Raw genomic sequence first — 57,671 nt, 5'->3', positions numbered from 1 at the left:
ATGGCGATGAAATCGGCTCAACCAGACTTCGACAGGCGAGCGCAGATATCAGCTCGGCTTCGCGCGATCGAGGAAGGTATGCAACGCGCCCGGCGCAGCTATGAGGCGGGCGGTTTTGCCGAAGCGGAGCGGCAGTGCCGCGCCGTTCTTGCGATTGAAGCGGGCCATTCCGATGCAACATATGTTCTTGCGTTCGCCATGTTCGCCCAGGGCCGCGCTGCGGAGGCCGAACCAGCGATGCGGCAGGTGGCGAAGGCGAACGCCCGGCAATCGTGGGCCCATGCTCACCATGCCCAGGTATTGACCGCTCTGGGCCGTTTTGACGAGGCGCTTTTGCGGGCCGAACGCGGGCTGCGTATTAATCCACGGTGCACGGCTTCGCTGCTGAATCGTGCGGACGCCCTGCTTGGTCTTGAGCGCTACGAGGAATGCAGTCGGGCGTATGAGCGGGTGCTGGCGGTTGACCCTGCTTGCGCTGCGGCGTGGTCAAACCGTGGCAAGGCACTGCTACGGCTTGGGCGACCGGCCGACGCGCTGGCGAGTCTGGACAGATCCCTGGAGATTGATCAACGTGCGTTTGCGCCTCACGTGAACCGCGGCAATGCCCTGAATGAGCTGGGCGAGCGCGAGACAGCGCTGCGGGCGTACGACCGCGCACTGGAGATCCAGCCACAATCGGCAGGCGTGTGGTGTTCGCGAAGCAGGGTGCTGCTGCTGCTCGGGCGCGACACACTCGCGTTGCAGAGCTACGACGCAGCCCTGCGTATTGAGCCCGACCATTTCGACGCGCTGTTTGGCAGCGGTGTTGTGCTGGAGCGGTTGCAACGCTATGCCGAAGCGCTCGATCGATGCGAGCGTGCACTCCGGATAAAGGCGACGGACAGGCTCGCATGGCTTGTGCGCGGCAATGCGCTGCACGGGTTGGGTCGATATGAAGAAGCTCTCGATGCTTATGGTGCGGCACTGTCGATGGATGATCCGTTTTCCGATGCACTGGGCAACCGCGGTGCGACGCTTCAGCAGCTGCGTCGTTTTGGCGAAGCGCTCGAGCACTACGACCTTGCGCTTGCGATCACTCCTCAGCGGGTGGACCTATTGGGTTCACGGGGCAACGTCTTGCAGCAATTGGGACGGTACGAGGAGGCGACCTTGAGTTTTACAGCGGCGATCGGTCCTGAGCCCGATTCGGCGGTGGCCTGGTTTCACCGGGCGACCGCGCTGCAGCATCTCGGTCGCCATGCGGAGGCAGTGGAATGTTTTGAGTGTGCCGTGCAAATGCATCCAACGTATAGCGAAGCGCAAATGGCGCGGGCACTATGTCTGTTGCTGATAGGGGACTTCGAAAGGGGTTGGAAAGCGTTCGAGTCACGCTGGAATCTGCCGGTGGAGGCCCAGCCGAAACGGGTTTTCTCACAGCCGTTGTGGCTGGGTGAGCAGAGCATCGAGGGTCGTACGATTTTTCTCCACACCGAGCAGGGTTTCGGCGATACGTTGCAGTTCTGTCGATATGCGAAGCTGCTTGCCGGGCGTGGCGCAAATGTGATGCTCGAGGCGACGGTAGCGCTCACTGAACTCCTATCAACGCTGCAGGGCGTTAGCCAACTGATTGAACTGGGGCAACCGGTCCCGCCGTTCGATCTTCACTGCCCCCTGATGAGTCTGCCACTTGCGACGGGTGCCGGACCTTCAACGATTCCGGGCGAGATCGCTTATCTACGGGCCGACCTCCGCCTCACCGAAGCATGGCGAGAGCGTCTTGTCGCATGTTCGCCTGCCGGTTGTCCGCGTATCGGACTGGTTTGGTCCGGCAACCCGGAGCACATCAACGACCACAACCGCTCCATACCCCTCGAGGTTCTCGAGGAGTGGTTCAAGCTCGACGTTCACTTTGTGAGCCTTCAGCAGCACGTTCGTGAACGCGACCAGCCTGCACTGACTGCCAGCGCGGCGACACACTTTGGCGAAGCGTTACGCGACTTTTCTGACACTGCAGCGGTGATCGAAACGCTTGATCTTGTCATATCGGTTGACACCGCCGTTGCGCATCTCGCCGGGGCACTGGGCAAACCGGTGTGGATCCTGTTGCCGTGCATGCCCGACTGGCGTTGGCTGCTCGAGCGCGAAGATACCTCGTGGTATCCGACTGCGCGGTTATTCAGGCAGCAAACGCCAGGCGAGTGGGCAACGGTGGTGAGGCGAGTTGCGTCGGAATTAAGTCTGCGTTTCGCGGACCGCCACACACATTAGCGGGTGATGACGCTGGAACGCGTTGCAGTTGCGAGCGGGTGGAGAAATCACATCTGAGCTACCTGGTTTAGATGATCAGGATGCCGATTGTTGAAGTGTTATCGAAATTTTTGAATGAACTATAAAATTAATCGATTCGTTATCCATATTGTATTGAGTTAAAGAGGACTATTTAAAAATCTCTACATAGGGGATTGGAGCGGAACCGTCACGCGGTCTTTCGATCACTTCGGCAATGACAGATCGGGCTATCCGATACCAGCAGCAGACATGTCCGAAGCATTTCAAATGTTGCGTACAGTTTTGGCGACGAACCGCCGTATGTTGCGTACCTTCGTAAATATGGTTGCCACGCGAACCCCGTAACCTCCCTGCGATTCAAGTGACCGTTATGGTTCGTCATTGAGAAGGTCCGGTACAGGGGCGATGCAAAGCGGTATTGCGCACGGGGCTTTCTCTTCATCTGCGTCTCAGGAAAAATCGGCGATGAGAGCTCGTGTACATAGAGAACAACAAGGTATGACGTCTTCGTCGGATCTCTCGCGGCTCAGCTTGCGGCCCGTGTGCCGAGCGATTGCCGTGATGTTCGCAGCGGTGGCCGCTTCGGGTGCACACGCTGGAGGCATCGTCGACCTGTCGCATGGTGGGGCGCAGACGAGTGCAGCGCTGCGTGCAGCAGGTTCGCAAGGCGTTGCGAATCTCGGCGTATCTCCCCAGCAGGCATTGCAGACAAGTCAACCGTCGATCCAGAATCTGGCACACGCGGCTCAGGGCATTGCGCAGCAGATTGCGGCGCAGCAGGCAGCCGCCGCGGCGGCTGCCGCCGCGGCGGCTGCCGCCGCGCCTTCTACCGTGCCGAACGGACTTGCCGCAGGCGGGCTGCAGGTGGCGCCCGGCGCGACCAGCAATTCGCCGCTATGGCTGAATGCCAACCTGCCGACCCAGTCGGTGGCGGCGAGCGGCCAGACGACGGTTAATGTGCAGCAGACGGCCCAGGACGCGATCCTGACCTGGCAGACGATGAATGTAGGCAGGCAGACAACGCTCAATTTCGACCAGTCGGCGGGCACCCAGACAAACGGGGCAAACAACTGGGTCGTGCTGAACCGCATTGAGGACCCGAGCGGAAAACCGAGCCAGATATTGGGGAGCATCACGGCACAAGGCGCGGTCTATGTGATCAACCGCAACGGTATCCTGTTCGGCGCAGGCTCGCAGATCAACGTGCATTCGCTGGTCGCCTCGTCGCTTGACTTTCTGAATATGAACGATGCCCTGACGCCGACCAGCGCGGACGTTCAGGCCAGTAACAATCAGTTCCTGCTGCAGGCCGGAGGACTGGTGGGCGCGTCGACCAGTAGTCAGACCACGAACGCCACGGAGGTCCTGGGGCTGGGCAATACGGTAGCTGTATCGTCAGCGGGCCAGTATCAGCCGGGCGATGTGACGATCGCGGCTGGAGCGTCGATCACTACGCACGCTAACGGGAACGCCAGTGACGGCGGCTTTGTGCTGATCGCTGCACCGAACGTGACGAATGCGGGTGAGATCACAACGACCAATGGCCAGACGATTCTTGCGGCGGGCATTGGGGTAGCCTTGCAGCCCAATGCCGCAAACCCGCAGGTCCTGTTGCCGGAGCTGACCGGGAAACTGAAATTCAACGGAACCGACGTCACGCCGGTGGGCACACTGACCAACACGGGCATTGTCCAGGCAGACAAGGGGTACGTCACCCTGCTCGGTTCCAATGTGAACCAGAACGGCGTGGTTGGGGTGACAACCGGTGTCAGCTATCCAGGTGGCATCACGATTTCGACGGTCGACGAGGTCATGGCGCTCAACCCGGCTGGCGGTGAATACGGGGCGAATCTCTTTGCCGACTCCGTCAACCAGCCTGCCAATCGTCGTGCAGGGCTGGTGAGTTTTGGTCCCGGCTCGCTCACCGTGGATATGCCCGAAGAGGACGGTGAGACGACGACATCCGACCAGAACACGACGTTCACGCCGGGGAGCATTGCGCTGACTGCAGGCTCGGTCTGGTTCCAGGGCGGTTCGCTCATTGAGGCGCCAGGCGCAAGTGTGACAGTTGCGGCACTTTCGCAGAATACGGCGGCGGCGCCCGGCGATACCGCGGTACAGGGGCGGATATTCCTGGATTCGGGCGCTACCATCGATGTGTCAGGATTGGCCAATGTCGAGCTGCCCATTGCCGATACGCTGGTCACCGTCCCGCTTGTCGGCGCGAATGAACTGGCTGATTCACCGCTTTTACGTGATGGATTCCTCAATGGTTTGAAGAACGTTGTCTTTGACAGCACGCTTTCAGGGACCAACAGTGACGGTTCGAAATGGGTAGGCAGTCCCGTCCTGAACCTGGCGGGCTATGTCAGCCTGATCCCGCGCACGGTTGACCAGTTGCTGACGAACGGCGGATCGATCACGCTCTCAGGCGCGCAGGTGATGACCGCCAATGGTTCGTCAATGAATCTGAATGGTGGCTACATTCACTATCTTGGAGGCGTGGTCGATACGACACGTCTGGTCGATTCCAGCGGTGCGATCGTGCCGATCGGGGAGGCCAGTTCCTTCGACACGTATGTGGGCATCGCGGGCGAGTTTGTCGAGAGCCACCCACGCTGGGGCGTGACAGACACCTGGTATAACCCGCTGCTCACAGGTGGGACGTACGAGTCGGACTTCATCGTCGGCGGTAACGCAGGCACACTGAACGTTTTTGCGTCGCAGGCGCTTGTGCTCGACGGCGGCATTACGGCGCAGGCGTTCAGCGGCTCAAAGCAGGTGCAGGGCGGTGACCAGCCAGGCGGCGGTACGTTCGCGCTGGGGGCCGGATCGGCCCTCTCGCAAACCATAGCGGGCGCGGATAGCTTCAGTGGTGAGCCCGGCAATGTCATCCTGCAGAGCAGCGCGCCGCAACTGGGTAATCTCGCACCGGGCTTCAGCGCCGCCACACCGCTGGACACGGCCGCGCTCAACGCATTGGGTAGCGCGAATCCGGACAACATCCTTGCCTGGCAGACGGTCCCGGTGGATACCCTGAACGCGGGTGGCTTTTCCAACGTCAGCGTGACCGAAGATCAGAGTGGGGGTAAGGGAATCACGGTCGCACAGGGGACTCAGCTATCCGTTCAGCCGGGTGGTTCAATCAAGCTGAACGGACCGTCGATCACCATGCTGGGGAGCCTCAATGCGCCCAGCGGCAATATCTCAGTGGCTAGTGGGGGAGGGAATATCGTGGTCGGCCCGGATGCTACCGTCAGCGTGGCCGGCCAATGGGTCAACGACGATACATTGACGGCCCCCGGAACCAGTCTTGCCGGTAGCGAATACATCAACGGCGGCACCATTACGCTGTCGATTGGTGGTAGCGTCGCGTCGTCGACAGATAGTGGGGGCGGGCAGGTCCTGACGGATACTACGGGCTCGATTATCCTGCAACCAGGGAGCGTCCTGGACGTATCGAGCGGCGGCTATCTGCAGGCAAACGGCCAGTTGCTGATGAAAAACGGCATCCCGGAAGGGACCGGGGGCAGCATTTCGCTGCTAACGTATAACAACAGTGCATACTCGGCGCCCGGAACCCCTCCGTCGACCGGTGGCCGGATCGAGATGGACGGCACGATCAGGAGCGCCGGTTTTGCGGGTGGTGGCACGCTAACTTTGCAGGCGCTCGGCTTCCAGATCGGCGGCGATCCGTCGTCGGCACCCACCTCGTATGAATACCTGCCGGCGGACTTCTTCGCAACGCAGGGCTTCGGCAACTACGTGCTCAACGCCATGTACGGTGTGGACGTTGCTCCCGGCGCCACGGTGCGGCTCACGCAACAGGACCTGATTCCGGATGTTCCCGCCTTGCAGGGTTCGGCCACCGGTACCGGTATCGAGGCGGCAGGGTTGACGACGCTGGGATCGATTGATGCCTATCACCGGCAAGCCACCGGGCTTGCGATGACCGGTGGTGGTTATCTGAACTGGGCGCCGGGGCTCGGGGCGCAATTCATCCCCGCGTCTTATGCCGGGATACCGGGTGACGTAACGGTCGGGCAAGGTGCCTCGATTGTCGCGGATGCAGGCGCGACGATCGGTCTGGGGTCGGCGACGCAGGTCACTGTGCTGGGCTCGATCGTGGCGCCAGGGGGGGCGATCACGCTCAGTGCGGATACGAACAACGAAGGGTTTGACGTTACCGGTCAGCCCGTTCTTGCGTCGGGGTCGGGTTTCACGACCCACAGCCAGTCCGTCTGGCTGGGTTCGGGCGCCGTCCTCGATGTGTCCGGTGTGGCGCTGACCAATCCGCTCGCTGCTCCGGTGAAAAGCGGGAGTATCGTAGTGATTCCGGACACAGGCAAAGTGTTGCCGGGCGGGACTGTGGTGCTGTCGGACAACACCGGGTATGTGGTAGCGCAGGCGGGTTCTACGATCAACGTGTCGGGGGCGTCGGCCAGCTTCGACGAGTTGCAGGCGAACGGGACATACGCTGCGCAGCCTGTCTGGAGCGACGCGGGTTCGATCACCGTTGGTGCTGCGAACGGGCTGTACTTCAACGCCACGTTGCGCGGGCAGGCAGGTTCGGCTCAGGCCCAAGGCGGCACTTTGACCATCCTGCCTGAACAGGTTCCGATCACAAGCACGCTTCCAGGCGGAACGCAGTCATCGACGCCGGGGGCGACCGCACTGATCATCCAGCAAAGCGGCACCTTGGTACCTGGTGCGGCGGCACCGGGCGACGATTTCACGAGCGGCGATCCGACAGGTATCCTACAGTTCTCGGCCGATGAACTCGGCGGTTCGGGTATTACAACGCTCGTACTGGGCGGCTCGCCAGGGGGCAAGGGTTACCGCCTGGCACCGGTACCCATTGCGTTCGCAGGCAACGTAGACCTGACACTGGGCGATGCCGTAGTCATCAATGCGGCCCAGCTTGTCGCATTGCCCGCAGGCAGCACGTCGATTCCCACGCTTGCGCCGGGTTCGTCAACGATCGGTGCACCGACGGTCACCATCAACGCGCCGTATGTCGCCCTCGTTGGGCCGCAATATAGTTCGGGCGCGCCTGGCACGATTGCGCCGTCCGGAGCGTTGGCGGATGGCGCGTTGAATGTCAATGCGTCATTCATTGACATCGAGAACCAGATTGCATTGTCGAACTTTGGACAGGCGAACTTCACGAGCGCTGGCGATATCCGCCTGTCCTCGACGAACGCGAATGGCAGCGGAACATCGTTCGTCTTGCAGGCAGGCGTGCTGGCCACCGCCGGTGATCTGACGTTCACCGCGGCAGACGTGTATCCGGCAAGCGGGAGCACTTTTATTCTGGATGCGGTCGGGCCCGTCGACACGTCGACGAACGCGGTTACCCCGACAACGATTACATTCCTCTCGAACGGCTCGTCCGGTGTGCCGTTATCGGCCGGGGGCAGCCTGTTTGTCGATGCGACGAATATTGTGCAGTCGGGGACCGTACGCGCGCCGTCAGGCAGTCTTGTGTTCGGCGTCGGCGATATGACCAGTTCGACGACCCAGGCGCAGTTCGACAACTTGCCGCTGACCAATACCCAGACCGTGACGCTGGGCAACGGGAGCATCACCTCGGTGTCCGACGGCAGCACGGTCATTCCGTACGGAACGACCGTCGACGGCACGCAGTGGCAATACAATTCGGTGGCCGGCGCGACTGCTCCGGATATTACCGCGCCGCCGTCGAAATTCATCAGCGTCAACGGCAGCAACGTCTCGCTCAATGCGGGTGCGACGATCGACCTGTCGGGCGGAGGAAATCTCCAGGCCGAGGAATGGGTGCCCGGTACGGGCGGCAGCCGCGATCTGCTGTCGCAGTACAACATCAGCTACGCGACGAGCGCCACCGGCACCGCGGTGCCGGTCAATCCCGGTGCGGCGAATGTGTATGCGGTCGTGCCGGGATACGGGGCACCGGTCGCCGCCTATGACCCAGTGTTTGCGCAGGTTACCGAACCCTCGACGAACTCGAATGGGTCGGCGAGCACGACGACGGCGTCGATCGGCGTGGGCGCGGCGGGCTTGGGGGGAATGGTTGGCCAGGCCGTCTACCTGCAGGGCGTACCAGGCTTGCCCGCCGGTGTCTATACGTTGCTGCCGGCAAAATACGCGACCCTGCCAGGAGCCTTCCGCGTAGTGGCCGAGCCGTCGGGCAGCGCGCTCGCGCCGAATGCATCGAACGTTCTGCCCGATGGCACTGCGATGGTGGCCGGGTATGACGTCAATGCATTGACCGGGAGCCGCAGTGCGACACCGACGCTCTTCGAAGTGCAATCGGGCCCGGTGTGGCAGCAATATTCGCAATACACGCTCACCAGCGCGAACAGCTTCTTTCCAGCGCTCGCAGCGAGCGCCGGCCAGGTGACGCCGCAGCTACCGATTGACGGTGGGCAACTGGTCATCGCCGCTACCAGGGGGCTGACGCTCGGCGCGACGCTTGATGGGGCGCCGGCCACTGGCGGTGCGCCGGCTGAGGTGGATATTGCGGCGCAGGACATCCAGATCGTGGGTGGGGGGGAGGCAGCGCTTCCAGGTTATCTGCAGATCGCAGCGGGCCAGCTCGATGCGCTGGGTGCCGGCAGTCTGCTGCTGGGTGGCACGCGGACCCAGACCACCGGTGGCATCACGATTGATGCAATCGCCAACAGCGTGGTGGTATCGAACGACCCTTCCGCTCCCCTGACAGGGCCGGAAATCATTTTGGTCACGAAGACGGATCCTGGCGGTGCCGATCCGGCAGCGGCGAACGGGTTGCAAATCGATCCCGGCAGCGTGATCGCGGCCAAAGGCACGTATCCGGCGGCGAAGGACGTGCCGATCACGATCTCGGGTGACGGGGCATTCCTGAGCGTCAGCAACGGTGGGGATTCGGTCGTGACGCGTCAGAACGCCACCGGTACCGGATTACTGACGGTAGGCGCCGGCGCGACGCTTGGCGGTGGCCAGGCGCTGACGCTTGATTCTTCGGGCAACCTGACCTTTGATCCAGGCGCAACGTTCTCAGGGACTACGATTGCGGTGGATGCGGCGGCGATTACGTTTACGGATCAGACGGGCGTGGCTGCGGCGAACTTGCCGGGGTTCGTAGTGGGCGCGGGGCAACTCGCGCAACTCGCGAACGCGCAGAATGTTGTCCTGCGCAGCTACGGCGCAATGAACTTCGACGGCAACGTCGACGTGTCGTTCGGCAAGAACGTGGACCTGAGCGCAGGCACCTTCCTGAGCGACGGTGGCGCGGTCACCATCAATGCGCCCAACGTGCAGTTCACTAACGAAGCGGGCGCCCCTGTACCGACGGGCGCGGCAGGGGCCGGCACGTTGACGGTCAACGCGAGCGAGATCGACTTCGGAACGGGCGACAAGACGGTCTCAGGCTTCGGGGCGGTGACGATGAGTGCCACGGGAGGTATCGTCGGGGAGGGTACGGGAACCTTCGACTTCGGCACCTTGCCGGTCACGCTCAACGCGCCGGTGTACCTTGCGGGCACCAGTTCGGATGAGACGGTCCGGACGACAGGCGTACTGAACCTGAATGCAACCTCGGGTACCGCCCTTGCAAGGACTGCGTTGGGTGGGGCGTTGTCTTTCGTTGGCGGTACGATCAACGATCATGGCGCGACGATCGAAGCGCCTGCCGGGAATGTCAGTCTCGAGGCCACCACGGGTGATCTGACGGTCGGCAGCGGCTCGGTGATCAGTTCGGCAGGCGTTGCGCTGCCGTTCTTTGACGTGACCGAATATGCGCCGGCGGGCGCGATCAAACTGACTGCCGACACAGGTACGGTCAATGTCGGAGCCGGCTCGACGCTGGACTTTTCGGGGGCAACGGGCGGCGGTGCGGCAGGTAGCCTCACGCTCTCGGCGCCGGATCAGACGGTACAACTCGGTGGCACGATCAAGGGCAACGCGGCAGCCGGATTCCTGGGTGGTTCGTTCTCGCTGGACACGGGTGGTGCGGTGAACCTCGATAGCCTGTCCGCCGAACTCGCGTCGAGCGGCGTGAACGACGGGATTGTCGTTCAGACCAATGCCGGCAACCTGATCCTGTCGGCGGGCAATACGCTCACGGCCCAAACGGTATCGCTGACCGCCAATGGCGGCGCGGGGAATGCTTCCGATACCGCGAATGGCAACGTCATCATCGACGGTACGATTAACGCAAACGGTCTGGCCACTGCTTCGGGTGGTGCCCAGGGCGGCACGATCAGTCTCTACGGCAGGAGCAGCGTCGACGTCGAAGGAGCGCTGCTGGCCGAAGGCTCCGACGCCTATATCGCGGGTACGCCCACGCTCAATCCGAACTCCACCGAACTGGGCGGCACGATCAATATTGGAACCGCTGGCACCCCCACTGCCGGTTCCTACAATGCCCAGTACGGCTACGAGAACGTCGCGCTTGCCAACTCGGGAAAGATTACGCTGGGCGCGAACGCGGTCATCAACGTCGCAGGCGGTGGTGCAGCGACCCTCGCGTCGACCGGAATGGAAGGGGGCGTGATCAATCTGCGCGCGCCGCTCCTCGATGACGGCACGGTCGATGTCGACCTGAAGATGACCAATCCGGCGAGCCAGATCACCGGTGCCCGCAAGGTCAGTCTCGAAGCCTACGCGGTGTGGAGCACGACTGACAGCACGACCGGCGCGCAGCATTTCGACGGCGTCGTCGATCCGGCCGGGTGGTATGGCGACAGCGTCGTCGGCGCTGGCCAGCCTGGTATGGTCGCGGGTACGTGGACCGACCAAAGCGGCAATCCGCTGCCCAGCCCCACGGCGGACCAGCTTGCAGCTTATCTGGCGAACGACTTTTTCACTCCGGCAGCGGGTGCCACGAATACCGATCACCAGGCCTTTTACGGCTACCAGAGTGATGGCACTACGCCCGGCACGCTCATGGGTTTCGTCGAGCATGGTGCGCAGGGCGTGGCCAACCAGTTCGCCAATACGGGCATCCAGAACTTCGCGGTGACGCCTGGTATCGAGCTGGACAACCCGGACCCGGCCATCAACAACGGCGATATTTCGGTTCTGACGAACTGGAATCTGGGCGCGGGTTCGTCCCCCACCGATCTTGCATTTCGTTTCAATGATCAGGCGCCGGTCATCACGTTCCGCGCAGAGAATAACGTCAAGGTGGATGCCAGTCTGACGGATGGCTTTTTCCAGATTGCCAATCCGACGGGATCCAGTATTACGGGGTCTAACTTCACCGCGGCAATTGCCCTTTTCGACAGTCCGACTCCCCAATACTATATGGGCTACTTGGGGAACTATAACAATTTCTACCTCAACCTTCTTCATACGGGAGCCCCGGCTTCACAAGCCTCCCTGGTGACCCCTACAGGAGGGGCGACCACGCAGGAAATTGCCCAGTACTACGGTTTATACCAAGAGTACGGGAGATTTCTTGCCGGGGCGGACGATCCTCTCGTTGCGGCCGTCGCCGGGGCAAATTTTGCGGGACAACTTGATACCGGCGTGCTGATCCTGTACGCAAGGGGGAGCGCAACGTTGGGCGGCGGCGCATGGGCGTCGAACGGAACTCCGCCCCCAGGAGAGCCTGTGGCGCCTACTGCTCCGACGCAGGCAGCGCAACTTTCCAATCCTGCAAGTTATCAGGCGTACCTGGTCGCGTATAAACAGTATTTTGACCAGGTCGTCCAGTTTGCGCAGGCGAACCCGGGAGTCACTCCGGTGGTGCCGCAACTGTCTCCACCTGCTCCGGTGGCGGGACCCATCGCGCCTGGGCCGGTCGACAACTCGCCGTCACCTGTGTCCGCGTCGAACAATAGCATCCCGTTGTCGCTTGCATCGCTCAATAGCGGGAACAGTTCGTCGTTCCGGATTGTTTCCGGTGCGAACCTCTTGAGTGCCGATCCGCTCGCGCTGCAACCCGCGTCGGCATTTTCTTCATCCGCAGGCGGCGCTAGTGATGGAAGCGGTAGCGTATCCGTCGACGGGCATTTCGGATTCGACAATGGCGGCACGGGCCCGGCCATTCTCCAGCCGACGATGATCCGGACCGGTACCGGCTTTATCGATATCGCCTCGGCCAATAACTTCACCCTGAGCGATACGACCGCCCCGGGCGTGATCTATACCGCTGGTGTAGCGGCGGCCGGCTCGCCGGCAGAGGGGAGTACGGCTGCTATTGCTCAACCCAGCAGCGGAGTGTCTTCCGCTGAGCCTTCGCTTTTGGTTACGCCTGCCGTCAACCCGACAGGTGCCGGTGACATTTCCATTCAGGCTCAGAATGATATTACCGGCATCGAGAACGTCGTTGATTCGACGGGGAGCATTACGGGTGTCAAGAACGCCAACTACAGCCAGTTCTGGTGGCAGTGGATGGAGATTGGCAACACCGTCAATTCGAGCGGACAGATTACCCAGACCTCGATCGACTTCGGTGCGTTCGACCAGGGCGTGATGAGCATAGGCGGCAATGTGTCGGTCAAGGCGGGTGGCAATATTACCGATCTTGCCGTCTCGTTGCCAACGACGTGGTATCTGACCACCGACAGTTCCGGCGTGACAACGCCTACTATCGTGGGCGGTGGCAATCTGACTGTTCAGGCGGGCAAAAACATCCTGAGCGGCGACTATTTCGTTGCGAACGGTACGGGCTCGATTACGGCGGGAGGCAGCATCGCCGCCGACGGTCAGGCTTACACCGTGTTCTCCGGCATTGTCAGCGCGTCCACGTCCGCGGGACCAGTTTCCACCTTGCTCGCCACTCAAAACGGCGTCCTGAACGTCACGGCGCGCTCCGGCGTCGATATAGGAGGCGTGTTTGACCCCTCGTACATCGAGGGGCCGCAGTTGAGCGTTTATGGTCAGCATGCGGACTCGCAGGGCTATTCATCGAGCTCGGCGGTCAACGTCGTATCGACCACCGGCAATGTCGATTTCGGGTCGCTGGGGGCGACTAATGCGTCCGGGCGCCTGCTGGTCGGCGACTTCACCGGACAGCCTTCGAACGCCGCCCAGGTGCTGCCGGCCACCGTCGACCTGGCCGCACTCTCAGGCGGTATTGTCGTGTCCGCCGCAGGCCAACTCTATCCCTCCGCAACGGGCGAGCTAAGCCTGATAGCGGATCAGTCAATCGATCTATCGGCAGGTGCCGGGTCAGGTACCCGGACAACTTTCGGGCTGATCGATGCGGATCCGTCGACGATGCCTTCGCCGACGGACTCGATCGATCTGAATAGCAGCAACGGACCGGGTTCTGGTTTCCTCTTCGGGTTATTTGAAAATATTCCTACGTTACAGCACGCGGCGTCAGCGCTTCACGCAGTTGATACGCAGCCAGTGCGAATCTACAGTCTTGCCGGCAGCATCATTGACGGTGCGATCGATACTCCGGGAACGTATAGCAACCTGGTAACCATCGCCGTTGACAAGCCGGCCCAGATTTATGCGGGCAGCAATATCGTCAACGTCGCTTTCTCCGGGCAAAACCTGGGTGTAGACGACGTTACCCGTATCGTCGCGGGAGGCAATATCGACGACGCTCCGTCAACGTCGATTCTTGGAAGCAATGCCGTAGTGCCGTCCTTGGTGCTGGGTGGTCCAGGCACGTTCGACGTGGAAGCGGGCGGTAACATCGGACCACTCACGAACCAGACGGAATTTGCCGGCAGCGTTACGGGGATTGATGCGGTTGGCAATGCCAACAATGCATTTCTTCCGCATGAAAGCGCGAACGTGCAGGTTTTGTTCGGCGTTGGTCCGGGAATCGCCAACCAGGCATTCATTTCTGCCTATATCGACCCTGCCAGCGTAGTCGCCGGCGTACCGAGCGCGACGCCCGCACTGATCTCGTTCATGGAACAGTACGATGTAGGCCAGTATGAGAAAGTCGATACCGGCCTCGCGGCGGACAAGGCGGCGGCTGAGGCGAAAGTCGGGACACTGACAGCCGATCAGGCATGGAGCCAATTCCAGGCCCTGCCGCCTTATGTGCAGCAGATTTTCGTGCAGCAGGAGCTGTTCAGTGTGCTCACGAGCGTCGGCAACGATTTCAACAATGCGTCGAGCCCGTTCTTTCAGCAATACGCGCGCGGTTACCAGGCGATCAACACCTTGTTCCCTGCTTCGCTCGGATATACGTCCAACGACCTGAGTGGTGGAGTGAACGGTGCGAACAAGCTTGTGACGACCGGCAACCTGGACATTCGCAGCTCGACTATCCAGACCCAGCAGGGTGGCAATGTCTCGATTCTCGGACCCGGGGGACAGGCACTGCTTGGCAGCGCTTCTGCACCGCCCGAGATCATCAGCTCAACCGGGAAGGTTGTCGCAGGACCCAATACCATGGGGATTCTGACGCTCGAACAGGGCAACATTGACATCTTCACCGATCAGAGTGTCCTGCTTGCGCAAAGCCGTATCTTCACCGAGCAAGGCGGCAGCATGACGATCTGGAGTTCGAATGGCGACATCAATGCGGGTCAGGGTTCAAAGTCGGTGTCGGATGTGCCGCCGCCCGAATACGTCTGTGACCAGAGTCACTATTGCACGCTCGACGCAAAGGGTGAAGTTACCGGTGCAGGCATCGGAACGTTACAGACGATTCCCGGTGCGGCGCGAGGGGATATCAACCTGATTGCTCCGCGCGGCACGGTCGATGCGGGCGCCGCGGGGATTCGCGTTTCGGGCAACATTAATATTGCTGCGCTGCAGGTACTGAATGCCGACAACATCCAGGTGCAGGGAAAGGCAACCGGTATTCCGGTTGCAGCGGCGGTCGACACAGGTGCGCTGACGGCAGCAGGTTCGGCCGCGTCTGCGGCCACCCAGATGGCGCAAAACATCGTCAGGAACAATGCCTCGGGGGTGTCCCAGCGTCAATGGATTATCACGGTGGAGGTCGAGGGCTTTGGCGATGCGTCGGATGACCCGTCGGGTTCCGATGATTCGCGCAAGAGGCGCGTGCGGTAGGGGGTGCCGCGGCGAGGACGGAACGTGGCCCCGGCGTGATAGAACATTGTGCAGCCTCCTCGCGAAGTGTAGGCGTGGACCGTTCGTTGGTCTGTTCACCGGTCCACGCGATGTTTCGTCGCACCGTTCGGGCGATGCTTACGATGCCTTGCACTCATACGAGATCCGTGCAATATGATATGGATGCCAAAGTAATTTAATTGAATTCGAACTGATTGCCACAACGTCCCGTTCCCAGCTATTGGTTTTGTTTCGCAGCAACGTCCTGACCTGATTCAGTCACCTTTTGCGTGTCGCAATGAATATATTAAATGCGACAGTGAGAAGGAAAATGTTGCGTTCAATTTGTCATCTTGATCCGTGAAGAATGAAATCGTGCATCCATTCAAAAAGATATGAGTAAAAATACTTCTTCGACCATCGCTCCGTGAGGATGAGTCGTTAACTGAAAAAGAGGCGGTAAGGCGACAAGAATATCTGACACGAACCGGTTCCTGAGTCTGATCTCGACGGAATTCCCCCAGCAGGGTAGTACTCCCTAGCCAAAAATATGTTCTTTCATTCTTTCACGTGGAGCTACAGGACGTTCCGCGGTTCGGGTGACGGACGCCTCGCAATGAGAGCTGAGCGCAGTTGCGCCGTGGTGCGATGCTGTATGAGGGGGAGCCACAAACCCGTTGGAGAGCGGGGAACTCACGGACATCGTCGCGTAGGGACGGCTCCATGAGTTAATGCGATCAATTAGACAGGTTTGTTATTGTCGGCATATAAATCAATTTTGTGTCGAATAGTTCGTAACTTTTTATTCACGATTTATGTATTGTGGATATCTGGCTGTAAATCGGATATGCCGATCGGTTTCATGTCGAATGTTGCGTAATTTCTGTTATGCGGAGGTCGTTTATAGTTCATGGAGAATTCATGCGGTCTCGGGGAACTTGAATCTATATTGGATGCGCAGGTCAGGGTTCAATCCCACTGCGATTAATTCATCCATTCGGTCCTCTTGAGGGAATTGCAATGAAAGCCACGAAACGTAAGATCTGTCAGGCAGTGCTTTTGGCTATGTCGGTAGGGGTCACGGTAGCAGTGTCGGCAGCACCGGCTCAAACGTCGCCGCTTCTGGGTGGCGGCTCATCGCTGGTAGCACCGACGATCCAGTCGGAAATCACCTCGTTTGGCGGTGGTCTGGACTATTTTTCCGTGGGCAGCGGCTTGGGTGAAGCCGGATTTCTGAACAACACTCCGTCGTCGTTGAGCACGGTGGCAAACCCGGTTCCGGCCAGCCTTACGACCGTCGATTTCGCCAACAGCGATGCGCCGCTTACCACCTCGCAGACCGATACGACGGGTTCGTATAGCGGAACGAATGCGAGTTCGGCGGCAGATGGTCCGCTGATCCAGTTGCCGTATCTGACGACGCCTATCACGATCCCCGTCGTGAATCCGCCGTCGGGCGTAGCGAGCCCGCTGGTGCTGAACGACAACGATCTGTGCGGGATCTTCTCGGGCAAGATCACGACATGGAATGAGGTGATCAATCCGGCCACGGGCGCCTCGTATACGTCGAACACCGCGCCGATCACGGTAGTCGTTCGGGGTGACGGCAGTGGCACGACAGATCTTCTGACGCGTCACCTGCACGCGGTTTGCACGACCGGCAACACGGCAACGGGTGTGACGTTCACCGAAGGTCAGACGTTCGCTGCCAACTTCACCGGCAATACGCTGCCGAGCAACTTCAGCGCGCAGACCGGAAGCGGTTCTGTGGGTAGCAAGCTGGTATCGCTGCGTACGGCCGGCACGGCTGCATTCGGCTATCTGAGCCCGGACTACACGAACACGACGCTCGCGCCGAGTTCGACGAATGCACAGACGAACCAGCTTGCCGTTGCGAGCCTGGTCAATGCCGGCGGTACGACGGTTACGCCGACGGCTGCCAATGCGTTGGCTGCGCTGAACTCTGCGGCCGTTGCTCCTACAAGCGCGGCTGACGAGGCCAATCCGTTCAAATGGGTGCCGGGTGTCGAAGTGGCGAATCCTTCGGTCGGCTACCCGATCGTGGGCACGACGAACATCATCGTGAGCAAGTGCTACCTGAGCTCGGCGGTGCAGTCGACACTGCTCAGCTTCCTGACTGACCATTACGGCCGCACTTTCAGTTCAATCATTACCGGTAACGGTTTTGCGGCGGTACCGGCGGCGTTTGGCACCTCGATTAACAGCGACATCCTCGCCAACACCAACAGCCACAACGTGAACATCGGCAACGCATCCTGCGGGACGCTCGGTCGTTGATACGTGGCCGTTCGCCCCGAACAGGACGCATCTAACCTGATGATGCTGGCAGTAATCGAAGTCGTCGGGTAGTGACGGGCGAATGGCACTCCTGGTCGCATCCGGCAACAAGCAGGATTGCTGGTTGTGGTATGGAGAGTAGCAGCAGCGCATACCGGTAATTGACTGCCGGTATGCGTTGTCGTTCCTTGCAGATCGATATTTCTGCAATACGTTACCTGGAGGAAAGTACTGAACATCGGTCACACTTCGAACCGGTTTGAATACTTAATCTTAGGGCTGTCGTTTCATGCAGCGTGACTGCAGCGGGGCGATGTTGCAAACGAGGGCTTACCGATGTGGCGCGTTTTGATTGATCGCGCACGTATGTGGTGCGCCTGTCTTGCAAATACCTCATGCCGACATCGAACCCAGGTCTATGATTCGCACTCCCTTCGGCATCGCTCCCGTAACCCGGGCACTGCTCGGAGTTGGTTTGATGCTGACGCATCTCGCGTACGCGCAAGTCAACCTGAATTTCTCGAACGTCGATATCAGTCAGGTCGCGAAGGCGATCGGCGCGGCGACCGACACGACGATCATCGTCGACCCCCGCGTCAAGGGGCAACTCAACCTCGTCTCCGACAATCCGGTCAGCAAGGAACGGGCGTTGAAAACACTCGAAGCCGCATTGCGCAGGTCAGGGTTCAAACCCACCGCGATTAGTTTCTCCATTCGGTCCTCTTGAGGGAATTGCAATGAAAGCCACGAAACGTAAGATCTGTCAGGCAGTGCTTTTGGCTATGTCGGTAGGGGTCACGGTAGCAGTGTCGGCAGCACCGGCTCAAACGTCGCCGCTTCTGGGTGGCGGCTCATCGCTGGTAGCACCGACGATCCAGTCGGAAATCACCTCGTTTGGCGGTGGTCTGGACTATTTTTCCGTGGGCAGCGGCTTGGGTGAAGCCGGATTTCTGAACAACACTCCGTCGTCGTTGAGCACGGTGGCAAACCCGGTTCCGGCCAGCCTTACGACCGTCGATTTCGCCAACAGCGATGCGCCGCTTACCACCTCGCAGACCGATACGACGGGTTCGTATAGCGGAACGAATGCGAGTTCGGCGGCAGATGGTCCGCTGATCCAGTTGCCGTATCTGACGACGCCTATCACGATCCCCGTCGTGAATCCGCCGTCGGGCGTAGCGAGCCCGCTGGTGCTGAACGACAACGATCTGTGCGGGATCTTCTCGGGCAAGATCACGACATGGAATGAGGTGATCAATCCGGCCACGGGCGCCTCGTATACGTCGAACACCGCGCCGATCGTGGTGGTCGTTGAGACTGGAGGCAGCGGCACGACAGATCTTCTGACGCGTCACCTGCATGCGGTTTGCACGACCGGCAACACGGCAACGGGTGTGACGTTCACCGAAGGTCAGACGTTCGCTGCCAACTTCACCGGCAATACGCTGCCGAGCAACTTCAGCGCGCAGACCGGAAGCGGTTCTGTGGGTAGCAAGCTGGTATCGCTGCGTACGGCCGGCACGGCTGCATTCGGCTATCTGAGCCCGGACTACACGAACACGACGCTCGCGCCGAGTTCGACGAATGCACAGACGAACCAGCTTGCCGTTGCGAGCCTGGTCAATGCCGGCGGGACGACGGTTACGCCGACGGCTGCCAATGCGGTGGTTGCGCTGATCTCTGCGGCCGTTGCTCCTACAAGCGCGGCTGACGAGGCTAATCCGTTCAAATGGGTGCCGGGTGTCGAAGTGGCGAATCCCTCGGTCGGCTACCCGATCGTGGGCACGACGAACATCATCGTGAGCAAGTGCTACCTGAGCTCGGCGGTACAGTCGACACTGCTCAGCTTCCTGACTGACCATTACGGCCGCACTTTCAGTTCAATCATTACCGGTAACGGTTTTGCGGCCGTACCGGCGGAGTTTGGCGTCTCGATTACCAGAGACATCCTCGCCAACATCAACGGCCACAACGTGAACATCGGCAACGCATCCTGCGGGACGCTCGGTCGTTGATACGTGGCCGTTCGCCCCGAACAGGACGCATCTAACCCGATGATGCTGGCAGTATTCAAGATCGTCGGGTAATGACGGGCGAATGGCACTCCTGGTCGCATCCGGCAGGAAGCAGGATTGCTGGTTGTGGTATGGAGAGTAGCAGTAGCGCATACCGGTAATTGACTGCCGGTATGCGTTGTCGTTCTTTGCAGATCGATATTTCTGCAATACGTTATCTGGAGGAAGTACTGAACATCTGTCACACGTCGAACCGGTTTGAATGCTTAATCTTAGGGCTGTCGTTTCATGCAGCGTGACTGCAGCGGGGCGATGTTGCAAACGAGGGCTTACCGATGTGGCGCGCTTCGAGTGATCGCGGCACGTATGCGGTGGGCCTGTCTTGGCAAATACCTCATGCCGACATCGAACCCAGGTCTATGATTCGCACTCCCTTCGGCATCGCTCCCGTAACCCGGGCACTGCTCGGAATTGGTTTGATGCTGACGCATCTCGCGTACGCGCAAGTCAACCTGAGTTTCTCGAACGTCGATATCAGTCAGGTCGCGAAGGCGATCGGCGCCGCGACCGACACGACGATCATCGTCGACCCCCGCGTCAAGGGACAACTCAACCTCGTGTCCGACAATCCGGTCAGCAAGGAACGGGCGTTGAAAACGCTCGAAGCCGTATTGCGCATGCAGGGGTTTGCGCTGCTGCAGGACAACGGGATACTCAAGGTTGTTCCGGAGGCGGACGCGAAGCTGCAGGGTGTGCCGACCTATGTCGGCAATGCGCCGCAGGCACGCGGCGACACGGTGGTCACCCAGGTCTTCCGGCTGAAGAACGAGTCGGCCGCGGCGCTGATGCCCGTGCTCAAGCCGCTCATCAGCCCGAACAACACCATTGCCGAGTACGCGAGCGACAACACGCTGGTCGTGACCGACTACGCGGACAACGTACGTCGCATCGCAGCGATCATCGCGGGTGTTGATTCGGGTGGCTCGCAGAAAGTAACGGTGGTGCCCCTCCAGCATGAGAGCGCGGTGGATCTCGCGCCGATCGTGCAGAAGATGCTCGACCCGAGCGGTATCGGCAATACGGACGCGACGCTCAAGGTGTCGGTTGCGGCGGACCCGCGCCTGAACTCGCTGCTCCTGCGCGCGAGCGATCCCGGGCGGATCAGGGACGCGAAGGCACTGATCGCACAGCTCGATGCGCCCACGCGCGTCGCGGGCAACATGCATGTGGTGCGCCTTCAGAATGCGAACGCCGCCGACCTCGTGAAGGTGTTGCATGGCATGCTGGGCCAGTCGGGCGATACCACTTCGGACTCCGACAAGTCAAGCCTGCAGAGTTTTAGCCAAAGCAATAGCGGCACGGGCGGAAATAGCGGGACCAGTTCCTCCACTGGCACAGCCGGCCTGCCACCCTTGCCAGGCGGCACCGGCAGTGCGGGTGGCACGGGTGGCTCGGGCACGGCCGGCGGTACAGGCGGTTCGGGTGGATTGATTGCGGCTGCCCGCGGAGGCGGCGCCGACAGCGGGGCAGGGGGCATGATCCAGGCGGACCCCTCGACTAACTCGCTTGTCATCACGGCACCCGAACCGGTCTACCAGAACATCCGTAACGTAATCGATGAGCTCGACGTGCGCCGCGCCCAGGTCTATCTCGAAGCGATGATCGTCGAGATGACCGCCACAGACGCGGCGAATCTGGGTGTGCAGTGGCAGGGCGCAGTGCAGTCCAGCAGCGGCAACAATGCGCTTTATGGCGGCACCAACTTCGCGACCTCGACGAGCCAGGGGATCGTCAACCTGACCGCGCAGGGCCAGACGCTGAGCCAGAGCCTGTCGAGCTCCGCTGCCACCACGCTGCTGAACAACGGCATCAATATCGGCCTCATCCACAACTTCGGCAAGTTCTTCGGTCTGGGCGCACTGGTGCAGGCGCTCTCGACGGTGAGCAATGCAACCATCCTGTCGTCGCCGAACCTGATCACGCTCGATAACGCGGAGGCGAGGATCGTGGTGGGCTCGAATGTACCGGTGGAGACCGGCTCATATTCGACGGCGACGGCCACGTCCAGTACGGGCGTCAACGCCTTCAACACGTTCGACCGGGAAGACGTGGGTATCGTGCTGCATGTGAAGCCGCAGATCAGCAAAGGCGGCGTGATCAGGCTGCAGATCTACTCGGAAGACTCGTCGGTCGACCCGACCTCCATCAACAATCCCGGTGGCGTGACGATCATCAAGCGCTCGGTGGAATCGACGGTCCTGTCGGACGACGGCGAGATCATCGTGCTGGGCGGCCTGATCCAGGACAACTACTCCGACGGGAACAACAAGGTACCGTTGCTTGGCGACATACCGTTGATCGGTTCGCTGTTTCGTGCGGAGAACAAGAGCCGGACGAAGACCAACGTGATGGTGTTCCTGCGCCCCGTGATCATCCGGGACGACGGCACGGCGGTCGCCATTTCGAACGACCGCTACAACTACGTCCGTCAGGAAACCGAGGGCTACCAGCCTGACAACCGTATCGAACGCGATCACGACACGCCGACCTTGCCACCGTTGACACCCAGCCCGGCGCAGGGTGTGCCGGCGGTACAAGGCATTTTCGATCTGAACCGGATGACGCGCCCCGATCCGAAGAAGGCAGTGGGCGCGGCGGCGGCCAGTTCCGCAGCGGCATCGGGCAGTGAGGCGGGTAGTGAAGCGGGCAATGAAGTGAGCACTACGGGCAGCCAGCCGGCTGCTGCCGCGTCGGGGTCCGTCGCGGGCGCGTCGATCCCGCCGGGAGTGCCTCTTAACTCGCCCGCGGGCTCTACTACGTTGCAGCCGATGCCGGCGACGTCCGGCGGGGAGCAGCCATGAGCAGCGATGTGCTCGCCGTCCCGCCAACCAGGGCGGTCTCCGCGGATGCGGCGCTGCGCCTGTTGCCTTACGGCTTTGCCCGCGCAGGTCAGATACTCGTTGCGAACCAGCACCCGGATACGCTCGAGGTGTGGATCAGCGAGCGCACACCGTTGCCGGCAATCGCCGAGGTCGCGCGCAATTTTGGGCGGCTGACGCTCGTACGGGTAGCGCCCGACGAGCTCGCGCAGGCGATCAATACCGCGTACTCGCGCCAGGACGGGGGCGCCGCGCAGGTTATCGGCGAAGTGGAAGGTGAGGTCGACCTGTCGCGTCTAATGCAGGAGATTCCTGAGGTCGAGGACCTGCTCGAATCGGAGGACGACGCGCCGATCATCCGCATGATCAACGCGCTGCTAACGCAGGCTGCGCGCGAAGGCGCCTCGGATATCCACATCGAGCCGTTCGAGAATGCGTCGGTGGTGCGCTTTCGCGTCGACGGCACGCTGCGCGACGTGGTGCGGCCGAAGAAGGCGCTGCACGGCGCGCTGATCTCGCGCATCAAGATCATGGCGCAGCTCGACATCGCCGAAAAGCGCCTGCCGCAGGATGGTCGCATCACGCTGCGTGTCGGCGGCCGGCCGGTTGACGTGCGGGTCTCGACGTTGCCCACGGGCCACGGCGAACGCGCAGTGCTGCGTCTGCTCGAAAAGGATGCCGCGCGCCTGAATCTCGAAGCGCTGGGCATGGCGGCCGATACGCTCGTCAGGTTCGACAGGCTGATCGTCCGGCCGCACGGCATCGTGCTCGTCACAGGGCCGACTGGTTCAGGCAAGACGACGACGCTCTACGCCTCGATGTCGCGGCTCGAAACCGCGACGACCAACATCATGACCGTCGAGGACCCGATCGAATACGACCTCTCGGGCATCGGCCAGACTCAGGTCAACGAGCGCATCGGCATGAACTTCGCCCGCGCGCTGCGCTCGATCCTGCGGCAGGATCCGGACGTCATCATGATCGGCGAAATCCGCGATCTCGAGACAGCGCAGATCGCGGTGCAGGCCTCGCTCACAGGTCACCTCGTGCTGGCTACGCTGCACACCAACGATGCGGCGTCCGCGGTCACGCGTCTCGCGGACATGGGCGTCGAACCCTATCTGCTCGCGTCTTCCCTGCTCGGCATACTCGCGCAGCGCCTCGTGCGGCAACTGTGCCCCGCGTGCAAGGAGGAGCGCGTCGAGGAGGCCGGCGAGGACGGGCGACGCAGCCAGTGGCACCCGGTGGGCTGCGACAAATGCGGACGCTCGGGCTACTCGGGACGGCGCGGTGTCTATGAGCTGCTGTTGATCGACGACACGATCCGGCCACTGATCCATCGCAATGCGGCGGATGCGGAGATTCTCGCCGCCGGCCGCGCGCAGGGTATGCGTACGCTGCGCGAGGATGCGAACCGGTGGCTCGAGTCCGGACGTACGTCGCTCGAGGAAGTGTTGCGTGTGACAGGTGGGGAGTAAGACGATGCCGGCATTCCGTTTCGAAGCGATCGACCAGGCAGGCAAGACGAAGAAAGGCGTGCTTGATGCCGATAGTGCGCGCGGCGCACGCAGCCAGTTACGCACCCAGGGCCTCACCCCGATGGTGGTCGAAGCGGCCGGCACGCGGGCACGAGGCACCCAGTCGCAGCGCCTCGCTGCGGGCAGGCGGCTTTCACAGCGGGAGCAGGCGATTCTCACGCGCCAGATGGCGAGTCTGCTGATTGCAGGTTTGCCCCTTGACGAGACCCTGGCGGTGCTGAGCGAACAGGGTGAGCGCGAGTACGTCCGCGAGCTGATGGCGGCGATCCGCAGCGAGGTGCTGGGCGGCCATTCGTTCGCCAACGGGCTGTCGCAGCACCCGCGGGATTTTCCCGAGATCTACCGCGCGCTCGTCTCGGCCGGTGAACACACCGGCAAGCTCGGCGTCGTGCTGTCGCGGCTTGCCGACTACATTGAACAGAGCAACGCGCTCAAGCAGAAGATCATGCTCGCCTTCACCTATCCGGCGGTCGTGACCTGCATTGCGTTTGGCATTGTGACCTTCCTGCTCAGTTATGTGGTGCCGCAGGTCGCCAACGTGTTCGTCAGCACCAAGCAGCAGTTGCCGTTTCTGACGGTGATGATGCTGGCGCTCTCGGATTACATCCGGCACTGGTGGTGGGCAACCCTGATCGGGGTCGCGGTGGTGATATGGATCGTGAGGCAGATTCTCGCGCAGGCAGGTCCGCGGCTCGCGTTCGACCGCTGGGCGCTCACCGCGCCGCTCTTCGGCAAACTGGTGCGGGGCTACAACACGGTGCGTTTTGCCAGCACGCTGGGCATCCTGACTGCGGCGGGCGTGCCCATCCTGCGTGCCTTGCAGGCGGCGGGCGAGACACTGAGCAACCGCGCGATGCACGGCAATATCGAGGACGCCATCGTGCGGGTCCGCGAGGGAACCTCGCTGTCGCGCGCACTGGGCAATACGAAGACGTTTCCACCGGTGCTGGTCCACCTGATCCGCTCCGGGGAAGCGACCGGCGATGTGACGACGATGCTCGACCGAGCATCGGAAGGCGAGTCCCGCGAGCTCGAACGCAGGACGATGTTCCTCACCAGTCTGCTCGAGCCGCTGCTCATTCTCGCCATGGGCGGTGTGGTGCTGGTGATCGTGCTGGCGGTGATGATGCCGATCATCGAACTGAACAACCTGGTGCAGTGACGTGCAGTCCGCGCATTCAGCGTACGAAGGCGTCCGGATTGGGCGCGGAAGGCAAGGCGATTTCGCGCTGTATGCCGTTGTGCTCGACGATGATCGAATGAGGACGGACCTCGCTCAACGTGGTGGAGTCGGTGAGCTCGCCCTTGACACGGACGACGCGTGCGGGGTCGCCGCCCACGCTCACGATCGCAGCGGCATGGCGCGGATCGAAGGCGAGGATGCCGAGCAACTGGACCTGGTCGTGCCGGCCGCTGTCAGGCTGTGCGCCGAAGAGGGTCGCGCCGGCCGAGGCGTCGAGGGCGGCCGGCGGCGCAGGACGCGCGAGTGCGGTGGGCGCGGGTGCGTGAAAAAGCCACGCCCACCAGCATACGACGCCGATGAACAGGACGATCGCGGCGATGGACGCGAGCGTGGGCGGGGACTGCAGTGGACTCAGAAAGGAGCGGGTCATGGTGCGGCTCGGGTTGGGTGAGGTGACGGATGTCGTGCCTTCCGGCGCCGTGCGCTGCGTGGAACCGGAGGGCGTCTGCAACTACAGGACTCTCCGCATTTTTGGACGGGAAAGGTGAATCCATGATGACTGATTTGAACACAGGCGTCGCGTATCGTTCTCCGCTTTGTTTGAAGCTTCGTTCGAAGCATCGGCAGCAGCGCGGCTTTACGCTCATCGAGATCATGGTGGTGATTGCGATTCTCGGCATTCTTGCCGCACTGATCGTGCCGAAGATCATGAGCCGGCCCGATGAGGCGCGCCGTGTCGCAGCAAAACAGGACATCGGGACGATCATGCAGGCGCTCAACCTGTACCGCCTCGACAACGGCCGGTATCCGTCCGGCGACCAGGGCCTGCACGCACTGGTCGACAAACCGACCACCGACCCGATCCCGAATAACTGGAAGGACGGCGGGTATCTCGAGCGTCTGCCCAACGACCCGTGGGGCAACCCGTATCAGTATCTGAACCCTGGCGTGCATGGCGCGATCGACATATTCAGCTACGGCGCGGACGGCAAGCCGGGTGGGGAGGGCAACGATGCAGACATCGGATCGTGGCAGTAACGCGGCTGAGCTCGAAGAGCGGCGGCCGCTGTGCGGGCAACGCGCATCCCGTGTTTCGCGCAGGCATTGCGCCGGTTTCACGCTGCTCGAAATGCTGGTGGTGCTGTTGATCGCGGGCTTGCTGATTGCAGTCGTGGCCTTGGCTCCGACGCGCAACCGTCGCACCGATCTCGCCGAGGAGGCGCAACGTCTTGCCACGATGCTCGAATCCGCGGACGACGAGGCACAGGTTCGCTCGACCTCGATTGCGTGGGAGCCCATCGACGGCGGCTACCGGTTCGACCAGCGCGCCGAGAACGGCACCTGGCATCCGATTACCGACGACATACTCGGCCCGCATCGCTGGGGCACCGATGTGACGGGCGTATCGATACGGTACACGGGTAGTGGCAACCTGACTTCGCGCATCGTCTTCGGCGACGAAAGTATTGACGTGCCGGTCACGGTGACGCTGGACTCCGGCGGTGTCCGTCTGCAGGTGGTGGGCACGGGGATCGGCAATTTTGCGGTGCGTCGACCATGAACTCTTCGATCTGCGAGGCACGTCGCTATGGTTGGCTGCGCGATGGACTGCGCTGTCGTGACCGCCGTGATATTCGCACCCCTCATCAAGGCAAGGAGCGCGCATGTCGAGCCTGATCGTGCTGCTGCCGTCGAGCGACGTACTCGCGCCCGGTGGCTGGGAAGCGACACCCATGCCGTTTGCGCTGCTTGGGCGCAAGGGCGAGATGCTGCGCGCAGGACGTGCCCGGTTCGACGCATTGCCAGGAGCAGGTGAGACGGTGCTGGTCGTCGCGGCGCGTGACACGCTGATCCTGAACGCGAAGCTGCCGCCGGTGACCGGGCCGAGGCTGCGGCGGATTCTGCCCAACGTCGTCGAGGAGCATCTGATTCAGGACGCGCAGCGCTGCCACGTCGCGGTCGACCCGGTACCGCTGTCGCCGGGCGCCGATGAGCGATGCCTCGCGGTGATCGATCGAGAGTGGTTCGTGTCAGTTATCGAGCGTTTTGCAGACTCGGGTCATCGGCGGTTACGGGCCGTGCCGCTTATTCACTGTATTCCGCTGCCAGAGGCATCCGCGGTCCCCGGGGCGTTCACGGGGGCGGCAGAATCGAACGTCGCGACGCCCGGGGATGACACCGCGATCGCCGGCATGGTGACGGATCATGGTGTAGGGCAGATCGGGGACACCGGTGTGAGCGCCAATGTGACCACGACGGCGGACCCGGCCGAAGCGGTGCCCGACGATCCGGACGCCGTAAATAGCGGCTCGGCGGCGACCGTGCTGATCGTGCGACGCACCCGGCTTGACGGCGAGCTCACGCCAACGGGGGAGAGCGATAGCGAGTGGGTGGAACTCGCGCTCAGGCAAGGTTCGCTTGGCTTCGGAATGAGCGTGAATGCCGCGCAACTTGACGCCACGCTGGTGGAGCTGGCGCAGCGTCAGCCACTTGCGGTCTACTCGCTCACGGTCGAGGCCGTCACTGAGCCTGGGGGCGGAGCGGGCGTTGACCAAGCCGGAGCGCATCGTTTTGCGCAGGAGGCGGCAGCGGTTGACAGGGCCGCCACGGCCGGCGAAGCGCCGCAGTGGGGCGTACCGGTCGAACTGGAAAACCGCGTGGAGAACCGCGCCTTGCCGCTTGCAACCATCGCGCACGCGGCGCTCGTCTGCCCCTTCAACCTTTGCCAGTTCGAGCTGGCCAACGCCGGCGCCAGCCGGCTCGGAGCTGGTGGGCTCAGGCCATGGCGCGTGGCGATCGGATTCGTGGCTGCATCGCTGGTGGTATCGATCGTTGCACTGAACGTGCAATGGTGGCAGTTGCGTCATCGCCGCGACGCCTTGAACGCCCAGATGACGCAGATGGTGAAGAGCGTTTTTCCGGATTCACAGATGGTCCTCGGTCCGCACGAGCAGATGGCGCTCGACCTGACCCGTCTGCGCAGCACGGCCGGGGCGCTGCGGGCGGACGATTTTCTGGTAGTGGCGGCGTCCCTCGCTCACGCGCTCGGTTCGATTCCGTCGTCGGCGATCGGGGAGCTCGATTACAGCGGCGGGTCGCTCGATGTGACCTTCAAACCCGGTACCGAAGTCGATGAGGACGGCTTCAGGCGCCGCCTTGCGACAAACGGCCTGTCCGTACAGGAGGAAGAAGGCAAATGGAAACTCAGGTCCGTGCAATCAAGGCCGCACTGACAGAATGGTTCGAGGCTCGCGCACCCCGCGAAAAGCAACTGCTCGGTGTAGGCGGCGCACTGGTTGTAGTGGCGCTGGTCTATAGCCTCCTGTGGGCGCCCGCGTGGGATGGCTGCGGCCACATCAGGGCGAGCCTGCCGCTGCTGGAGGTGCAGGTTGCGCAGGTGCAGTCGCAGCTCGATGAGGCGCGCCGGCTCAAGGGCGACGCCGCAATCCGGACACCGGATGGTCTTGCGCTGCGCGATGCCATGACTACCTCGCTGATACAGGCAGGCATCCCTGCGCCGCAGATTACCGCACTGGGAAAGGGCGTACAGGTCGAGGCGAAGAACGTGCCCTTCGGCGCGTGGATGACGTGGCTTGACGATGTGCGCCGTACGGACCACGTGCGTGTGGTCAATGCGCATGCAACGGGCGAGGCGCAAGCGGGGCACGCGACCGTTTCGGTGACGGTTCAGCCTGCCTCTGACCAGTAAGGAATCCATACTGGTTGGACAAGCCTTCTTGTATGCGTTTGGGCCGATTCTGTCAAATAGTGCGTAACACCCGTCACCGGCGCGGCACACGCGCGTCCTACTCTACTTGGCAGGGAGTCACCGTTTGAGGTGCATGGGACAGCCGGCAGGCGCGGCGGTAGACCGTGCGTCCGTGAGCACATCGAGCAGGAGCGTTTCGTGAAGCGTGATCGACGCCGCGTGGCGGAAAACGTGCGGAAGTGGCTGGGCGTGACGTTGCTGGGTCTGTCGGCGGCAACGTGCATGGGCAGCGCCTTTGCTGCGGCAGGCGCGTCCCGGATGATCGGCGGGGGTTCGCGTTCGTGGCAGGCGCAATGGGTGGCCGAGCGTGTCTATGCGCCACTCGATGGCGTGACCTACGAGGCGATCGGCGGCCCCCGCGCAGTGGATGCGTTCCTCACCGGCGACGCGAGTGCCTATCCGGCGACGGCCAGTGGAGCGGCCGCGGTGGGGTATGCGGTCAGTGAGACGCCGCTTGGCCTCGCGCAGATCAACCGCTACGCAAAGACCGGCGGGCACGGTCCGCTGGTCGAACTGCCGCTCGCGGTGATGCCGCTTGCCATCCCGGTGGTGGCCGCGCCCGCGGCGCCCGTGGTGCTCGACGACAGCGATCTATGCGGCATTTTTTCGGGGCGGCTGACGGACTGGTCCCAGGTCGCGGATCCACGAACCGGTGCGCATTATCCGGGCGGCGCCCTGACGGTGGTTTATCGAAGCGATGCAAGCGGCGATACGGACCTGTTGACGCGGCACCTGGCGCAGGTCTGCGTGCCGAGCTTCTCGGAGCCGATCGGCCCGGCGACCAGCAATGTGATATTCAGCGAGACTGACACGTTTGCCAGCCTGTTTCCGAATGGCGTGCCGTCCAGTTTCGTCGGCGTTGCGAGTGCGCAGGCGGCGCGAGATACGCTTGCAGGCATGCGCGATGCCGGGCGTGAGGCGCTGGGCTATCTGACGCCGTCATTCGTCTCGCGCACGTTGGCGCCGCTATCCGCGCAGGCATTCGCGAATCTTCCCATCGCGCTACTGCGAAATACAGCCGACGGCCGAGACTATCGTCCCGACGCAAGCTCCGCTGCGCTGGCGCTGCGCGGTTCGAACGTGCACCCGCCCGTGCCGCGCGACGCTGGACAACCCGCATTGTGGGTGCCCGGCACGGCGGATCCTGCCAGCGGCTATCCGGTGACCGGAACGGTAAACCTGATATTTGCCCAGTGTCTGGCTGCGTCGACGACTGCATCAGAATGGGTGAACGCGCTCAGGGCGCACTTTCATGACGCGGACGTGGCGCGCCTGCTCAATGGCTATGGTGCAGCCAGCCTGCCTGCCGACTACGTGGCTGCGATCGACAATGATTTCCTGAGCAATGCCTCGGGCGCAGCCCTGAATGTGGGAAACGCCACGATCTGCACCGGCCGGTAGGACCGGCGCCAGGCCTGGCACCTGGATCGCTGTTGCGCGGGGGGCCGGGTTCCCGTTCGGGTATCCCAGGAACCCGCAGCAGGGGATTTCCAGATATCGCGTCGTAGCACCCGTCGATTCATCGGTCTTGAAGGGAAACGAGCTATACCGTTTTTTCAATTCAGACGAATGCACCGGACGGGGGCGAATCTTGTGCATGCCGAAATTAAACGCACACGGAATGAAATAATGCGTAGCGGGTCTATTTGCCGCTAACCGCGCGGCGCGCGACGATGGCTCACGAGTGGGGTTAACAACCGCTCGTCGGGAGGTATCGCCGTTTCGGGTCGTGTTGATTGCGTGTTTTGCCCGCAGTGGAGACCACGTGGCCGTTTCATCGCAATAATCTCCGCTCTCGATTGAAGGCGAGATGTCGGGTATGTCTGGTAATCCACAGGTAGCGCCACTGGTGACTGGTCTGCATCTGTTTGACGCGCTTTCCGACTTGCAGTTACCGGCCGGAATCGCGATTGGAAATTCAATGGGCAGGAGTCAATGTCCGGGCGCCAGGAATGAGAATGCGAGATTAATTTGCGTCTTGCCGAAAATCGCCGGTTCCGGATTTCTGGCGGGACTGGAATAATATGTTCTGTTTATTTTTATCCGGGTTTCCGTGTGATATTGTCTCGCGCCCGTTTTTATCTGGAGCTGTTATGGGGCTGTAATTTAATTGTCTTACATAATGTTAACTTGATGATAATATTCCGCACCGCAGGTTTGTGAAAATTTTGTGCCAAAAGGTACGTACATTTTCCAGGCTGACCCAAGACTGATGGGGATTGCGGTAGAGGCTTGCTCCGTGGGCTTCCTGCAGGGGTTCCGATGTTACGTATATTCTGTCGTCATATTATAATATTACAGAATTGTAAGTATTTATGGGTGGTGCAAAGAAATCTGTTGCACGTCGTTAAACTTTGTTTGATATTGAGTCTTGTTAATTTTGAGGGTTGTATATAGACTGCTCATTCGAGTGAATAAAGGGCGACGAAATTTTATTTGATCGCGCTGATTGTTAAGTCCGGCATGGCGTCTATTCCGAGGGCCTTGCTTATGCGCGATATCCTGTCAGGCTATGGGGATTACACGTGAGACAGATACTAGGGCAGGGAGCTATTGAGATGGCCACACGCGAATTCAGCAAGAATCCGTCGAAGGCCTTGCGGGAAGCAGACGCGCAGCCGGTGCTGGTGACGAAGTACGGTCATCCGATTGCCTGCGTACTGTCGATCGAGTCGTGGAACGATCTGCTGGACAAGGTGCATAACTGTGATCTGCTGGAGCAGATGAATCGATAATAGGGCAGCCGCCTCGCGCTCAGGGGGCGAGGCGGTGAGCCCAGACCACGGCAGTCCAGGCGAAATCGCCGATGCCGTACCGCGCAATCAGCGTATCGATACGTGTGTTGATTCTCGCCGAGTGAACCCGGCAGTGCACGATGAAATAGCCGCTGTTGGTGCCGACAATGGCACCGGCGGGCAACGCTGAGTCGTTGAGTATGGGAGACAGCAACACGGCGATATCGCTGGTGCTCACGAAATATGCCGTCCTGCGCCGCTCGGTGAGCGTGTGGGCCTGACTCATCGAGACGGTGGGAATGGCCGCCATCAGCGCGGGCTCATCCGCCGTGTTCGCGTTGACCGTCGTGTAGTCGGGAAGGATCGTCACGAACGCAGAGAGAGCTTTGACCGTAGCAGCATCGTAGCCGGGCACGCGTGACAGATCCTGTATCGTCACGAGTTGCATGGGCCAGTTGCCGGTATCGTTTCCAATACCCAGCGAGCGTAGGATATAGGCCGCGGTGGCCTCGGCGAGCGCCGGATTGAGCGAGAGCGCGCCGAGCAGGCGCCGGTATGCCTCGATGCCTGAGCCGTCGATCTGCCAGGGGGCACTGGGTCCGGGCCGCGACACCAGATCCATGAGGTTGAATTTGGCCTGCGCATCTTCCACTTCCCCGGAGATGTAGGCCCTGGCCAGTTCGCTATTGAGTTCGGCGGCGTCGCGCGGCAGAAAGTCCGCGAGCTGAACATCATGCACAGGCGCCGACCACGCCTGCCCCACGTACGCGACGTTGGACGTCGAGCTCTGGGCTCGCAGTGTGGCGCGCGCCCACTCCACAGCCGCGCGCTCGATCCACATCGTTTCGACGTTCAGGCGCTGGTTTTCCACATCACGCACGGCGACCAGTTCACGCCATGCGACACTCGCGGCGAGTGTGGCGGCCAGTGCCACGACCAGCAACACCGTGACGATCGCAATGCCGCGCTGCGGCTTCTCCGGCCGCGCATAGGCGACGCGGCGCGATACCCGCTTACGGCTCGTGTTGCGCATGGATGCTCCATCGGTTCAGGCCGATGCGAACCGGTTCGTCCAGCCATCGGCGTCACCGATCCTAGTCTGCAACGTATGCGCTGTTGTGACAGATGTTGCGTACAAATAGTACGCAACATCAGGAAAAAAATTGACACGCATACTGGCTATCATGCCGTCTTGTCATGATGCTTGCCCGCAGTAACAGGCTTCCCCTCGTCGCTCTCAGGCGTCCCAGCGCGCGGTCCACAGCGGATCACCCGTCAATCCGTTTCCATTGAGCAAGCTGCCAGGTCAGGCGGTAGGGATGTCCATACCATCTTGTTCGTTGTACGTAACATTGGTCATGAACGGGACTTCTGACGTTTGTATTGTCCACGTCTTATAAATTCGCCGGCCGCTGCACATCGAGCCGGATCATCGTGCAAATGAAGGAGTTGCGGCAATGACGCCGAAGATGTACGGGGAAGCATCGAATCGGCGGCGGTGCCTGGCCGGTGTGGTTCTGGCGGGCAGCGTGACGCTCGCCGGTACGGCCCACGCGCAGTCGAATGCTGCACAGGCGGCGGCATCCGCGCCGACACCGGCGCCGGCTGCCACCGGTGCTCCGGCACCTGTGCCCGGCGCGGGCGGCCAGCCGCGAACGTTCGACGTGAACGAGTTCATCGTGCGCGGCAACTCGACGTTGCCGAGCCTTGAGATCGAGAAGGCCGTCTACCCGTTCGAGGGGCCGGGCCGCACGCTGGACGATGTCAATGCCGCGCGTGACGCGCTGCAGAAGGTGTACCAGGACAAGGGCTACCAGTCGGTAGTGGTTGAGCTTCCGCAGCAGCAGGTCAGGAACGGTGTGATCGTGCTGCAGGTGGTCGAAGCGAAGGTCGGGAGAGTGCGGGTGGAAGGTGCGCAATACAATTCGCCGCAGAAGATTCGCGATGCGGTGCCTGCGCTGACCGAGGGTCAGGTGCCCGACTTTACCCAGGCCCAGCAGCAGCTCATCGACCTGAACAAGTCGCCCGACCGTCAGGTGGTACCGGTTCTGAAGCCGGGCTCCTTGCCGCAAACGGTCGACGTGGACCTGAAGGTCGACGATAAAAATCCGGCTCACGGCAGCCTGGAACTGAACAACGACCAGAGCCCGGACACGTCGGTGCTCCGTGCGGTCGCCTCCCTGAGCTACTCGAACCTGTGGCAACTGGGACATGTGATTTCGGGCAGCTTCCTGCTTGCTCCCCAGCATCCGCGCGACGCCGAGGTGTATTCGTTCTCGTACTTGGCACCGTTGCACGGAACGAACTGGAGCCTGCTCGCGACGGTGTACCACTCGAACAGCGACGTGGCGTCTCTCGGCGGCACGAACGTGCTGGGCAAAGGTACGTCGTTCGGCCTGACGGCGATCTACGCGCTGCCCTCGACCGACAGCTACTCGGAGTCGGTGAGCGTCGAGATCGATCACAAGCACTTTGACGAAAGCGATACGATTGCAGGCCAGACCTCGCAGGCCCCACTGACCTATGTGCCGGTTACCTTCGCCTACAACGGGCAGTTGAACCTCAAGCGTTCCCAGACATCGTTCTCCGCCTCGGTGACGACCGATATCCGCGGCATTGGGAGCGACGCCAACGCGTTCGACAACAAGCGGTACAACGCCACGGCCGACTTTGTCTACGGCAAGTTCGACATCAATCACACGCTGGATTTCGCTCACGACATCCAGCTCAACGGACACGTTACCGCGCAGTTCGCGAACTCTCCGCTGGTGTCGAGCGAGCAGTTTGCCGCAGGTGGCATCAACACGGTGCGCGGCTACCTGGAAGCCGAGGACACGGCCGATAGCGGCGTCATCGGTTCGGTGGAGCTGCGCAGCCCGTCGATTGCGAAATACGTGGGCAGTGCCGTCAACGAATGGCGCTTCCATACCTTTGTCGATGCTGCCCACCTGTGGCTGCTGAGTCCGCTGCCGGAGCAGATTTCGAGCTTCAACATGATCAGCCTCGGGCTGGGTTCGCGCATCCAGTTCATGAAGTACGCAAGTGCGGACCTTGAAATGGCGTTTCCGCTGAAGGCCGGAACGTTCACGAGGGCGTATAACCCGCGCTTCGATTTCTACGTCCGCATGGGTTTCTGACCGGCTTTTTCATATGTGATGCGCCGGCATGTGCTGATGCCGCCGGCCTAATCGGGGGAGTGGATTGTGAAGCGAGCTTTATTCCTGTTATTGACGGTCCTGATGGGGTGTCTGCCGGGCGTGGCCAACGCCTGGTGGCAGAACGACTGGTCGTATCGCAAGACCATCACGATCGATACCAGCCCGAAGGGCGGCAACGTTGCGGAATCCGCCGGGCGCGTAGCGCTGCTGATCCGGTTGCACTCGGGCAACTTCCAGTTCGACGGGCTGGAGGACAACGGCGCGGACATCCGTTTCGTTGCCGCGGACGACAAGACGCCGCTGAACTACCAGATCCAGCAATACGATCCGGTGCTGGGCGTGGCGCTCGTTTGGGTGGACATCCCGCAGTTCCCAGCCGGCGCAGCGCAGAACATCTGGATGTACTACGGCAACAAGAAGGCGCCCGACGGGGGCAAGGCCGCCGAGACCTTCGATCCGGACTACACGCTCGTCTATCACTTCAATGACGCGAGTGGCACGCCGTCGAAAGACACCACCGCGTACGGCAATAACGCGCAGAACGCGCCGGCCCGTATCGCCGAGGACGGCATCGTGGGCAAGGCCGCGCAATTCAATGGAACCACGCCGCTGAACCTCGCTGCGAGTCCATCGCTGGCGGTTGCAGCCGGCGGCAACTTCACCTTCAGCGCATGGGTCAAGCCCGGCGTGCTGGCACCGCAAACCTTGTTGTACAGCCGGCGCGACGGTGCGAACGCATTGCTGGTCGGGCTGGACAACGGCGTGCCGTTTGCCGAGGTCGACAGTGCAGGCGCGCCCGTGCGCACCGCGGCAGGGCAGGCCGTGACGGCCAGCAAGTGGACCCACATCGCGGTGACCGCCGACGGCAAGAACGTGACGCTCTATGTCGATGGCAGGCAGTATGCTCAGGCGCCGGCGGCGCTGCCGGCGCTGAACACGCCAGCGGCGGTCGGCGGCGATGTCGCCAATGCGCCGGCCGGTTTCTCGGGATTCACGGGCGAGCTCGACGAGCTGCGCCTGTCGAAGGTCGCCCGTCCGGCAACGCTGATCGCGGTGGACGCCATGAGCGAGGGCGCCGAGTCGAAGCTCGTCAGCTACGGCGCCGATGAAAAGCAGTCGGGCTTCGGCTTTGGCTACTTCGGCGTGATCGTCAAGTCGGTCACCGTCGACGCGTGGGTGGTGATTACGATCCTGCTCGTGATGGCCTTCGTTTCGTGGGTCGTGATGTGGAACAAGGCGAGCTACATCGGCGCGGTGGACAAGGCCAACGGTTTCTTCGTGCGGCGCTTTCGCGAAGTGGCGGGCAAGCACCTGGTGGGTCTTGCCCACGTCGACGAGAGATCGGACGACGGGCGGCGCCTGCGCCAGTCGTCGCTGTACCGGCTCTATCGCGCCGGCGTCGAGGAAATCCATAGCCGCATGGACAGCAGCGGTCGCACGCTGATCACGGCGGAATCGATCGAAGCGATTCGCGCGACGATGGACGCCACGCTCGTACGCGAAAACCAGCGGCTTTCGAAGTCGATGGTGCTGCTCACGATCGCGATCTCCGGCGGCCCGTTCCTTGGCCTGCTCGGCACGGTGGTGGGCGTGATGATCACCTTCGCTGCGATTGCGGCAGCCGGCGACGTGAATGTCAACGCGATCGCTCCGGGTATCGCGGCCGCGCTGCTCGCGACCGTCACGGGGCTCTTCGTCGCGATCCCGGCGCTCTTTGGCTACAACTACCTGCTGATTCGCAACAAGAACGTGACCGCGAACATGCAGGTGTTCGTGGACGAATTCGTCACGCGCCTTGCCGAAGCGCACAGCAACCCCGACCACTCGCTGGCGGGGAACTGAGGAACCGGAGAACGCGCGATGCAAGTTCAGGACGACGACAAGCCCTACGACGACATCAACATCACGCCGATGCTGGATCTGGCGTATGTGCTGCTGATCATTTTCATCATCATGACGACCGCCTCGGTGCAGGGCATCAAGGTCGATTTGCCGAAGGCGAGCTCGTCGACCAGCCTCGCCAAGCCGCAAACGAAAGCGATCACCGTGTCCGACTCGGGTCAGATTTTCCTCGATGCGTATCCCGTATCGATGGCCGAACTGGAAGACCGGTTGCGTACGCAGAAGGCGCTCACGCCCGAGTTTCCCATCGTGCTGAAGGGGGACTCGACCGTTGCTTACCAGAAGGTAATGGACGTGCTCGATCTGTTGCGCCGGCTCGATCTCTCGCAGGTCGGGCTCGTCACCGGAAAGGGGCCGCAAGGCCACTAGGGAACGACCATGGAAATGACCTACGACAACGGGCACGGCGACGATCCGGAGGGCGGCTGGCGGCGCTGGTTAAGGCCGGCCATCGCGGTGCTCGTGCTGCTCGGTGTCGCAGCGCTCGTCTGGCATTTCGCGAGCGACACAGCCGGCGTCAAGCGTGCTGAAGCGCCGCGGGTGACCACGGTCATTCCGCTGCCGCCTCCACCGCCTCCGCCGCCGAAGCAGAAACCCCCTCCGGAAAAAGTTCAGGAGGAGGTCAAGACCCCGGTCGAGAAGCCCACGGTTGCGCCCAGGCCGGCGGAGTCGCCCAAGCCCTCGGACAACCTGCCGAAGCAGATGACGATGAACGCGCCCGCCCAGGCAGGCACGGACAGTTTCAACATCGGCGCCGGGGATGGCACAGGTATGGCGGGCAGCGGCGGGGGCACGGGCGGCTTCGGCAATGCCGGCTACGCGCAGTACCTAGGCTACACGCTGCAGCATGCGATTGAGCAGGACAAGCGGGTGCAGGACGCGGGCGGAGCGCGCTTTACGGGCAGCCTGAACCTGTGGATGGACCCGGCAGGACGTATCACGAAGGTGACGATTGTGCAGTCGACCGGCGACACGCGGATCGATGAGGCCGTCGTCGCGGCCGTCGAGACCCTGGGACGGGTGGATGAGCCACCGCCGCCGAAGTCGGTGTACCCGAAGCTCGTTAGGTTGCAGGGACGCAAGCCGGGGTGAGCGAACCGTTCGGCCAGATTCAGCAACGGATTCAACAACAGGTTCGCGCACAGTTTCGTGAACGGACAGCGCCAGTAAAAAATCAGCACGTTATGTGGAGAATGGGAATGTCTATGAATTCGGCACGGGGCTGCCGCAGCGGGGCGGGGGAAGGCAGGCTGCTGCGACGCACGCGAGCCAGTTTCGCGGTGCTCGGCGCGCTCGGCATGACACTCGCCGGCGGGGCCCATGCACAGTCGCTCGAGACTCAGGCAGCGTCCGGTACGGCCGCGCCGACCGAAAGCACGGTAATCAACCTGATCAACCTGCTCGTCAAGCAGGGTGTGCTCACGAAGGCGAGCGCGAGCGGCCTGCTTGCCCAGGCGCAGGCCGAAGCGGCGCAGGCGAAGGCGGCATCGGCCGCCGCTGTGCGCCCCGGCGCTGCCGTGGTAAATGCGCCGACCCAGCCAGGCGATGTCGCGGTGCCCTACGTGCCGCAGGTGGTGCGCGACCAGATCCGCGATCAGGTCAAGCAGGAAGTGGTGGCGCAGGCCAAGGCCGAGAACTGGGCGCAGCCCAATACGTTCCCGGACTGGGTCTCGCGCATCACGCTCAGCGGCGATGTGCGCGTGCGCGAGCAGTTCGAGTTTTTCTCGCCGCGCAACGAGACGGGTGTGACGAACTTTGCGGCGATCAATGCCGGTAGTCCGGTCGACATCAATCCGAACACCAACACGAGCCAATTCCCCGAGCTCAACACGACCCAGGATCGTAACCTGGCCAGTATCCGGGCGCGCCTTGGCGTGACGGCCGTGATCTCGGACCAGTTCACCGCGGGCGTGCAACTGGCGAGCGGCAGCGACAACGGACCGACGTCGACGACCGCCCTGCTCGGCGGAGGGTTCGGCAAGAGCAATATCTGGCTGAACCAGACCTGGATCAAATATCAGCCAGCACCGTGGATGAATATCACCGTGGGCCGTTTCGACAATCCGTTCTTCTCGTCGGATCTGCTGTTCGCGAATGACCTGGAGTTCGATGGCATTGCGGCGAACTTCCGTCAGCTGCTGCCCGGCAACGATGGTGTGACGCTGTTCGGCACGCTCGGTGCGTTCCCGATCCAGTACAGTTCGGACGGGTTCCTCGCGCAAAATTCGAATGCGCCTTCCGGCACGACCAAGTGGATGCTGGGCGGCCAGTTCGGGGCCGAGTGGAAGATCGATAGCCAGAACAAGGTCAAGGGTGCGATTGCCTACTATGACTACATGAACCTGAAGGGCCAGTTGTCCTCGCCGTGCGCGCTGTATCTGGGCGCGACGAGCTGCAGTACCGACAACGAGGCCCCGGCCAACATGCAAAAGGGCAACACGCTGATCGCGCTGCGCAACATTGTGCAGAACCCGAATCTCGCACCCGGGCTGACGCCTGATCCACAGCTCTTCGGCCTCGCATACAACTACCGCCTCTTCGATACCAAGCTGGAGTGGGATACCAAGGTGGCCGACCGCTTCAAGCTGCGGCTCGACGGCGAGTACGTACGCAACCTCGCGTACAACACGAACCAGGCGTTCTCGGCGGCCTCCACGCCGGTGAACAACTTCAACAACGCGAGTTCGTCCAGCACGGTGACCCAGGCAAACTACAAGAGCGGCCCGAACGGTTTCCTGTTCAAGGCGACGATCGGCGAACCGGATACGCTCGAGAAGGGCCAGTGGAATTTCTCGGTCACCTACAAGTACCTCGAACCGGATGCAGTGCTCGATGCATTCACGGATCCGGACTTCAACCTGGGTGGAACGAACGCCAAGGGTTACATCATCGGGGCACAGTACGCGGTGGCCAGGAACGCGTGGTTGCAGGCGCGTTACCTGAGCGCACGCGAAGTGTATGGTCCGCCGCTGAGCATCGACGTGTTGCAGCTTGAATTCGACGCCCGCTTCTGAGGCCCGCCATGAGAACGTCCACCCAAGCGTGTCATCGCATCATGCTCGCAGCCGGGCTGCTCTGCGGGTTGCTGTTCGCTGCAGGTTCCGCCTCGGCACAGAGCCTCGAAGACAAGCTGCGCTCGCAACTGCGCACCACCACGCAGCAACTGCGTGATTTGCAGGACTCGCAGGCGCAGTTGCAGGCCGATAAGGCTCAGGCGGAACAGCAGCGCGACAAGGCGCAGGCCGATCTGAAGCAGGCCCAGACGGATCTGGCCGCCGCAAAAGGCAAACTGGATGGGCAGGCGGCCGCGGAGCGGGCACTCGCTGCCGAGAAGTCAGGTCGTGCGCAGGACGACCAGCAGCTCGCGAAATACAGGTCGGCGTATGAAGACCTGTTGACGCTATCGCGTGCGCGGGATGCCGAGCGTACCCAGGCGCAAGGCCAGCTCAGGGCAGTCGGCACGCAGTTGCAGACGTGCGAGGCGAAGAACGCCCAGCTCTACCAGGTGGGCCACGACATCCTCGACGCTTACGAGCACGTCGGGTTCGGGACCTTCCTCAAGTCGCGCGAGCCGTTCGCACAAGGCTCGCGCGTGAAGTATGACGAGATTGCGCAGGACTATGGCGACAAGCTGTACGCGGGGAAATTCGATCCTCGCGCGGCGCCTGCCCAGGCTGCGGTGCCGGCATCCGCGCCGGATGCATCGAAGTAGGGGCGCAGGCCACAGGTTAGCGAGTCGATGAGCTGCTCGAGACACGGTTTGTTTGAGCGGGTTTGAATTCACAGGGGAACACGGACATGGCAGGCAAAGAGACGGAAATCGCGCAAGGTGCGGTCGCGCAGAACGTGATCGATACGGTGGCAGTCGAGCAACTGGCGGATCTCTTCAAGGCGGCGGGCTACCGTGTCACACCCGCCGAGCAGAACGGCATCGTGCAGTTGATGAGCGCGAGTCAGGGGGTGGGTTTTGCGGTGCGCTTCGGCAACGCTGCGGCCACCCCGGGCGCGTACCTTGATTACACGCTCAGTTGTGCGCTGCAGGTGCAAGGCGAACTGCCGCTCGAGCTGGTGTCGAGCTGGAATCGCTCGAAGCGTTTCGCGCGGCTGTCGTCAGCAGCGCAATTTCTCGTGCTGGAGATGGATGTGATCGTCGCGGGTGGTGTGACGGCGCGCTATCTGACATCGACGATCGAACTGTGGGACCGCCTGATCCAGGAATTCCTGCTGCATCTGCGTAACCGCCCCGCGATGGCGCAGACCCAGCAGGCGCTGGCGGCGCGCAGCGCCGATGCGCAGGCTGCAGGAGCCGGCGACGCAGAGCACACGGCGACGCTGCAGTGAAAACGCGCGGTTACGGCGGCAGCCGGATCGGGGCGCTCGCCGCGGCACTCTTCGGACTGCTGGGCATTGGCGCACCGGCGCAGGCCGGGACGGTGCCGGCTGATCAGGCACCGCAGGCTTGGGTCACGTATGCGCAGCGCGTCTCGACACGCTTCCAGACAGCGCTCGAAGGGCAGACCGACGAGGCCCGGCGCTTTCATGCGTTTCTCGAGCAGCGGGCGCAGCCTGACGCGGCGGCCAGCACGCCTGGCGTGCCGGTGGTGTTGAGCATCCGGACGTGGATCAATGCCGCGGGGCGCGTGACCCGGGTCGAGTTCACTCCGCTTGGCGACCCGCAGGCCGAAGCGGATCTGCGGGAGTTGCTGGGTGCGCAGACAGTGGGGCGCGCGCCGCCGTCCGGCATGCGGCAACCGGTGGTGGTGCGTTTGAGCCTTGCTGCGCAGTTGTAGTCGACGGTCCGGTTCCGCAGTCGGGACAGGGCTGGGTGGTTAGCTAACGTGCTGGGAGTATTTTCGATGAAGACAGTTGCAATGGTATTGAGCGGCCTGATGGTGTGCGGGCCCCTGATGTGCGCCCCGCTCGCGGCTTGGGCCGAGGACGACGTGATTGCAAGCGCCGGGCAGGCGTCGGTCACGGAGTCGGATATCACGACCCTGCTCAGGTCGCTCGACGCGGATACACGCACGCGGCTCGCAGCGGACCCTGCAAGGCTGGATCAGCTGGTGCGGGCGAAGCTCGCGCAGTCCACGGTGCTCTCCGAGGCGAAAGCCAAGGGCTGGGACAGGCAGCCGCAGGTCAAGCTGATCGTTGAGGAGGCGCAGCGGGAGGCGGTGTCGCGCAGTTATCTGGCCTCGATCACGGCGCCGCCGGCCGACTATCCTTCGGACGCCGACATGCAGGCGGCATACGATCAGAACAAGGCAGCCTTTACCGTGCCGGATTCGCTGCACTTCGCACAGATTTTCGTCGCCGCTCCGCCGAACACCGACAAGGCGACGCTGGATCAGGCCCGCAAGCAGGCGGCGGATCTGGCGAAGCAGGCGCATGCGAGCGGCGCCGACTTCGCCGCGATCGCCAGGGCCAGCTCGCAGGACAAGGTGAGCGGCGCGCGCGGCGGCGACATGGGATTCGTGCCGGACGAAGCCCTGCTGCCCGAAATTCGCAAGGCCGCTGACGCGATGAAGCCAGGCGATATCTCGCAGCCGATCCAGACCGCGGCAGGTTTTCATGTGGTGAAGCTGATCGAGTCGCGCCCGGCGAGCGTGCGGCCGTTCGCCGAAGTGAAGGAGCAGATCCGCGCGACGTTACGCCAGCAGCGAACCCAGCAAAACACCCAGGCCTACCTTGCAAAGGCAGTGGGGCCGGGCACGGTGGCGATCAACGAGGGCGCCTTGAAAAAGGCCCTCAGCGCCGCGCAATGAGCGACGCTGCCAGAGCACGTGGTGATCTTGGACAGGGGCCTGCATCCACTCGACGAGCGTTATGTCGATGCGTACGCGTTACGTGATGAAAACAGCGTGGCCGGGCAGGGAACGTCGCCGGTGTTGCGATGTCCCCTGTGCCTGGGCGAACTGGTCCCGACTCCGCACCAGCGCCGCGGTTATGGCTATTTCAGGCACGAATCCGATGAGGCCGCGGCCCGCTGCCCGCTCGCGACCTCGAACTACCAGCCCGAGGGCCTCATCGTCAGGGGGCCGCGGGAGCCGCTGGTTGCGCACACGCAGCGTACGCGGTTCCTGTTTAACTGGAAACGGCACTTCAGGATTGCGCGCAGCCTGGTGCCGTCGCTGGCGGTGGAGCGCTTCATCGAGCTGATCGACTATGCCGATGTGCTCAGCCTGTGGTCCTATTCGCCGCTAGAATTGAATGACGTACCTTATGTCCTGCTGGTACTCGCTGGCCCCATCGCGGTGCGCAATGACGGGGAAGAGCGGATGTGGGTACGCTTCTGCTTCGAGGGACGCGCGCGTGATGCAGGTGACCTGTGGCGTGACGGTGCGCCGGTGGCACAGTTGTTCCGGCTGGTGTACCGGGACCCGCTTCATACGCCATTTCCGACTGCGGCGGAGCTCCTGCAATGGGAGCCGGTGGCGCGCGTTGACCGGCTGCAGGACCTGACCGGGCGGGGCATCAGCCGTGCGGATATGCGTGTTTTCGAGCGCTTTGTGAAGCGCGGCGCGGCGACACGTCGTTTGCAGTGGGAGGGCAACGATGAGGAATGATCAACTGGCGGGTAGGGTGCGACCCGCGGCCGGAGCGGGTTCTTCAGGAATGCGCAGGTGCGCGTTACTCGGTGTCTTGTGGATCGGGACGATACCCGGTGCCTGGGCGCAGTCGTCGGCCGCGGCCGGCGAGCCATCGAAGCGGGTCTGTGTTGATGCTGAGGTGGATGGCGTTCGCGCCCTGTCGTATGACTGCCTGAGCAAGCAACTGGCACTGGCCGCCGGTAAGGGTACTCCGGCCGCGCCAAACGCAGCCGAAGCGCTTGCCACCGGCCCCTCCAATCAGGTGGGGACCTTCAACTATTCGGCCGAGAGTAACCGGTTTGGTTCGAACTGGGGAAAGTCAATCTATCCGCAGCGTCCGGCACCGCTACAGGTTGTGCCGCCCGGGCGGTGAGCGCATGCGTGAAGAGGGAAGCGGGGCGCTATGGGCGGCGATACTGACGGGTGGGGCGGTCAGTTGCGGCGCAGTCGCCTATTGCGTGACACCGCGGACGGGCGGAGCGCCGGATGCGGTCGATGGGACAGAACCGTCGGGGCGGCATCGGATCGTTGCTGCGCCGAATCCGGCGATGCTGGTCGGCAGGCTCGTTCTCCCCGGTGGTATCTGGGGTTCGTATGGCGGCCCGACCGGCGGCTGGCGTGATCTACGGTACCGCGCAGTGCAGGGTGCGAAGAGCGTGTTCCAGGAGTTCGGAGAACCGCAGTATCGGGATGTGACGCTGTGGGACGAACGTTAGATTGGTGCACGGCGGGCCTGATGCACAGGAATGGACAGGAGATGGCGGTGTTGCACGCGAGAACATGGCGGTCGACTGGATCGGGCGATAAGGTGAGCATGCGGCGTGAACGCAGCGCCTGTCATCTGCAAGGATGCTGGACATCGATATGAAAGACGGAATGCGGGGCATCAGGCGAGTGGTGTGGACCAGGGCCTCGATGGCGTTGGTCTGGATTGCGATGGCGGTCATGGGTCGCGCTCTGGTTGTCACCGTGCACGCGCAGGAGAGTGTTCCTGCGACGGAGCAGCAATTCGCTGTCCCGAACTTTTCCTCCCTCGTCAAACGCTATGGCCCGACGGTGGTCAACATCAGCGTGACCCGCGAGGTGGCGCAGATGGGGGTGCAGTTGCCGCCGGGCATTGAACCCGGCAACCCGCTGGCCCCATTTCTGGCGCGCCGTGTGATCGGCAATCGCGAAGAAATGAGCCTCGGTTCCGGCTTTATCGTGAGCAGTGACGGCTACATCCTGACCAACCGGCATGTTGTCGGAGACGCGACGGTGGTCGACGTGAAGCTCACCGACAAACGCGAGTTCAAGGGCCGGGTAATCGGCAGCGATGCACTCTCCGATGTTGCGCTCGTCAAGGTGGACGCCAAAGATTTGCCGGTGGTGATGACGGGCAATCCGAACCATACCGAGGTGGGCGACTGGGTGATGGCGATTGGTTCTCCTTATGGTTTCGCCAACACCGTGACGGCGGGCATCGTCAGCGCCAAATCCCGTTCGCTGCCCGGCGAAGCGTATATCCCGTTCATCCAGACCGATGTGCCGATCAACCCCGGCAATTCCGGCGGCCCGCTCTTCGACCTCGATGGCCGCGTGATCGCGATCAATTCGATGATTTACACGAAAACGGGCGGCTATCAGGGCCTGTCGTTTGCGATCCCGATCGACGTCGCACTGGACGTGAAGGACCAGTTACAGAAGACCGGCCAGGTGAGCCGCGGACGTCTGGGCGTGGTGGTGCAGGAAGTGAGCCAATCGCTCGCGCGTTCGTTTGGGTTGTCAAAACCGGATGGTGCGCTGATCAGTACGGTCGAGCCGGGCGGACCGGCCGCGCAGGCCGGCTTGCAGCCGGGCGACGTGGTGCTGGCGGTCAACGCCGCGCCCGTCAGCGACTCAGCCGATCTGCTGACGACGGTCGCCAAGATCAGACCCGGCGGCCAGGTCGATCTGCTGGTCTGGCGCTCGAACACCGCGACGCATATGACGGTCACGGTTGGCGCGCTGGATGAGAACGGCGCCGCGCCCGCTGTGACGCAGGCGCCTCCCCGTCTTGGTGTGACGGTGCGTCCGTTGACGCCGCAGGAGCAGGAAAAGGTCGGCGTCGATCACGGCCTGCTGGTTCAGCAGGTGACGGGCCGCGCGGCGAGTCTCGGACTCAAGCCGGGCGATATCGTGCTGTCGGTGAACGAAACGCCGGTGACGACGATCGAGCAGCTCGCCGAGGCGATCAGGCTCGCGCGCGGCAATGCGGCACTGCTGATCCAGCGTGGAACGAGCCGCCAGTATGTGCCGATCGACCTCGGTTAGTGGCGTCGCCGCAGTGAGTCTGCACCGCGGCCAGACAGCGGGTCATTGCGCCATGAGGGGCAATGACCCGCAACCTGTACGTTTCCCTGGAGATAGGTAAATGAAGTTGAGAAAACGGCGCGCTCTGCTTGCCTGGGCGTTGCTCATCAGCTTGTGTTGGACGGCGCTTCCTGCCTGCGCGCAGTCGGGCCTGTCTGGTGTCCCGCAACCATGGCTCAGCTATGCACGGTTGACGGGCCATCAGTTCCAGGCGTGGCTGGAAGCCGATGATGATGCCGCCAACCAGTTGCACCGGTTTCTGGAAGACCGGGTCATGAACGCCAAGGGCGAGCAGCCACCGGCGGCGATCGTCATCCGGGCGTGGATCGCCGCAGATGGCGCTGTGTCGCGCGTCGAATTCAGCTCGCTGGGCGATCCGGCGGCTGACGCGATTCTGCGTCGGCTGCTTACCCAGCACCCGATCTCCGAGCCGCCGCCCGCTGATATGCCGCAACCGTTGCGCGTGCGTTTGCATATCGAGGCTAACCCGCAAAAGGACCCACCCGCGAGCACATCGATCGATCTTCCGGAGACACTGAGCGCGTCTGCTTGAGCATGAAACTGCTGGTGGGTATCTGGCTATGCGAGCTCGTGGCTACGGCTGCGTTTGCCCAATCGATCCGCGACCCGGCGACACTCGATCCTGCGCAAAAGGTGGGTGCTTTCACGCTCGAATCGAATGCGACCGGTTTTTTCGTCAACGAGGCGGGCGACCTGGTGACCGCGCGGCATGCCGTCGAAGGGTGCCGCTCGCTCTTCCTCGTCAAGGACGCCCAGGTGGCGACGGCTAGCGTCAAAGCGGTGAGCTCAGACGCCGACCTCGCGGTACTCACCAGTACGATCAAGCCGCTGCTGGCCGCAAGCTTCGCCATGCGAAATGAAGTGAGCGTTGCGCAACCGGTGTTTGCTGCCGGCTATGAGAGTCTGCGGCACATGCCGGATCGCGCGGATACCATTTACAACGCCTTCACGCGCGACCGACCCGCTCAGGCTGCCGATGAATTCACGCTGATCTCATCGGCGACAAACGGAGCGAGCGGTGCTCCGGTGTTGAATCAGGCGGGCCTCGTGGTGGGCATGATCATTGAGCGGGCACAGGCTTCCAACGACGATCCGCGAGCTTACGTGGCGCGCTCCGGAACGGCCAGTTATGTGGTGGCGGTATCGGCCGATGCAATCAAGACGTTTCTCGACGCGAGCCACGTTGGCTTTTCCGTTACCGACACGCCGCAGCTCGAACCGATGCAGGCGCACGCACCGCGCGCGGCGACACTCGAAGCCGGCGTGTTGTGCGCTCCGTGAGGCGTCGTTCCGGACTTTGCTGGAATTGTCAGTACCTTTCGACATGCGGCTGAAACGCCCCGCCCACACAATTCTTCAGCACCGACGCTCACGCGTAAAGCGGCCTCTTGCTGTGTCGGGCCATCCGTGACCCGCATGCGGATGCATAACACACATCCACGTCGAGGATGCCTATGTTTAGCATGCAAAGCTCGTCCGAAAATGCGAGTCAATCGCCCGGGCGTGATATCGTATTACCGCCGCTCGCGGCAAACGCTTCCACATGGACCAACGTCGCTGCGGCGATTCGGACGATTATCGAAGACCCCACGCTCGAGACATACTTCGACGAGAATCCAGGGGAATTCGACGCGCTGTCGAAACAGGTCGACCGGACGGTCGATGCGGCCTTCGAGCAGTATGATGAACGTGCACTCGCGGACGTCCATGCGATCCTGTTTACGCTGTATGACCTGCATGTCGCGCCGGCGGCAAGCTTGCGCAGCCACAATCAGTTCAACCCCTATCTGACCCGTTTGCGCGGGGGCATTGAGCGCCGCTGGCTCGGCTCGGCGACGTTGGGAAATATCGGCGCGCCGGTCGAACTACGCAATGCGCAGGAACTGGTCGACGCGATTCGCTCGACGTCGGCGCAGCACCGCGCTTCGAAGCATCCGTTGTTCGATTTTCTCGAAACGCAGGCAACGCAAGGACAACTCACGGAATTCTTCCGCAGCGACAGCGCGCTCAACATCCGCTTTTTCGATCTGATCGTGCTTGCGTTGCTCGGCTCCGATCCAGCGGTGCGTGGCGAGCTTTCGCAGAATTTCTGGGACGAAGCGGGGAAGGGCGATCCGGTGCGCAGTCACGTGACGCTGTTCCGCAACCTGCTGCTCACCACCGGCATTGCGCCGGCCGAGGACGATCACGCGTCACTGCTCAACTGGCAGGGGCTCGCCGGCTACAACCTGTTCATGATGACAGGCCTGAACCGCAGCCAGGGCTTCAAGTCGCTCGGCGTCATGGCGGTGACGGAACTGCTGGATCCATCCCAGTATGAAAAGCTCACGCGTGGCTGCCGTCGCCTTGGCCTCGGCGGCGCCGGCGAGCTGGACTATTACGACGAACACGTGAGTATCGATGTGGTGCATGCCGAAGGCTGGCTGTCGAACGTGATCGTCCCGCTTGCAAGCAAGTTTCCGCATCGCATGAACGACATCTACGTGGGCGCCCAGTGGCGTTTGAACACGTGCGCCCAGTACTACGACGACTTGCACGAAAGCTTGCTTAGACTCGCCTGACCGGAATTTAACGCTTTCCGCTCACCCACCTGGCCGGCGCACGACGCGCTGGTCAGGTGGGTTTTTTTATTCCAGTGCCTTGCAGTCTTTTGTAATGTTTCAGTAAGTAAATGTCAAAAATAATTCAACAATTTTTGTTGTCAGACCTATCGCTTAAATAGACCGGTCTGTATAGACTGTGTCGGTCTGGAAATTCCTTACTTCATATTTTCTCGTGTTTGCGTTCGTAATGCTCGCTTTCCGCGCGCTGCGAACTCACACCTTGACGGCGCTTAACCGTAGGTTGTCTTTGCAGGGGACCTGAATGGAAACGTCGGCGACACATAGCGCGCGTTCGATTACTACGCGCGACCTAAGCAAGAATCCGTCGAAAGCACTACGCGATGCAGGTGAGCAACCGCTGATCGTGATGCGGCATCAACGGCCCATTGCGTGTCTCGTGTCTATTGAGCAATGGGTTGAATTGATGAGCCGGTTAAAAGATGTCGAGCTGACCACTAGCGTGGCTGAGATCGACATGCAGATTCGCATCGTCGAGCTTGCGACGCCGATGCGTACGCCGTCCGAGGTTCCCGCGCTGGTCGTGGGTGCTTCAAGCGGCAAGTGAGCGGCAAGCAACGAAACCAGGCGCCGTTGCCGGATATGCACCGGCTGGCGGGACCTGGTGTAGCGACGCGTAGGATTCTGTAGCGCGACACCGTTCGGACGGTTTTGCGAGATTCTGGTGACCAGAGTCTCGCAACATTGTCCGGCCCACCGCATGTAGCCGATTGATCGATGTCACTTACACAGAAATCCACTCTCAGCAAGCGGCAAACGCTCGTTGCCAAAGCAACCGAGCTGTTCTCACAGGAGGGTTATCACGCGGTCGGGATCGATCGGATCATCGCGGAGTCCGGCGTCGCGAAGATGACCCTGTATAACCACTTTGCTTCGAAGTCCGAACTGGTGCTCGAAGTGCTGCGCCAACGCGAAGAGCAGGCGGCGGAATCATTGCGCGCATTCATTGCGCGCTACACGGTGCCGCTCGAACGCCTCAAGGCAGTGTTTCAGTGGCACGAAGAGTGGTTCAGCACGGAGACGTTCTGCGGATGCATGTTCATCAACGCGGCCTCCGAGTTTCCCGACCACACTGACGCGATCCATCGCGCTGCCGCCGGCCAGAAGCAGCATGTGACGCATCTGATTAGCGAGTTGCTTGAAGAGATGTTCGAGCGGGACGTGGCCGCTCAGTTGGCGGAGAAAATTCTGATTCTGATCGATGGGGCGACTGTCACTGCTCAGATTTCGGGGCAGCCGAAGTCTGCCATGGTGGCGTGGGATATTGCGCGGCAGTTGGTGGCGGGGGTAGGGGCGTAGGGGTGTAACGGTGCAGCCCGATGCAGGTGTGGCGTAGCGATGCCGATTCGCTGGCTTGGCCGGTGTTTTGCGGAGCAAAGAAAAAGGGCCTAGCCGAAGCTAAGCCCTTGAATCTTTTGGTAGGCCGTACGGGATTCGAACCTGTGACCAACGGATTAAAAGTCCGCTGCTCTACCAGCTGAGCTAACGACCCAAAAGAGAAGCGGAATTATAGCGATAGCGCACTAACGCTGTCAACCCATCGGGCGACACCTATCCAGGCGAGATTCCACAAAACGAAAAGCCCGAGGCATCGACTGCCCCGGGCTTCCCGGCGAGAGGCGCGCGTGGCGTTTAATCCGACACTACGCGTGATACTGCAACTGCCTGAACTACTTGATTTGCGACAACTTGCTCTGCGCCGACTGCGCGACGTCCGAGCTGCCGTATTGCGCGACGATCTGCTCGAGCGTCTTCTTTGCTGCCGCCTTCTGACCCTGCTCGAGCTGATTGTTGGCAATCGCGAGCAGCGCTTCCGGCGCACGCGGATGCTGCGGGTAGTTCTTCACGACGCCTTCCCAGGTCGCCGTAGAGCCCTTGTAGTCACGCAGTGCATATAGCGCGTTGCCGAGCCAGTATTGCGCGGTCGGCTGGTAGGGGCTCTGCGGATACTTGGCGATGAAGCTGCGGAACGAAGCCGCCGCGTTCTTGAAGTCGCCATTGCGGAACTGTGTTGAAGCCGCATTGAACGCGTCCGTCTCGCCCGGCTGGACCGTGCCTTCTACACCGTCAACCGTCTGCTGCTGCGGTTCGAACTTCTTGAGCCGCGTGTCGAGATCGGTGTAGTAGTCCTTCTGCTGCTTCTGCAGCGTGGCAAGCTGGTTCGCCATGTCCTCGTTCTGTCCGCGCAGCGTCGCGACCTGCTGGTTGAGCTGGTCGAGGCGGTTGGACTGATCGAGGATGGTCCGCTGGGCGGCCGACAGTTGGCTCGACAGGCTATCGGTCTTGGTACGCAGATCGAGAATCGCCTGACGGGCCTGGTCGTCGTCGAACATGCCGGCGTGAGCCGGCGCGGCCAACAAGGCCGAGCCCGCCACGCAGGCGGCTGCAGCAAAGTGCAGCCAGGAGAAACGTTGCGTCATACGGCTCATCACCTATTACTGTTGGTAGACGAGGTCAGCGCGGCGGTTTTGTGCCCACGATGCTTCGTCATGACCGTCGGCCAGCGGCTTTTCCTTGCCGAGACTCACGGCTTCCATTTGCGAATCCGGCACGCCAAGCAGCGACAGCGCACGACGCACGGCTTCAGCACGCTTCTGGCCGAGTGCCAGGTTGTACTCGCTCGTACCGCGTTCGTCGGTGTTGCCCTGGATCAGCACGTGACGTTCCGGATGTGCCTTCAGGTAACGCGCGTGTTGTCCCAGCAGCGCCTGGTATTCGTCCTTGACCGAGTAGCTGTCGAAGTCGAAGTAGACGCTACGCTTGGCGAGCGGGCTGTTCGGATCGTTCAGCTCGTCGACGTTCACCTGTGCGACTGCATTCGGGTTCGGTTGCGTTGCGACCGCGCCACCCTTGTTGGCGTTTTCGTCGAGCTTGACGCCCGAATGGCAGGCAGCCAGTGCACCGACCAGCAATGCGGCAAATACGATACGAAGTTTGGACATCATTGTTACTCTCCTTGTGTGTTATTGCATAAACGGACCCCAGGACGGCTCGCGAACGATGCCGCCCTGAACGGACAGGACCTGCCGAGTGCGACCGTCGGTCGATACTGCGGCCAACACGCCACGGCCGTTCACCTGTGTGGCGTAAAGAATGTACTGACCATTCGCCGCGAAGCTCGGCGATTCGTCATGTGTTGTGTCGGTCAGGCCGGTCGCTGTGCCGGCCTGCAAGTCCTGAATGTACAGCTTGAAGGCGCCGCCCACACGCGAGATGTAGGCCAGTTCCTTGCCGTCCGGGCTCACGCGCGGGCTGGTGTTGTAGCTGCCCGTGAACGTGACGCGCTGAGCCGCCCCCGCGCTTTCGCCCTGCGCCGGCATCTTGTAGATCTGCGGTTGACCGCCGCGGTCGCTGGTGAAATAGATCCACTGTCCGTCAGGAGAGTAGTTCGGTTCGGTGTCGATCGAGGTGCCTTGCGTCAGCCGGCGCAGGCCGCTGCCGTCAGCGTTGACGGCGAAAATCTGCGTGTTGCCGGTGCGCGAAAGCGCTACTGCCAGCGTGCGTCCGTCCGGCGACCACGCCGGCGCACTGTTATTACCCTTCTGGTCCGAGACGATCACACGACGGCCCGTAGGCAGGTCGTGGATGTAGACGATCGGCTTCTTCTTTTCGAACGACACGTAGGCGACCTTCGTGCCGTCAGGCGACCACGCCGGCGAGATGATCGGCTCGGGGCTCGACAGCGCGATGTGCGCGTCCTGGCCGTCCGAATCGGAAATCTGCAACTGGTAGCGGTTGCCGGTCTTGATGACATAAGACAGACGGGTGGCGAACACGCCGCGCGAGCCCATCAGCTTGGCGTAAATGTAGTCCGCCACCTTGTGTGCGCTCATGCGCAGGCCGCTTTCCGGACTGACCAGCACCAGACCGCCGAGGCTTTCGCCCTTGACCGTGTCGTATAGCTTGAAGCGCACTTCGTACTGGCCGTTCGGCAGACGGTTCACGCTGCCGGCCACGAATGCGTTGGCGCCCTTGGCCTTCCAGCTACCCAGATCGACCGAATCGGTTTCCGAAACGGGCGCGCTGCCGGCGTCGATATTGGTGAATTTGCCGCTTCGCTGCAAGTCCTGGCGCACGATGGTGCTGACCTGCTGCGGCGAGTTCGCTTCATTGGCGAAATTCGCCGTTGCGATGGGGAACTGGGTGGCCCCGACGCCCGTGACGAGGACGTTGAGTTGCGCGTGTGCAGCGCCGCCGGCCGCAATCAGGCACGACGCCACCAAAGTCCGCAGGCCTAGCTTGGTCATCAAACTCATGCTGTATGGATTCCCAAAAAATCAGATTTCTAACACTGTATGACAGCAGACAGACCCGGAAACGTTCAATTCGTTCCCGGGCGCGCCCCGCTGGGCGGGGCGTTGCGGCTGCTGTCAACCTGCCGGCCGCAAGGTGATCTTGAAGCTGGACGGCGTTTTCCCGTCGGTATCGACCGGCATCGGATCCGAAGCCCTGACGGCTCGTTCCGCGGCCGCGTCCCACTGGGGATTGCCGCTGCTACGGGTCACACTGACGTCCAGCAAGGTGCCCGAGGGCGAGCAGCGAACCGCGATCTCCGTCTCCAGGCCCTGCGTGTCGCCCGCCCAAATAATATTTGGCCGCACGCGACGTCTGACCTTGTCGGCATAACCCGGCGACGTTGCCGTTCCACCCGAGCCGCTGCCGGTGCCGCTCTTCGCAAGACCGTTACCGGTCGAGCCTTCGCCGCCCGCCATCCCTTGCATCTGCGCGAGCCGTGCGCGGCGTTCCTGGTCCAGCTTCTTCGCCTGAGCCGCGTCGGCTGCCGCTTTGGCCGCCTTCGCCGCTTTCTGCGCGTCAGCCTTCTTCTGCGCGTCGGCCTGCGCCTGCTTCTGCTGGTCTTCTTGCTGTTGCTTCAATTGATCCTGCTTTTGCTGCTCGGCCAGTTGTTGCTGCTTGAGCTTGTCAGCCTGCTGTTGCTGCAGCTTCAGCTTGGCTGCAGCGGCCTTCTGGGCGGCCAGTTGCGCCGCCTGGTCGGCTGCGAGCTGCTGCTGGCGCTTCGCCTCGGCTTCCTGCTGGGCTTGCAGTTGCTGCAGACGCTGTTGCTCGGCAAGCTGCGCCTGGCGCGCGGCTTCCTGTTGCTGGCGTTTCTTTTCCTGCAGCGCAATATCGGCCTGTTCATCCGGCAGAGGCGGGGCAGGGGCCACCGGCACGGGCGGCGGGGGCGGTTGCGGCGTCGTGAGATCGGGCACTTCCGTCCAGAGTTCGGCTTCGGCGCCTGCCGGCGTGCTGTTCTGCCATTGAATGCCGTGGTACAGAAAGAACCCGAGCAGCACGTGCATCACCAGCGCGAGCGCAAAGGCTCGCCAGGTGCCGCGTTCACGCGGTGGCTGGAGCGGGTAGGCGGAATTCTTGCGGATCATTGCGATTTGACGAGCAAGCCAACGCGCTTGACGCCGCGAGCCTTCAGGTCGGACATCACGTTCATCACGGCTTCGTACTTCACCGTCTTGTCAGCGGCGATCACGACCGGTTGATCCGGGTGCGATGCCTCGCGGTCGGTGACGAAGCTGTTCAGATCCGCTCGCGTCATGTTTTCCTGCTGCATGGCGCCATTGTCGTCTTTGTATTTGACGTTCATGTTGCCGTCGGCGCGGATGTTGACGACCACGGGCGGCGTCTGCTGTTGCGGCGAGGCTCCGCCGACGGTCGGCAGATTGACGATCGACGGTGCGACGAGCGGCGCGGTCACCATGAAGATCACGAGCAGCACGAGCATCACGTCGATATACGGCACGACGTTGATATCGGCCATCGCGCGGCGCGAACGGCCGCCGCGCATACCGGAGGAGCGACTTGAGGAACCGGCCATCGTGGACTCCTTAGTGCGCCTGACGCTGCAGGATGTTCGAGAATTCTTCGATGAAGGTCTCGAAGCGAATCGCCAGGCGGTCGATGTCGTGCGCGTAGCGGTTGTAGGCCACCACGGCCGGAATCGCGGCGAACAGGCCGATCGCCGTCGCGGTCAGCGCTTCGGCAATGCCCGGCGCAACGTTGGCCAGCGTGGCCTGCTGGACGTTAGCCAGACCGCGGAACGCGTTCATGATCCCCCACACGGTGCCGAACAGACCGATGTACGGGCTGACCGAACCTACCGAGGCGAGGAACGCCAGATTGGCCTCGAGCACGTCCATCTCGCGCTGGAACGCGGCACGCATGGCGCGGCGGGCGCCGTCGAGGATCAGGCCCGGGTCGTTGAGCCGCTTTTCCTTGCCTTTCAGGAACTCGCGCATGCCGGATTCGAAGATCCGTTCCAGCGCGCCGATCGTATGGCGGTTGTTTGCGGCGCTTTGATACAGGGCCTGCAGGTCGCCGCCGGACCAGAAATCGCGTTCGAAACGCTCAGTTTGCGCGCGCGCACGGCGGATCGCAAACCACTTGCGGAAGATGAAAGTCCAGGACAGCAGCGACAGCAGCAGCAACAGCGCCATCACTGCCTGGGCCAGCAGGCTCGCATTGAGAACGAGCGAAATGATCGATAGATCTTGTGTAGTGTTCATAGAGGTTCTTTGTAACGTCCCGAAAGGGGGCGTCCGGCTGCAAGGTCCGTCGAAGCTCGCCGTTGGGAAACCGGAAGCATCGGCAAACCGCGGGCCGAACCATGCTTTGTGTTGCTTGATCGATACGAGTTCACTGGCCCCGTAACAACGATGTTCAGCCGTTGTCCGTTGACACGCTGGACGCAGTCACTCCGGGCCCGCGCCGCAAGGCAGCGAGTACCGGTTCCGGAATGGCGGCAGGACGTAGTGCTACGCGGTCGACACAGCCGACCCGAATGGTCCCGGCAGCAAGCAGCGTGCCGTCACGCCAGGCTTGCTGCGAGAAATCGACCGACGCGCGGCCAATTCGTTCGGGCCGGCTGACGATTTCGATGAGATCGTCAAGCTTCGCCGGCGCGCGATAGTCCATCGCGGTGCTGCGCACGATAAACAGGGCGCCCGTTTGTTCCGCCAGCCGATCCTGTTCGACGCCGCACGCGCGCAGCCATTCAGTGCGCGCCCGCTCGAAGAACTTCAGATAGTTCGCGTAGAACACGATGCCGCCAGCGTCGGTATCTTCGTAGTACACGCGAATCGGCCAGGTAAAGCCGGTTTCGGCGCCGGGCTTGCTTTGGGGCATATTCATGCGGCGCATTTTACCCGGAACGCACCACCCGACGCTTTTTCGCAGGCGCGTCCGGGTAACAAACTTTAGCCGCGATGCACCGACAGCCCTGCAAATGCCTGCGCGACGGGCATCAGCTCGATCGTGTTGACGTTGACGTGCGCCGGGCGGGTCGCGGTCCAGTAGATCGCGTCGGCAATGTCTTCAGCCGTGAGCGGCTGCACGTTCTGGTAGACGCTCGCGGCCTTTGCGTCGTCGCCGCGAAAGCGCACGTTCGAAAACTCCGTGCCGCCGCACAGTCCGGGTTCGACGTCGGTCACGCGCAGCGGGGTGCCGGCCAGGTCGGCGCGCAGGTTCAGGCTGAACTGGCGCACGAAAGCCTTGGTGGCGCCGTACACGTTGCCGCCCGGGTAAGGCCAGTTGGCGGCAGCCGAGCCGAGGTTGAACACGTGGCCGCGTTGGCGCTCGACCATGCCCGGCAGCAGGGTACGGGTGACCTGCACGAGGCCCGTGCAGTTCGTGTCGATCATGGTTTGCCATTCGTCGAGGTTGGCGCGCTGCGCCGGTTCGAGGCCGAGCGCGAGGCCGGCGTTGTTGACCAGCACGTCGATGGCGGCAAAGCTTTCGGGCAGCGCGGCGGGCACCGCCTCGACGGCGGCGCGGTCGCGCACATCCAGCTCGAACGGCAGGAGGGCCTCGCCCAGTTCGTCGGCCAAAGCCTCCAAACGGTCCTTGCGGCGCGCGGTAGCGACGACGCGATGGCCGCCCTTGACAAAAGTACGGGCGATGGCGGCGCCGAATCCTGCGGACGCCCCTGTGACGAACACGATCATTGCGGTTTCCTGGTGGGGAGGGAAGATAGTCGCCAAGCCTACTTCCAATGCCGCGCTGCGGCAACAATGACCTTGCACCCCGCGCAGCGTCTGCGGGACTGCCGCGAGCGTGGGGGCGTCTGGGGCACGGGCGGTCGCCGGCTGGATGGTCCGCTGCGTGGCATGCTCGAAGATCTCGTCGTTTGTCGCCGACTGCCGGGCGGCGCCTCTCCGGGGCAAACTTTCCTCAGATGTTTGCCGGCCGGCTGGGGCGACCATGCTAACCGTAGCCGTAGCTAAGGCGTCATTCACCGCCGGAACGGCCTGCGCGGCGACCCGGTTGCCTATTCCAGGCGCTTCCAATACACTAACGCGCTCATCCCTGCGTGACTGGCGATAGAACCAAACAGGTTCAAGGTGGAGCGACCCACCGTGAAGCGCAGGGTGCCGTTTTGCCGTTCGCCTGGGCAGCCGTGATCCGCGCGCAGTCAATTGCGCCGCCGGTGGCTGTCCTGCCTCGCGTGTGCGGCGCATCTTCATCCGCCACGTCAGGGCTGGCCCAGCCGCCAGCAGCGCCGCGTACCCACTACGCTTTCTGCACGAAATTCGGCGCACGATCCGGTCAACCTGAACACACTCAACGGAACCCGTATGTTTGACAGAGCCCAAAGCACCATCGCCAATGTCGATCCCGAACTCTGGAAGGCGATCGAGCAGGAAAACCGCCGTCAGGAAGATCACATCGAACTGATCGCGTCGGAAAACTACACGAGCCCGGCTGTCATGGCTGCACAAGGCTCGCAGCTCACCAACAAGTACGCCGAAGGCTACCCGGGCAAGCGCTACTACGGCGGCTGCGAATACGTGGACATCGTCGAGCAGCTCGCTATCGACCGCGTGAAGGAACTGTTCGGCGCCGAAGCGGCGAACGTGCAGCCGAATTCGGGTTCGCAGGCCAACCAGGGCGTGTTTTTCGCCATGCTCAAGCCGGGCGACACCATCATGGGCATGAGCCTCGCGCACGGCGGTCACCTCACGCACGGCTCGCCCGTCAACATGTCGGGCAAGTGGTTCAATGTCGTCAGCTACGGCCTGAACGAAGCGGAAGACATCGACTACGAAGCGGCTGAAAAGCTCGCCCAGGAACACAAGCCGAAGATGATCGTCGCGGGCGCCTCGGCCTTCGCGCTGCGCATCGACTTCGAGCGTCTGTCGCAGATCGCGAAGTCGGTCGGCGCTTACCTGATGGTCGACATGGCGCACTACGCCGGTCTGATCGCGGCGGGCGTCTACCCGAACCCGGTGCCGCACGCGGATTTCGTCACCACCACGACCCACAAGAGCCTGCGCGGCCCGCGCGGCGGCGTGATCCTGATGAAGGCCGAGTTCGAAAAGCAGATCAATTCGGCGATTTTCCCGGGTATCCAGGGTGGCCCGCTGATGCACGTGATCGCCGGCAAGGCCGTTGCGTTCAAGGAAGC

42 protein-coding genes, 1 tRNA gene, 1 pseudogene and 1 riboswitch (1 of these 45 cut by a window edge) are annotated in these 57,671 nt (G+C 62.2%); of the genes and pseudogenes, 33 read left to right on the top strand and 11 right to left on the bottom strand.

Annotated elements, in window-relative coordinates:
• Nucleotides 1–6 precede the first annotated feature (6 nt).
• The 8 genes and pseudogenes from AC1ECK_RS10910 to gspF all read left to right on the top strand — a co-directional run bounded on the left by AC1ECK_RS10910 (nucleotide 7) and on the right by gspF (nucleotide 25,114).
• Complete coding sequence (locus AC1ECK_RS10910) at nucleotides 7–2,247, top strand: tetratricopeptide repeat protein (protein ID WP_480318764.1); 2,241 nt, start codon at nucleotides 7–9, stop codon at nucleotides 2,245–2,247.
• A 519-nt stretch (nucleotides 2,248–2,766) separates the two neighbouring features.
• Nucleotides 2,767–15,222: a filamentous haemagglutinin family protein gene (locus AC1ECK_RS10905; protein ID WP_480318762.1), complete on the top strand. Its 12,456-nt coding sequence runs from the start codon at nucleotides 2,767–2,769 to the stop codon at nucleotides 15,220–15,222.
• Nucleotides 15,223–16,242: 1,020 nt separating this feature from the next.
• Nucleotides 16,243–17,520 (top strand): substrate-binding domain-containing protein, encoded by a 1,278-nt coding sequence (locus tag AC1ECK_RS10900; RefSeq protein ID WP_480318760.1) that lies wholly within the window; start codon nucleotides 16,243–16,245, stop codon nucleotides 17,518–17,520.
• Between the two features lie 418 nt (nucleotides 17,521–17,938).
• Nucleotides 17,939–18,208: pseudogene (locus AC1ECK_RS10895) on the top strand (type II secretion system secretin GspD); the annotation flags it as partial.
• 49 nt (nucleotides 18,209–18,257) lie between these two features.
• Nucleotides 18,258–19,535 carry a substrate-binding domain-containing protein gene (locus tag AC1ECK_RS10890; protein WP_480318758.1) on the top strand — a complete coding sequence of 426 codons (1,278 nt, stop codon included), beginning with the start codon at nucleotides 18,258–18,260 and terminating at the stop codon, nucleotides 19,533–19,535.
• A 419-nt stretch (nucleotides 19,536–19,954) separates the two neighbouring features.
• The gene (gene gspD / locus AC1ECK_RS10885) at nucleotides 19,955–22,396 is read left to right on the top strand and encodes a type II secretion system secretin GspD (protein WP_480318756.1); all 2,442 of its coding nucleotides are present in this window, start codon (nucleotides 19,955–19,957) and stop codon (nucleotides 22,394–22,396) included.
• The gene (gene gspE, locus AC1ECK_RS10880) at nucleotides 22,393–23,892 is read left to right on the top strand and encodes a type II secretion system ATPase GspE (protein WP_480318754.1); all 1,500 of its coding nucleotides are present in this window, start codon (nucleotides 22,393–22,395) and stop codon (nucleotides 23,890–23,892) included. Before gspD ends, gspE begins: the two co-directional genes overlap by 4 nt.
• A gap of 4 nt (nucleotides 23,893–23,896) precedes the next feature.
• Nucleotides 23,897–25,114, top strand: coding sequence for a type II secretion system inner membrane protein GspF (gene gspF / locus AC1ECK_RS10875; RefSeq protein WP_480318752.1), 1,218 nt, complete (start codon nucleotides 23,897–23,899; stop codon nucleotides 25,112–25,114).
• A 16-nt stretch (nucleotides 25,115–25,130) separates the two neighbouring features.
• On the opposite strand, the gene AC1ECK_RS10870 is transcribed toward gspF, so the two are convergent.
• A complete protein-coding gene (locus AC1ECK_RS10870; RefSeq protein ID WP_480318750.1) occupies nucleotides 25,131–25,565 on the bottom strand; it encodes a hypothetical protein in 435 nt (144 codons plus the stop codon).
• Between the two features lie 125 nt (nucleotides 25,566–25,690).
• Here AC1ECK_RS10870 and gspG point away from each other — a divergent pair, with 125 nt between their 5' ends.
• The 6 genes from gspG (at nucleotide 25,691) to AC1ECK_RS10840 (ending at nucleotide 31,639) form a co-directional block, all read left to right on the top strand.
• Nucleotides 25,691–26,173 carry a type II secretion system major pseudopilin GspG gene (gene gspG / locus AC1ECK_RS10865; RefSeq protein WP_480318822.1) on the top strand — a complete coding sequence of 161 codons (483 nt, stop codon included), beginning with the start codon at nucleotides 25,691–25,693 and terminating at the stop codon, nucleotides 26,171–26,173.
• Nucleotides 26,148–26,696, top strand: a complete 549-nt coding sequence (locus AC1ECK_RS10860) for a GspH/FimT family pseudopilin (protein WP_480318748.1) — start codon at nucleotides 26,148–26,150, stop codon at nucleotides 26,694–26,696. The genes gspG and AC1ECK_RS10860 overlap by 26 nt, the downstream gene beginning before the upstream one ends.
• 103 nt (nucleotides 26,697–26,799) lie before the next feature.
• Complete coding sequence (gspL, locus tag AC1ECK_RS10855; protein ID WP_480318746.1) at nucleotides 26,800–28,368, top strand: type II secretion system protein GspL; 1,569 nt, start codon at nucleotides 26,800–26,802, stop codon at nucleotides 28,366–28,368.
• Nucleotides 28,332–28,844: a type II secretion system protein GspM gene (gspM, locus tag AC1ECK_RS10850; RefSeq protein ID WP_480318744.1), complete on the top strand. Its 513-nt coding sequence runs from the start codon at nucleotides 28,332–28,334 to the stop codon at nucleotides 28,842–28,844. Before gspL ends, gspM begins: the two co-directional genes overlap by 37 nt.
• 198 nt (nucleotides 28,845–29,042) lie before the next feature.
• Nucleotides 29,043–30,305, top strand: a complete 1,263-nt coding sequence (locus AC1ECK_RS10845; RefSeq protein ID WP_480318742.1) for a substrate-binding domain-containing protein — start codon at nucleotides 29,043–29,045, stop codon at nucleotides 30,303–30,305.
• 1,157 nt (nucleotides 30,306–31,462) lie between these two features.
• On the top strand, nucleotides 31,463–31,639 hold the full coding sequence (locus AC1ECK_RS10840; RefSeq protein ID WP_480318740.1) for a type II toxin-antitoxin system prevent-host-death family antitoxin: 177 nt from the start codon (nucleotides 31,463–31,465) through the stop codon (nucleotides 31,637–31,639).
• Between the two features lie 19 nt (nucleotides 31,640–31,658).
• Here the strand turns inward: AC1ECK_RS10840 and gspK are convergent, their stop codons facing one another.
• Nucleotides 31,659–32,672, bottom strand: coding sequence for a type II secretion system minor pseudopilin GspK (gene gspK, locus AC1ECK_RS10835; RefSeq protein WP_480318738.1), 1,014 nt, complete (start codon nucleotides 32,670–32,672; stop codon nucleotides 31,659–31,661).
• Nucleotides 32,673–33,096: 424 nt separating this feature from the next.
• On the opposite strand from gspK, the gene AC1ECK_RS10830 reads away from it, so the two are divergent.
• From AC1ECK_RS10830 to AC1ECK_RS10745, 18 genes are all read left to right on the top strand, one after another.
• The gene (locus AC1ECK_RS10830) at nucleotides 33,097–34,776 is read left to right on the top strand and encodes a ShlB/FhaC/HecB family hemolysin secretion/activation protein (protein ID WP_480318736.1); all 1,680 of its coding nucleotides are present in this window, start codon (nucleotides 33,097–33,099) and stop codon (nucleotides 34,774–34,776) included.
• Between the two features lie 66 nt (nucleotides 34,777–34,842).
• Nucleotides 34,843–36,639, top strand: coding sequence for a DUF2341 domain-containing protein (locus AC1ECK_RS10825; protein WP_480318734.1), 1,797 nt, complete (start codon nucleotides 34,843–34,845; stop codon nucleotides 36,637–36,639).
• 18 nt (nucleotides 36,640–36,657) lie between these two features.
• Nucleotides 36,658–37,068 carry an ExbD/TolR family protein gene (locus AC1ECK_RS10820; RefSeq protein ID WP_480318732.1) on the top strand — a complete coding sequence of 137 codons (411 nt, stop codon included), beginning with the start codon at nucleotides 36,658–36,660 and terminating at the stop codon, nucleotides 37,066–37,068.
• A gap of 9 nt (nucleotides 37,069–37,077) precedes the next feature.
• Nucleotides 37,078–37,791, top strand: a complete 714-nt coding sequence (locus AC1ECK_RS10815; protein WP_480318730.1) for a TonB family protein — start codon at nucleotides 37,078–37,080, stop codon at nucleotides 37,789–37,791.
• A gap of 107 nt (nucleotides 37,792–37,898) precedes the next feature.
• A complete protein-coding gene (locus AC1ECK_RS10810; protein WP_480318728.1) occupies nucleotides 37,899–39,713 on the top strand; it encodes a putative porin in 1,815 nt (604 codons plus the stop codon).
• 8 nt (nucleotides 39,714–39,721) lie between these two features.
• Nucleotides 39,722–40,411, top strand: a complete 690-nt coding sequence (locus AC1ECK_RS10805; protein ID WP_480318726.1) for a hypothetical protein — start codon at nucleotides 39,722–39,724, stop codon at nucleotides 40,409–40,411.
• A gap of 86 nt (nucleotides 40,412–40,497) precedes the next feature.
• Nucleotides 40,498–41,040, top strand: coding sequence for a YbjN domain-containing protein (locus tag AC1ECK_RS10800; RefSeq protein ID WP_480318724.1), 543 nt, complete (start codon nucleotides 40,498–40,500; stop codon nucleotides 41,038–41,040).
• Nucleotides 41,037–41,489 carry a hypothetical protein gene (locus tag AC1ECK_RS10795; RefSeq protein WP_480318722.1) on the top strand — a complete coding sequence of 151 codons (453 nt, stop codon included), beginning with the start codon at nucleotides 41,037–41,039 and terminating at the stop codon, nucleotides 41,487–41,489. Before AC1ECK_RS10800 ends, AC1ECK_RS10795 begins: the two co-directional genes overlap by 4 nt.
• 66 nt (nucleotides 41,490–41,555) lie before the next feature.
• The gene (locus AC1ECK_RS10790) at nucleotides 41,556–42,461 is read left to right on the top strand and encodes a peptidylprolyl isomerase (RefSeq protein ID WP_480318719.1); all 906 of its coding nucleotides are present in this window, start codon (nucleotides 41,556–41,558) and stop codon (nucleotides 42,459–42,461) included.
• A 27-nt stretch (nucleotides 42,462–42,488) separates the two neighbouring features.
• Nucleotides 42,489–43,262 carry a hypothetical protein gene (locus AC1ECK_RS10785; RefSeq protein ID WP_480318717.1) on the top strand — a complete coding sequence of 258 codons (774 nt, stop codon included), beginning with the start codon at nucleotides 42,489–42,491 and terminating at the stop codon, nucleotides 43,260–43,262.
• Between the two features lie 163 nt (nucleotides 43,263–43,425).
• Nucleotides 43,426–43,659 (top strand): hypothetical protein, encoded by a 234-nt coding sequence (locus AC1ECK_RS10780; RefSeq protein ID WP_480318715.1) that lies wholly within the window; start codon nucleotides 43,426–43,428, stop codon nucleotides 43,657–43,659.
• 4 nt (nucleotides 43,660–43,663) lie between these two features.
• A complete protein-coding gene (locus AC1ECK_RS10775; protein WP_480318713.1) occupies nucleotides 43,664–44,002 on the top strand; it encodes a hypothetical protein in 339 nt (112 codons plus the stop codon).
• 148 nt (nucleotides 44,003–44,150) lie between these two features.
• Nucleotides 44,151–45,578 (top strand): Do family serine endopeptidase, encoded by a 1,428-nt coding sequence (locus AC1ECK_RS10770; protein WP_480318711.1) that lies wholly within the window; start codon nucleotides 44,151–44,153, stop codon nucleotides 45,576–45,578.
• Between the two features lie 100 nt (nucleotides 45,579–45,678).
• Nucleotides 45,679–46,170 carry a YbaB/EbfC family DNA-binding protein gene (locus tag AC1ECK_RS10765; protein ID WP_480318709.1) on the top strand — a complete coding sequence of 164 codons (492 nt, stop codon included), beginning with the start codon at nucleotides 45,679–45,681 and terminating at the stop codon, nucleotides 46,168–46,170.
• Between the two features lie 2 nt (nucleotides 46,171–46,172).
• The gene (locus tag AC1ECK_RS10760) at nucleotides 46,173–46,919 is read left to right on the top strand and encodes a S1 family peptidase (RefSeq protein WP_480318820.1); all 747 of its coding nucleotides are present in this window, start codon (nucleotides 46,173–46,175) and stop codon (nucleotides 46,917–46,919) included.
• 173 nt (nucleotides 46,920–47,092) lie between these two features.
• Nucleotides 47,093–48,199: an iron-containing redox enzyme family protein gene (locus AC1ECK_RS10755; protein WP_480318707.1), complete on the top strand. Its 1,107-nt coding sequence runs from the start codon at nucleotides 47,093–47,095 to the stop codon at nucleotides 48,197–48,199.
• Nucleotides 48,200–48,503: 304 nt separating this feature from the next.
• Entirely contained in the window at nucleotides 48,504–48,806 is a 303-nt protein-coding gene (locus tag AC1ECK_RS10750; protein ID WP_480318705.1) for a hypothetical protein, read from the top strand.
• 170 nt (nucleotides 48,807–48,976) lie between these two features.
• The gene (locus AC1ECK_RS10745; RefSeq protein WP_480318703.1) at nucleotides 48,977–49,558 is read left to right on the top strand and encodes a TetR/AcrR family transcriptional regulator; all 582 of its coding nucleotides are present in this window, start codon (nucleotides 48,977–48,979) and stop codon (nucleotides 49,556–49,558) included.
• A gap of 117 nt (nucleotides 49,559–49,675) precedes the next feature.
• Here AC1ECK_RS10745 and AC1ECK_RS10740 read toward each other — a convergent pair.
• The 9 genes from AC1ECK_RS10740 to ydfG form a co-directional block, all read right to left on the bottom strand.
• Nucleotides 49,676–49,751, bottom strand: a tRNA-Lys gene (locus AC1ECK_RS10740).
• Nucleotides 49,752–49,929: 178 nt separating this feature from the next.
• Nucleotides 49,930–50,679, bottom strand: coding sequence for a tol-pal system protein YbgF (gene ybgF / locus AC1ECK_RS10735; RefSeq protein WP_480318701.1), 750 nt, complete (start codon nucleotides 50,677–50,679; stop codon nucleotides 49,930–49,932).
• Nucleotides 50,680–50,694: 15 nt separating this feature from the next.
• Complete coding sequence (pal, locus tag AC1ECK_RS10730; RefSeq protein ID WP_090686595.1) at nucleotides 50,695–51,204, bottom strand: peptidoglycan-associated lipoprotein Pal; 510 nt, start codon at nucleotides 51,202–51,204, stop codon at nucleotides 50,695–50,697.
• A gap of 18 nt (nucleotides 51,205–51,222) precedes the next feature.
• Entirely contained in the window at nucleotides 51,223–52,515 is a 1,293-nt protein-coding gene (gene tolB / locus AC1ECK_RS10725) for a Tol-Pal system beta propeller repeat protein TolB (RefSeq protein ID WP_480318699.1), read from the bottom strand.
• A 114-nt stretch (nucleotides 52,516–52,629) separates the two neighbouring features.
• Nucleotides 52,630–53,637, bottom strand: a complete 1,008-nt coding sequence (gene tolA, locus AC1ECK_RS10720; RefSeq protein ID WP_480318697.1) for a cell envelope integrity protein TolA — start codon at nucleotides 53,635–53,637, stop codon at nucleotides 52,630–52,632.
• The gene (tolR, locus tag AC1ECK_RS10715; RefSeq protein WP_480318695.1) at nucleotides 53,634–54,086 is read right to left on the bottom strand and encodes a protein TolR; all 453 of its coding nucleotides are present in this window, start codon (nucleotides 54,084–54,086) and stop codon (nucleotides 53,634–53,636) included. The genes tolA and tolR overlap by 4 nt, the downstream gene beginning before the upstream one ends.
• 10 nt (nucleotides 54,087–54,096) lie before the next feature.
• Nucleotides 54,097–54,774, bottom strand: coding sequence for a protein TolQ (gene tolQ / locus AC1ECK_RS10710; RefSeq protein WP_074265790.1), 678 nt, complete (start codon nucleotides 54,772–54,774; stop codon nucleotides 54,097–54,099).
• Nucleotides 54,775–54,928: 154 nt separating this feature from the next.
• Nucleotides 54,929–55,408 (bottom strand): tol-pal system-associated acyl-CoA thioesterase, encoded by a 480-nt coding sequence (gene ybgC / locus AC1ECK_RS10705; protein ID WP_480318693.1) that lies wholly within the window; start codon nucleotides 55,406–55,408, stop codon nucleotides 54,929–54,931.
• Nucleotides 55,409–55,464: 56 nt separating this feature from the next.
• Nucleotides 55,465–56,211: a bifunctional NADP-dependent 3-hydroxy acid dehydrogenase/3-hydroxypropionate dehydrogenase YdfG gene (gene ydfG, locus AC1ECK_RS10700; protein ID WP_480318692.1), complete on the bottom strand. Its 747-nt coding sequence runs from the start codon at nucleotides 56,209–56,211 to the stop codon at nucleotides 55,465–55,467.
• A gap of 355 nt (nucleotides 56,212–56,566) precedes the next feature.
• Nucleotides 56,567–56,666: riboswitch (ZMP/ZTP riboswitch) on the top strand.
• Nucleotides 56,667–56,841: 175 nt separating this feature from the next.
• On the opposite strand from ydfG, the gene glyA reads away from it, so the two are divergent.
• Nucleotides 56,842–57,671, top strand: the 5' portion of a protein-coding gene (gene glyA / locus AC1ECK_RS10695; RefSeq protein WP_480318690.1) for a serine hydroxymethyltransferase. 418 nt of this gene lie beyond the right edge of the window; only the first 830 of its 1,248 coding nucleotides appear in the window; the start codon lies at nucleotides 56,842–56,844; the stop codon falls past the right edge of the window.

Source organism: Paraburkholderia sp. SSBN10T (assembly GCF_056619545.1).
Note: the sequence above shows the minus strand (reverse complement) of the source record. Positions and strands in the feature narration are given on the sequence as shown.

What these genes read in the sequence shown, in the direction of transcription:
- AC1ECK_RS10755 (WP_480318707.1), top strand. Translation starts at nt 47,093, where the DNA reads ATGTTTAGCATGCAAAGCTCGTCCGAAAATGCGAGTCAATCGCCCGGG.
- AC1ECK_RS10905 (WP_480318762.1), top strand. Translation starts at nt 2,767, where the DNA reads ATGACGTCTTCGTCGGATCTCTCGCGGCTCAGCTTGCGGCCCGTGTGC.
- gspF (WP_480318752.1), top strand. Translation starts at nt 23,897, where the DNA reads ATGCCGGCATTCCGTTTCGAAGCGATCGACCAGGCAGGCAAGACGAAG.
- gspE (WP_480318754.1), top strand. Translation starts at nt 22,393, where the DNA reads ATGAGCAGCGATGTGCTCGCCGTCCCGCCAACCAGGGCGGTCTCCGCG.
- ybgC (WP_480318693.1), bottom strand. Translation starts at nt 55,408, where the DNA reads ATGCGCCGCATGAATATGCCCCAAAGCAAGCCCGGCGCCGAAACCGGC.
- ydfG (WP_480318692.1), bottom strand. Translation starts at nt 56,211, where the DNA reads ATGATCGTGTTCGTCACAGGGGCGTCCGCAGGATTCGGCGCCGCCATC.
- AC1ECK_RS10750 (WP_480318705.1), top strand. Translation starts at nt 48,504, where the DNA reads ATGGAAACGTCGGCGACACATAGCGCGCGTTCGATTACTACGCGCGAC.
- AC1ECK_RS10760 (WP_480318820.1), top strand. Translation starts at nt 46,173, where the DNA reads ATGAAACTGCTGGTGGGTATCTGGCTATGCGAGCTCGTGGCTACGGCT.
- tolQ (WP_074265790.1), bottom strand. Translation starts at nt 54,774, where the DNA reads ATGAACACTACACAAGATCTATCGATCATTTCGCTCGTTCTCAATGCG.
- AC1ECK_RS10775 (WP_480318713.1), top strand. Translation starts at nt 43,664, where the DNA reads ATGCGTGAAGAGGGAAGCGGGGCGCTATGGGCGGCGATACTGACGGGT.
- gspK (WP_480318738.1), bottom strand. Translation starts at nt 32,672, where the DNA reads ATGCGCAACACGAGCCGTAAGCGGGTATCGCGCCGCGTCGCCTATGCG.
- tolB (WP_480318699.1), bottom strand. Translation starts at nt 52,515, where the DNA reads ATGAGTTTGATGACCAAGCTAGGCCTGCGGACTTTGGTGGCGTCGTGC.
- AC1ECK_RS10810 (WP_480318728.1), top strand. Translation starts at nt 37,899, where the DNA reads ATGTCTATGAATTCGGCACGGGGCTGCCGCAGCGGGGCGGGGGAAGGC.
- AC1ECK_RS10910 (WP_480318764.1), top strand. Translation starts at nt 7, where the DNA reads ATGAAATCGGCTCAACCAGACTTCGACAGGCGAGCGCAGATATCAGCT.
- tolA (WP_480318697.1), bottom strand. Translation starts at nt 53,637, where the DNA reads ATGATCCGCAAGAATTCCGCCTACCCGCTCCAGCCACCGCGTGAACGC.
- AC1ECK_RS10815 (WP_480318730.1), top strand. Translation starts at nt 37,078, where the DNA reads ATGGAAATGACCTACGACAACGGGCACGGCGACGATCCGGAGGGCGGC.
- pal (WP_090686595.1), bottom strand. Translation starts at nt 51,204, where the DNA reads ATGATGTCCAAACTTCGTATCGTATTTGCCGCATTGCTGGTCGGTGCA.
- AC1ECK_RS10860 (WP_480318748.1), top strand. Translation starts at nt 26,148, where the DNA reads ATGCAGACATCGGATCGTGGCAGTAACGCGGCTGAGCTCGAAGAGCGG.
- AC1ECK_RS10770 (WP_480318711.1), top strand. Translation starts at nt 44,151, where the DNA reads ATGAAAGACGGAATGCGGGGCATCAGGCGAGTGGTGTGGACCAGGGCC.
- ybgF (WP_480318701.1), bottom strand. Translation starts at nt 50,679, where the DNA reads ATGACGCAACGTTTCTCCTGGCTGCACTTTGCTGCAGCCGCCTGCGTG.
- AC1ECK_RS10830 (WP_480318736.1), top strand. Translation starts at nt 33,097, where the DNA reads ATGACGCCGAAGATGTACGGGGAAGCATCGAATCGGCGGCGGTGCCTG.
- AC1ECK_RS10900 (WP_480318760.1), top strand. Translation starts at nt 16,243, where the DNA reads ATGAAAGCCACGAAACGTAAGATCTGTCAGGCAGTGCTTTTGGCTATG.
- AC1ECK_RS10790 (WP_480318719.1), top strand. Translation starts at nt 41,556, where the DNA reads ATGAAGACAGTTGCAATGGTATTGAGCGGCCTGATGGTGTGCGGGCCC.
- AC1ECK_RS10890 (WP_480318758.1), top strand. Translation starts at nt 18,258, where the DNA reads ATGAAAGCCACGAAACGTAAGATCTGTCAGGCAGTGCTTTTGGCTATG.
- AC1ECK_RS10745 (WP_480318703.1), top strand. Translation starts at nt 48,977, where the DNA reads ATGTCACTTACACAGAAATCCACTCTCAGCAAGCGGCAAACGCTCGTT.
- AC1ECK_RS10805 (WP_480318726.1), top strand. Translation starts at nt 39,722, where the DNA reads ATGAGAACGTCCACCCAAGCGTGTCATCGCATCATGCTCGCAGCCGGG.
- AC1ECK_RS10765 (WP_480318709.1), top strand. Translation starts at nt 45,679, where the DNA reads ATGAAGTTGAGAAAACGGCGCGCTCTGCTTGCCTGGGCGTTGCTCATC.
- tolR (WP_480318695.1), bottom strand. Translation starts at nt 54,086, where the DNA reads ATGGCCGGTTCCTCAAGTCGCTCCTCCGGTATGCGCGGCGGCCGTTCG.
- AC1ECK_RS10820 (WP_480318732.1), top strand. Translation starts at nt 36,658, where the DNA reads ATGCAAGTTCAGGACGACGACAAGCCCTACGACGACATCAACATCACG.
- gspG (WP_480318822.1), top strand. Translation starts at nt 25,691, where the DNA reads ATGACTGATTTGAACACAGGCGTCGCGTATCGTTCTCCGCTTTGTTTG.
- gspL (WP_480318746.1), top strand. Translation starts at nt 26,800, where the DNA reads ATGTCGAGCCTGATCGTGCTGCTGCCGTCGAGCGACGTACTCGCGCCC.
- gspD (WP_480318756.1), top strand. Translation starts at nt 19,955, where the DNA reads ATGATTCGCACTCCCTTCGGCATCGCTCCCGTAACCCGGGCACTGCTC.
- AC1ECK_RS10840 (WP_480318740.1), top strand. Translation starts at nt 31,463, where the DNA reads ATGGCCACACGCGAATTCAGCAAGAATCCGTCGAAGGCCTTGCGGGAA.
- AC1ECK_RS10800 (WP_480318724.1), top strand. Translation starts at nt 40,498, where the DNA reads ATGGCAGGCAAAGAGACGGAAATCGCGCAAGGTGCGGTCGCGCAGAAC.
- AC1ECK_RS10870 (WP_480318750.1), bottom strand. Translation starts at nt 25,565, where the DNA reads ATGACCCGCTCCTTTCTGAGTCCACTGCAGTCCCCGCCCACGCTCGCG.
- gspM (WP_480318744.1), top strand. Translation starts at nt 28,332, where the DNA reads ATGGAAACTCAGGTCCGTGCAATCAAGGCCGCACTGACAGAATGGTTC.